The following is a 57,671-nucleotide window of genomic DNA, read 5'->3' on the forward strand; positions in this document are numbered from 1 at the left end:
CTTATGGCACAGAGCAGACCGCCGGTAATTATTGAGTGATGCAATCCACGGCTATAACTGCCCATGAATACAAGTTCTTTATGTAATGAAAAATAAAGATGCGCTGTTGCTACTCCGCAAAGCATCGGCCTAAATAAACTCTACCTCGAAGTAAACCGATTAGCTTTCGTATAACAGATAGGGCAAATTATCAATTCAAATCACTTACTGTAATAGATGTTTTCAAGCGATTTCTCGTTGTTTAAGAAATTTACCTAATAAAAAACATAATTATTTTTAGAGTGTAATTTAGTTAATAAATCTCAATTTAAGTGCCATATTTCATTATAAATCAATAAGTTCTCAACGCGCCGTGAATTCTCGATTTAAGTGGCACTGATCAATTTTTTGAAAAATAACTAATTTTTATTTCACAAACAATTGATAACCATTATTGTTTAGATTAGTATGCACCTACTAAATGAAATTGAGAGTAGTTTGTATTCATGTATATTTGTCTTTGTCACGGGGTGACTGATAAAAAAATTGAGCAAACAATTGACGATGGTGCAACTACCATGCGTGAATTAACTAAAGAGCTTAAAGTAGGCAGCCAATGCGGTAAGTGTTGTTGTTGTACTAAAAAGATCCTAAATCGCAAACTTATTGAGATTGCAGATATTACCGATCAAGTCGCTTAATTCGTTATTACAAAATTCAAATACAAAAAAAGCAGCTTATAAAGCTGCTTTTTTTATGACCTAAATTTACCTTACAGTTGAGACTGTAAGTAATTTTCAAGCCCTGTATTTTGAATAAGTAGTTGCTGGGTCTCTAGCCAGTCAATTTGTTCTTCCTGCTCGTTCAAAATATTGTCGAGTGCTTCACGGCTAATATAATCTTTTTTGTTTTCAGCTAATTTAATTGCACTGCGCAAATCATCAATTGTATCAAGCTCAAAGCTCATATTTGCGGCAATCATTTCTTCGCTGTTTTCGCCAATGCGTAAACGGCCTAGGTCTTGTAAGTTAGGTAAGCCTTCTAAAAATAAAATACGTTCGATTAAACGATCGGCGTTTTTCATTTTTTGAATTGAAACCTTGTAGTCTGCTTTATCAAGCTGGCTAAAACCAAAATCTTTAAACATGCGGGCATGCAAAAAGTATTGGTTAATACCCACAAGCTCATTAGCGAGTACTTTATTTAAAGCTGCTATAACGTCTTTATCGCCTTTCATACTTTATGCTCCTTACTCGCCCATTTGTGCTTGGTGGTAGTTTTGCGTACCAATTTTATCAATTAGACCAAGTTGTTGCTCTAACCAATAAACGTGATCTTCCTCGGTATCAAATAATAGCTTTTCTAACACTTCGCGAGACTGATAATCTTGCTGCTCTTCACAAATAGCAATTACCTCTTTAACACATGCAACTACTTCAAGCTCTAGTGTTAAGTCGTTTTGCATCATACTTTTTACATCGTTACCAATTAAAAGGTCACGGCGTTTAGTCATGTTAGGCACGCCTTCTAAAAACAAGATGCGTTTGATTAGCCAATCAGCATGATCTTTTTCTTCTTCCATTTCATGGTTAAGGCGTACATATAATTTATCTAAACCCCAGTCATCATACATGCGTGAATGAATAAAATACTGGTCAATTGCGGCTAACTCATTGGCTAGCAAAGTATTAAATGCATCGATTACTTTTTGATTACCTTTCATGATAAATCACCTTAACTATTTTAATTGTGCACAGTGTAGTTAAATTTGCGTATTTTGCAAGTTTTTCTATAAAAATCATTAATTTACAATTGGTTTTGATTCTTATTTAAGTTTGCGTTATTGCTTGGTTTATGTACAGTTTTGCATTTTCATTTAAAGGGTAATGTTATACCCACTTATGCCGTTTGCACCATAAATAAACACCACTGAGTATAAAAAATGCTAACGACAGTGATACTAAAAGCCATACAAATTTTACAATCGGCCCTGCAAATGCGCCAGTATGAAACACATATTTAAAGTTCCATACATGGGTGACTGCATTTGCTTTACTGGCATCATACGCGCTAAGCACTTTAGCGTTGTATGGATTTACCCACACCCAGCTATAAGCATGGCTTTCTCCTGGGTTTTGTAGGCGTAAAGCGATTGGGTCATTGTGTTTTTTAGGTAAGTAAATACGATACAAAATCCCCTCAGGAAATACATCAAGGGCTTTATTTATTGCTTGGTCGTAGTTAATACTTGCTGTTGATTTTGCTATCACTTTTGGCGCTTTAGGCCTATTTTGTACTTGAGAAAATGCCACGGTTTCTACTAATGTTTTGGTCGCGCTTTTCCAATTAAAGGTGATACCTGTGAAGGCTATAAGCAATAGCGGTAATAAAACATAAACACCAAGCACGGTGTGTAGCTGATACATAAGTACTTTAAATTTAGCTTTAGGTTTAATCGCCAGTCGTTTTAGGCGGTTTTTAGGCTTAACCCATAAATAAAAGCCCACTAACACATTTATTATTAATAATAGGGCGCATACAGAGACCACGTTTTTTAGTGGTTTTTCACCAGAGACTGTTTCAAATAATAGCCAGCGATGCAAAGCAAGGGTAAAACCATACAGCGTGTCATTTGTTTGGTATTGAAAAATTACTTTGCCTGTATACGGGTTCACACTGGCGTTACTGCCATCACCTAATCTAAATTGCCAGCTGGCATTAGGGTTACTAAGGGGCATAAAGCGGGTGATTTTTTTATCTGTTTGCTGCTGTACTGCGCGGATTAATTCTGCGTGGCTAAGCGTTTTGGTTTGTGGTTCTATCTGCCATTTATCGGGCTGAATATAATATTGTATGTCATTTGCATAAAGTAAAATGGCGCCGCTAATACTGAGTATTAACAAAAAAAGGCCACTTAGTAAGGCAAGGTATAAGTGAATTCGACGTAACCAGATTTTCAAAAGTAATCTCTATAATAAGCAGTTACAGCGATTGTAAGTGATAGAACAGGTGTTTATCAATTTATAAAATGTGACCCTTTGTGTAAGCAAACTACTGTATATAAAACCGCGAACAACACGCTAAGCTTTAGTCCCTTAAATAAAGTTTAAAAATTTAGTGGCTTTAAGTCAGTAAAAGTTCGTATGAGTAATGCGCTTTAATTTTTATAATAATGAAATAAACACCAGCTAAAAATTAAAATATGCACGGTTTGCGTTCTTGCTTATTTTTACGTGTAAATTTTAATTGCAACTTATTGATGTTTAAACTGTAATTATGTGATGTATTTTAAACGCTTTGCGGGCTAAAACTTGCGTCTTTTAGGTTTTAGTGCATTAATATAGGTAATAAATAATACAATTACAGTTATTGGATATATAGCATGGTTGAAGGAAAAAAGTATGGGCTGCTAAATGGCACAGCTCAGTCTGTGCGTAGTAAGCTGATCATTACTTTTTTAGTTATTGCTATTGTTCCACTTTGCTTGCTGACCTGGTTTAGCTTACAGCACGTTAATAATACCTTGCAAAAAAATGCAAATGCAGAGCTTCATGAATTAAGCTCTATCGCCTCAGAGTTTGCTAATTTATGGTTTGATGATCACCTTACTGATTTATATACCTTTAAAAATCAGCTTTCTAACTTCCCGCTTGAACAAAGCAAATTAATAAATCATTTTGTTAATCAATATGACTTTGTAAACAGTATAGAAATTATCGCTGCATCGGCACTTAAGCAGCCCATTATCTCGCCTTACGGGCAGATAAACAAAGGTGAGCTTAGTACGCTTATAAATTCGGTTAATACCTCAACGCCAGCCGCTTTTGGCTCTGTTATGTTAAATGGCAAACAGTTTAATATTGTGGCTATGCCTTTGCTTAATTCGGCGCAACAACTAGAGGGTGTAATTCTCACAGAAGTAAATATTAATGGCCTTTTAAAAAGCTTAAACACCATTCACAACATGCACAACGAAGTGAGTTTTTTTGTACTACATAATAATAAAATAGAGCGCTCTTCAGTAACAAATGCAGATGAGGCGCCTGTTTTTTCGCAAACGGCACTCACCAGTAAGCAAGTGTTTGATTACGCCAGTGCCAACGGCACGACATACCATGCATATATTAGTGATTTAAATTTTTTAGGTGTGCAAGGGTGGCAACTTTTAGCAGCAAAACCTTTGCATATTATGCTCAAAGACTCTACTTATTATAAGCAGCTGGCTATTTTTACAAATGCAGTTTCTTTACTTCTCATTTTATGCGCAGCGTGGTGGTTTAGTCGGCGCTTATCTAAGCCTTTAATTCAGCTTACCTCAGTAATGGCCCGAATTACCGATGGCGAGAAAGTAAAGGTGCCTACTTTAACTGATAGCCACGAGTTAAATAGGTTATCAGTAGATCTTCAAAAAATGGTGGCATTTAAAGAAGAGCAGCAGAGCATACTGCAAAAGCAGCGCTCTGCTTTGCAAACTGCGTTTAAACAATTGGATGAGCAAAAAAGTGCCCTCGATGAGCATGCCATTGTTGCGGTAACAGATTTAGCGGGCACTATCACTTTTGTAAATAAGAAGTTTTGTGAAATTAGCGGCTATGAAGAACATGAGCTTATAGGTCAAAATCACCGTTTACTTAATTCAGGAAGGCACGACAAAGGCTTTTTTAAAAGCATGTATAAAACCCTTAAACGGGGTGAAGTATGGAACGGCCAAATTTGTAATAAAGCAAAACATGGCGGTTTTTATTGGGTAGACACCACCATAGCGCCATTTTTTGATGAGCACGGAAAACCGCAAAGCTATATAGCCATTCGTACTGATGTCACGCCATTAAAATTACAAGAGCTTGAACTTGAGCAGCACAAAACCCAGCTTCAGTTAGTCATAGATACCACCGCCGTAGGAATATGGGATTGGTTTATAGATACCAGCAAAGTGACTTTTAATAATCGCTGGGCAGAAATAATAGGCTATAAACTCAGCGAGTTAGAACCTACCACTATTAATACTTGGTATAAGTTTGCACACCCCGATGATTTGGTTATTTCAGAGCAAAAGCTAAAAGCGCATTTTAATGGTGACACCGGTTACTATGTCAGCGAAGCGCGAATGAAACACAAAGATGGCCACTGGGTTTGGGTACTCGATACTGCAAAAGTAGTCGACTGGAACCTAGATGGGTCGCCTCGTCGTATGATTGGAACACATTTAGATATTACCGAGCGCAAGCAAATAGAGTCTGAGCTACAGTATAGCCGCGATCGCTTTGCTTCTTTGGTGGAAAATATTCCAGGGGTTATTTATCGATGTAAGTTCGATAAAGCCTGGACTATGTTGTACATGAGTGACCAAGTAAAAGACATAACAGGCTATACGCCTGATGACTTTATTAATAATAAAACACTAAGCTTTGCCGCTATTATTCACGATGGCGATCAAGATGTTGGGCTGCAAGTAAGTACCTGTATTGCACAAAAGCTGCCTTGGTCTATTGAATACAGAGTAAAAAGAAATGATGGCAGTATTCGCTGGGTGCATGAAAAAGGCCAAGCAATTTATGGCGATGACAACGAAGTTCTTTATTTAGATGGCTTTATTTTAGACATTACTGAGCGCCATAATACTCAAGTAGAAATTACCCGCCAACAAAACCTGCTTGAAGCAATGAGTAAACAAGGCCAAATTGGCGCATGGGAAATAAACCTTGAAAACCAAACCATGTATTGGTCAGACGAAGTAAAAGTAATACACGAAGTTCCCGACGGGTTTGAACCTAACATTGATACAGCCATTAACTTTTATAAGCCAGGAGAGCACCGCGATAAAATTAGTACGTTGTTTGAATGTGCGGTGACTTTAGGCGAAAGCTGGAGTGTAGAGCTGATAATTTTAACTTATACCGGTAAAGAGCGCTGGGTTAAGTCGATGGGGCAGGCGGAATTTAAAGACGGTAAATGTGTGCGTGTTTTTGGCTCGTTCCAAAGTATTGATGCACATAAACGCCTAGAGTTAGAAAGCGAAAAAGCAAACGCCTATAACAAAAATTTAGCGTCATTAACGGTTTCGCCTGAGGTACAAAATAGCGACGTTGCGCAAGTTAAAAAGCTGACGATAAAGTCGATGGTAGAGGTATTAAATGTTGAGCGTGCCTCTATTTGGATATTTAACAAACAGTGCGACGAAATGGCGTGCCATGGTTTATATACTCGAAAAGATGGATTTGTGGATTTTGACGGCGTTCTTAAAAAGGCTGATTTTCCAAGTTACTATGAGGCTATTTTTGAGCAAAACCTAGTGGCAATTGAAGATGTATATACGCATAAAGCAACCATTGAATTTACGCAAAGTTATACTCAACCATTAAATATTCAGTCAATGCTGAATGCGGTTATTTCATCAGGCGATGGAAATTTAGGTATTTTATGTGCAGAAACTGTAGGGGCTAAGCACATTTGGACGCAAAGCGAAGAAACCTACTTGCGCTCTTTGGCTACGTTAGTCGGTAGTACCTTGGTCTCGCAAAAGCGTAAAGAAACCGCTGAAAAGCTAAAGGTTGCTTTAGTGCAAGCACAAGATGCTGCTGTAGCAAAAAGCCAGTTTTTAGCAACCATGAGCCACGAAATTCGTACACCGATGAATGGCGTATTAGGCATGTTAGAGCTGGTAGAGTTAGAGCCATTAAGTAAACCAATAGAAAAAAAGGTCGCTATTGCTAAAAGCAGTGCTCATTCTTTACTTGGCGTTATTAACGATATTTTAGATTTTTCTAAGGCGGAAGCAGGCAAAGTTGAGCTTGAGCATATACATTTTAATGCGCGCGACTTAATTGGCGAAATAGCCGAGGCACAGGCCTTTACCGCACAAGAAAAAGGCATTGAGATTATTTTAGATTTAGTCTCCTTGGAGCCTTCACATTTAATGGGCGACCCCGGGCGCATACGCCAAGTGGTAACCAACTTAATTAGTAATGCGGTTAAATTTACCAGCCAGGGTGAAGTGGTGGTGAGTGCATCTATAGAAAAAACCGACCAAGACCTACTGCTAAATATAAAAGTAAAAGACTCAGGAATAGGCATAACCGAAGCAAAACAACAGCAATTATTTACCCCTTTTTCGCAAGTGGATGCATCAACCACGCGAGAATACGGAGGCACGGGGCTGGGGCTTGCAATATGTAAACAGTTATGTGAGCTAATGAATGGTAAAATTTCACTGGCGAGCGAACCTGGCAAAGGCAGCGAATTTACTGCAACCATGCAAGTGGCTGAAGGCATCGAAAAAGAACGTACTATCCCTAATATAAATATGAGTTCGTTAAATGTACTAGTGGTTGATGATAACGAGACAAACCGCTTAGTTATCTCTCAGCAGTTAGGACATTGGGGGGCCAATGTTACGCTTGCTAGTAGTGCAAAACAGGCGCTTGAACTATGTGCACAGCGCATAGAAAATAATCAGCCTATGTTTGATATTGCCGTGCTAGACATGCAAATGCCAGAAATGGATGGAATGGAGCTGTGTAAAGTGCTTAAAGCACATGATGACTATAAAGCCATGCCATTAGTAATGATGACCAGTATTGCAGGTATGGAAGGCGCTCAGCGCTACTCAAAAATTGGTTTTCAGGCTTATTTTCCTAAACCGGTTACAACCGCCGATTTAATTTCTGCGTTATCGGTTATTACAAGTTCAGACAGCACCGAGCCCCTTCCTTTGGTGACCCCAGGGTATATTTCGTCACTCAGAAAAGAAAAATCAGACACACCTGCAAAAATTTTATTAGTTGAGGATAACCCCGTTAATCAGCATGTTTCTACACTGATGCTTAAAAAGCTAAATTGCGAAGTAATACTGGCGCAAAATGGTCAAGAAGCCATAAATACCTTAAGCGAGCATAACGAAGGGTATTTTGATTTAGTGTTAATGGATTGCCAAATGCCGGTAATGGATGGCTTTGACGCCACGGCTAATATACGAGACGGTATGGCAGGGGATGAGCACAAAGCAATAAAGATAATTGCCCTAACCGCCAATGCAATGGACTCAGATAAAGAACGTTGTATTAATGCCGGTATGGATGACTACTTAACTAAACCCATTCAGCTTGATATTTTAAAAGAGAAAATAGAGCAGTACTTGTAGGATTAATAACATGAGTAAGCAAATACAAATACGCGACGCTAAAAAAAGCGATGCGCCAACCATTTTACAGTTTATTACCGAACTGGCCATTTACGAAAAAGAACCCGATGCAGTAAAAACAGATGAGCAGGCAATTATAAAAACGCTGTTTAGTGAGGGGGCAACTGCACACAGTGTTATTTGCCTTGAAGATGATGAGCCTATTGGCTTTGCGGTGTATTTTTATAATTACTCTACCTGGCTGGGTAAAAATGGCTTATATCTGGAAGATTTATACGTAAGCCCCGATAGCCGTGGCAATGGTGCGGGCAAACTAATAATGAAACACCTTGCTAATAAAGCTATAAAAAACGACTGTGGACGCTTTGAGTGGGTAGTACTGGATTGGAATAAACCCGCTATAGATTTTTATAATAGCATTGGGGCAAAAGCCCAAAACGAATGGATAATCTACCGCCTAGCAGGCCAAGACTTACTCGATTTTGCAGAGCAATAGTGATACTAAAACGCTTAATTAAGTGGGTTGGTATAATACTTTTTTAAAAGCAGATGAGTGCCGAAAACGGCCAGTATTTGCTTTAAAAATTGTTATGCTGAGGTACGTTTTATTGATTAAGACCCTACATGAATAATCAGTATTGGCAAAAAGCACGGCAAAGCCGCGATGCACGATTTGATGGCTTATTTTACGTTGCGGTAAAAAGCACCGGTATTTATTGTCGGCCAATTTGCCCCGCGCCCACCGCTCAAGAAAAAAATGTGGTGTATTATCAATATGCGCACAACGCAGCGCAAGCAGGCTTTAGACCGTGTATACGCTGCAGGCCCGATAGTGCTCCGGGCAGCGCTGCTTGGTAGGGGGTAAAAACGACCGCGCTTAGAGCTAAGCAGTTAATTGATTTAGGTGATAGCTGTAATTGCGAAATGCTAGCTACTCGTTTGGGTATTACCAGTCGTTATTTGCGACGCATATTTAATCAGCACTTTGGTGTGTCTGTTACTCAGTATCGGTTATTTAACCAATGTCAGTTTGCTAAAAAGCTCATTCAAGAAACCACATTACCTATAACCGATATTGCATTTGCCGCTGGGTTTAAAAGTGTGCGACGTTTTAACGATGCTTTTTTACAACAATTAAATATGGCCCCATCAAAGCTCAGAAAATCAAAAAAAGAGGCAACCCCTGTGATCGTATTAACTCTCCCTTTTAGACCTCCTTACAATTGGCAGGCTTTGCACAGCTTTTTGTCAAAGCGGTTAATAGAGCCTATGGAGTGGATAACCCCAACCAGTTACGGGCGAACATTTAAGCTAAAAGGGGTGGTAGGTTATTTTAATGCGCACTTTAAGGCGCAAAATAACCATTTTAAAGTTGAAATAGTAATAAATAATACCGAGCACTTACAAAAAGTAATTAATAATATACGCCGTGTACTTGATGTAGATGCCGATATAAACCCTATTGAAAGCCACTTAAAAAACAGTATTAATGGGGCATTTACATTAAGTGAAGGGCTACGCTTACCTGGGATATGGTCAAGCTTTGAAGCGGGGATCCGCGCTGTATTGGGTCAACAAGTTAGCGTGGGGGCAGCGCACACTTTAGTAACAAAGCTGGTTGCAGAGCGAGGCGATAAACACGCAGATAAAGTGTATTTTCCACAGCCTGAGGATTTAGCGACATGCGACTTTGAATTTTTTAAAATGCCGCAATCGCGCAAAAATGCATTAAAAAATTTATCTAAGTACTGCGCTGATAACCCCGATAACAGGGTTTTGGATAATTGGCTCGATATAAAAGGGATAGGCCCATGGACTGTTAACTACGCTAAACTGCGCGGGCAAAGTAACCCAGATATACTATTAGCCGGCGATCTCGGGGTAAAAAAGGCGCTGATCAATGCTAAGCAATTTAACCCAGAGCTGAGCGCTCCATTTCGCTCGTACTTAACGTTTCAACTATGGCAGCAACTTTCATGATTATACAGACCGCAATTTCGAGCCCGATTGACGATGTTATTATTCAAGCGACTGAAAACGGGGTGAGCTATGTTGGTTTTTACCCAAAAACACACTACACCCATACACCCGTTGAGCAAGTAACAAATGAAGCGGTTTTAATCTGCGTAAAGCAATTAAACGAATACTTTAATGGTCAGCGCAAAACCTTTAATGTGCCATTAGATACGCAAGGTACGCCTTTTCAAAATGGTGTGTGGCAAGCGTTGCTCAGCGTCCCTTTTGGCAAAACCATGACCTACGGCGATATAGCTAAACAATTAAATAATCCTAAGGCGGTAAGAGCAGTCGGGGCTGCAAATGGCAAAAACCCCATCAGTATTATAGTGCCGTGCCATCGAATTATTGGTGCAAACTCAAAGCTTACTGGGTACGCCGGTGGCCTTGAGAGAAAAAGTTGGCTACTAAAGCATGAAGGGATAATTTAACTGTTACAGCACTGGCAGCTTTGTTATCACAAGCTACAATTTACATTATTTACTAATAAAAATTATTATGAGTATTAGCAGCTTAAATTATTTATTTATAATTGGTTTGATGTTTTCTTCAGCAGTGTTTGCTAACCCTCAAACGCTTATATTTTGCTACGAAGATAAAGACGTTGCACCTATGTTTTTGGGCATTGGGCAAGAGGTACCTATAGATAACCCTGGCGCCTCAATTGAAATTTTAAAGCAACTGGATGCCGACATACCCAATGTGGCTATTTCATTTGTTAGAAAACCATGGCGCAGATGCCTAAACGATTTAGAACTTAACCGTGTTAATGCCGTTATTGCCAGCTATCGTGATGGGCGTGAACGTTTTGCTGTGTACCCTACAAACGAAAAAGGGGTGTTGCTAGAAAAATTTGCAGTGAGTCGTTTTAGTAGCTGCTTAATAGGGCGGGCTCGTTTTCATAAACAATGGCAAACGCGCGAAGTATTTCAAAATAAAGCGTTTACTATCGCCATTCCTAATGGCTATGGCTTAAACAGCGCGCTAAAAGAAGAGCCTTTTTATATTCATAATACTTTTTCAAAAGACAAAGCATTTGAATTACTTGATAAAGGAGTGGTGCAGGCAAGTGTTGATTTATGCCAAGTAGATGACTTAAAAGTGTCGAGCTATCAACATAAAGGGAGCGATGTAAAACCCCTTTACCCACCTTATGAAACAACAGACGGTTATTTAATTTTTTCAAAGCAGTTTTACCAGCAAAATAGCCAGCTTAGTAAAGAGATATGGCAATGGTTAGCGCGCTTTGACAGTGCACAAATTTATATAAAATACTTGCAAGCTGTTGAGTAATAAGAAAATCAAAGCGCTTATTAACTAAAATAGCGATATGAAATTGGTATTAATCGCATATTAAGGTAGCATAAGCGCACTTTCTATCTTAAGGCACGGCAATGGCTCAATTATACTTTTACTACTCTGCGATGAATGCGGGTAAATCAACCACCTTATTACAATCTGCGTTTAACTATCGTGAGCGCGGTATGGAGCCAGTTATTTTAACGGCTGCAATTGATAACCGCTCTGGTGTAGGAAAAGTATCGTCTCGTATCGGGCTGCAAGCTGATGCGCATATATTTGATGCGTCAAAAAATGTTTTTGAGCTGATCCAAAATCTGCAAAACGAAAAAAAGCGCCACTGTGTATTGGTTGATGAATGCCAGTTTTTATCTAAAGAGCAAGTTATGCAGCTGACTGATGTGGTTGACGAACTTGGTATTCCGGTATTGTGTTATGGCCTGCGAAGCGACTTTAGAGGTGAGTTATTTATTGGCTCTCAGTACTTGCTAGCATGGGCCGATAAACTGGTTGAGCTTAAAACAGTGTGCCATTGCGGCCGTAAAGCCAATCATGTGTTGCGTACAGATGAAAACGGCAATGCCATTGCCGATGGTAACCAAGTAGAAATTGGCGGCAACGACCGTTATGTGTCGGTGTGCCGCAAGCACTATAAGGCTGAGTTAAATATGGGCCGCTAAGGCTCGTATAAAAGTATCTATATCATCTTGGTTTATATCAAGATGAGTGACTAGCCTAAGCTGTTTGCTTGGGCTAATTAATATGCCTTGTTGTGCTAATTGCTCGCTAATATGCGCTATATTTAACTCACTTGAATAGCGCGCATACACCATGTTAGTGGTGTTATTCATATCAACGCTAAACCCATTGAGCTCATTAAGCTTACTTGCTAAATAACGCGCATTAGCGTGATCGTCTTTTAAGCGAGAGGCGTTATTTTCAAGTGCGTAATGCCCCGCGGCTGCCAGCATTCCGGCTTGGCGCATGCCACCACCGAGTACTTTTCTCCAGCGCCGTGCTTTTTTGATAAGCGCCTTTGTGCCTAGTAATAGCGAGCCAACGGGAGCACCTAGCCCTTTTGATAAGCAAATTGAAACAGAGTCAAAATGCTGGGTTATATCTGTAATATCAACGTTTAATTCAACTGCTGCATTAAACGCACGTGCGCCATCTAAGTGCAGAGCTAACGAGTGCTCATTTACAAAATGACGGGCTTTGGCTAAGTAGCTAAGGGGGAGCACTTTTCCGCCTATGGTGTTTTCAAGGCTAAGTAAGCGGGTGTTGGCAAAATGGCTATCGTTTGGTTTTATTGCTGCGGCAATTTTATCAAAGCAGAGGCTGCCATCGGGTTCATTCTCAATCGGTTGTGGTTGAATAGAGCCTAATACTGCAGCGCCACCGCCTTCAAATTTATAGTTATGGGCATTTTGCCCGCAAATATATTCATCTCCGCGTTCGCAATGAGCCATAAGCGCAAGTAAATTAGCTTGCGTGCCAGAGCTACAATAAAGTGCGGCTTCAAAGCTAAAACGCTCACTTGCATAGGCTTCTAGCTGGTTTACGCTAGGATCATCCCCGTACACATCATCGCCTACTGGCGCGCTATACATTACATCGCGCATGGCTTTTGAAGGTTTAGTAACCGTGTCTGAGCGAAAATCTATCATGGTTGTTATTCCTTTATTAAGTACTACAGGCTTTATTGTTTTTATGGGTTTAAACAAGCTCTTCAAAAATTTGTTCACGGGTGGCTTTATCAAAATAACTCCAGGCAATAAAGCGACTTACTTTTTGTCCTTGTGCCATGTCTATAATTTTATATTCGGCAATAGGGAGGGTGCTTAATTTATTTTCTAACACTTTAAGTGTTTCTTTTTTTGAAACCAAGGAGGTAAACCATATTACTTGCTCTGCAAATTGCTCACTTTGAGCAATCATATTGCTAACAAACTGTGCTTCGCCGCCTTCGCACCATAGCTCATTATTTTGCCCGCCAAAATTAAGAGTGTTTTTAGGTGATTTTCCTAAGTTTTTCCATTTGCGCTGCGACCCTTTACTGGCCTCTTCTGCGCTTGCGTGAAAAGGGGGGTTACACAGGGTTAAATGAAATAAATCTTTTTGATTTATAATGTTTTCAAAAATAGATGATGCGTTTTTTTGGTGTTTAAGGGTTATTTTTAAACCATTAAATTGGGCGATTTGCTTCGCTATTTTTATAGAATTTGCATCGATGTCGCTACCAGTAAAGTGCCAGTTGTATTCATGATTACCCGTTAACGGGTAGACCAAATTGGCCCCTGTGCCAATATCGAGCACCTTAATTTGCCTGCCAGTTGGAATATTTTGTTGGTTGTCGTCGCTTAATAAGTCTGCCAAGTAATGAATGTAATCAACGCGACCAGGAATAGGAGGGCATAGGTTATGCTCAGGAATATCCCAAAAATCTATTTTATAATGCGCTTTTAAAAGCGCTTGATTAAGCGTTTTTACTGCTGTGTTATTGGTAAAATCAATGCTTTTACTCCCCGCAGGGGTGACGATGATGAAAGGGGTTAACGCATCATGCTTATCGCATAGCATGTCTAGATCGTAGCCATGTAAATGTTGGTTGCGTGGGTGGAGTTTGTTAGTGACTTGTTTTGATTTCATAGCATTAATTTAGCAATTAAATAATGGCGCAATTGTATCAAATGCCCCACTAAAAAGTGCAACCATTTACTTTAGAATTAACAGTGGTACTGGTAGGATGAGTGGCTAAAAATAATAAAGGAAAATTTGTGGCAATTACACAGCACTCACATTTTGTTCAACTAGGCAATCAGCAAACGCTGCATTTACGCCGTATAGCAAACGACAAGCAAGCGGGCCCCGTGGTGTTTTTTATGCACGGCGCAGTAGAAAATGGCAAAATTTTTTATACTCATAGCAATAAAGGGCTAGCCCCTTATTTGGCTGAGCAAGGCTACTGCTGTTATGTAGCAGACCTGCGCGGGCGTGGAGAGAGCAAGCCGCTTATTTCGCCGCAGGCTAAATATGGTCAAACAGAGGCAATAGTAGAAGATATCCCCGCCTTTATTAATTACATTGAACAATTCGAGGGTAAAAAGCCAGACTATTGGGTTGCTCACTCTTGGGGGGGCGTTTTAATGAATAGCGTTTTTGCACGTTTTCCTGAGTATTTAAAAGAGGTTAAAGCGTGTGCTTATTTTGGCTCTAAACGATCTTTGTTTAACAATCACCCTAAAAAGTTACTACAAGCAAATGTAATTTGGTACTTTATGGCGCCCATATTGGCTAAAAAACAGGGGTACTTAAACGCAAAAGGCTATAAGTGGGGCAGCGATAACGAATCGCAAAAGTCGCATTATCAGAGCATGCAGTGGGCTAAAAAAAGGCCATGGATAGATAGCGATGATGGTTTTGACTATGCAAAAGCATTAGCTAAAGTGCAGGTGCCTCCTACACTACATATTGGCGCTGTAAACGATAAGGCTCTTGCGCAGCCTATTGATATTAAAAAGTTTATGGCAGAGTCCGGACCTGGAAAACAAACCCTTAAAATTTATGGCAAGCGCCATGGTCATAGTGTGGATTACGATCATATTAATATGCTTACTCACCCTCAGGCACGGGATGAGCAATTTAAAGATGTTGTAAGCTGGTTTAACGAGCACAGTTAGGCAATTAGGCTCATTCAAACTGTTTTAAAAGCGGTGTTTTATAGCGCTCCCAATGCGCGAGTGCCTGTGTATTAATTGGCTGCCTAATGGCTTGTTTGCTTAATGTGCTAACAGCAGCCTTACGCTTATAAAATGCTAAGCATTGCGGTTCATACTCACATCCTAAAAACGAAAATAAAGCACTTAGCTGCGACTCAGGCTCGGCAACTATTTGCTCATAATGAATATCGTATAGCGGTAATGAGGGCAGGCTGCGCCAATGATCCATTAATTTTGCATACAACGCATGGTAAAGTTTAAATTCTTTTAAATCACAAAAGTACGGCTCATTTTCGGCAAAATAGTTACTGAACACCGAAAAAGCAGTGGCGTTAAAATCCCTACTTAAATTAATAAATTTAGCATTAGGGAACAGCAAGTAAATTAAGCCAATAGACTGATAGTTACTCGGTAGCTTATTAATAATGAAAGGGCGTATAGGCTGTGCTTTTTTTAATTCCTCAATATAAATATTGCGAGCTTTTGCGATTAAATCGTTACTAAGTGCGCTTAAGCATTGCGGGTAAGGGGTTTGCGTTTGCTGCTCTATAAACGCCACCACTTGGTTAGCAATACTGGTGTTTTCACCTAATGTGGCAAACTGTGAGTGGCAGGCCATCATTTGCTCAAGTAAGGTTGAGCCGCTGCGGGGCATACCAATAATAAACACGGGCGTAATAGTGCCGGTAAAAGTGTGATCGGCAGATGCAATTAGCTGTTGTGTATTATACGTTATAATTGCCTCATAGAAAGGCACTAAGTCACTGGTTTTAAAGTGAGTAAGCTTTTTTTGAAGTTTGTTGGCAAGCACATAGTAGTTAAATGCTTGCTCTGTATCTTCTAGTTTGTCGTAGCTTTTACCTAACGCGTAGTAACACACCATTTTTAAACGCACGTTATTCGTTTGCGTTAAAAAGTGGTGCAGGTTGCTCACATAATTATGTTCTTTATTGAAACGGCCTAATTGTACTAGTTCAAATAAAATATAGGCAGTTACGGGGTATAGCCCCATGCTTAGCGCATGCGCAAATGTGGTGTGTGCTTTGTCTAATTCGCCGTAGCTTAAATAATGCTGAGCTAAATAATAATGAGGCTCTGGGTTATGGCTTGCGAGACTTTTAGCATATTCGAGTACTTTAAGCGCATCATTAGGGGAATTAACGCCGTTAAATGCATCGGCAAGGGCGTGCAGTGGCTCAAGCATATGGGGTAAACGTTCGCATGCTTTTTGTAATAAGTATACCGCTGCATCATAGCGCTCTAACCTAAGTGCTATCCTGCCTAAACCAAATAATGCTTCGCCGCTTTGCGGGTTACTATTTAAAATTGCTTTAAAATGAAACTCGGCTTCTTTGAGTTTATTTTCTTGTAGTAATTGATTGGCTTTTTTAATTAGCATGATGAGGCATTATTGTTTTTTAATTAATATAAAATAAAAAAGGCGAAATGTCTTAACATTTCGCCTTGGTTTATCATGAAAAAATATTAGAAAGTATAGGTTGCTTTCGCGTAGTAGAAGCCACCGTTAATACCGTATGGAGATGTTTCGTAGTATTGGCCACCCCAGTTATTGTTAGGGATACCCGTACGGTCTTCAAAATCAAGTTTTTCAGCGTCTTGGTCAAAGATGTTTTGTGCACCTACCGAGAAGCTAATAGACTCATTTAAGAAGTACGTTATTTCAGCGTCAATAGTTACTGCTGCATCAGCTGTTTTTGCTGTTGCATCGTAATCTACGTGAACACCTTGGTATTCGCCGTAGTAATTAGCACGGGTAAACATTGAAAAAGATTCCCACTGCTGTGCCCAAGTAAGCGTTGCACGGTGGTTAGGTAAATCTTCTTCTAAACGCTTAACTTTAAACTCACCGGTAATGTCGCTGAACTTAGTTACCTCAGTTTCATTCCAGTTGTAAGCAAGGCTAAATGTAGAGCTTCCGCCTAGCATGTCAGCTGTGTAGTTTGCTACTAAGTCAATACCTTGCGTTGTTGTATCAAAGTCATTAGTGAAAAAGCTTACTTGTGCATAGCTTTGCGCATTTGGTACGCCTGCTGCTTCTAACGTGTCTTTATCATCTTGGCTAAGTACAATTTTTTCAGATTGGCTGATACGGTCATCAACTTCAATATTGTAGTAATCAAGTGTTACAAATAAATCCCCAATAGTGTAAACCGCACCTAATGTGTAGCTTTGCGATTCTTCTGGCTCAAGCTCTGTACCACCTAATTGCACTGCAATTGGGTTTGTTGGTGGTAAAAGTGCTGAATCTTGTAGCACACCGTCACTTAAGTTGGTTTGTACGTTACTTACGTTAGCTTGGCCAACAGTAGGGGCACGGAAACCTGTGCTTACTGAGCCACGAATATTTAGATCTTCAGTTACGTGGTACTGCGCCATTACTTTGTAGTTTGTTGTTGTACCAAAGCTGTCGTAATCTTCAAAACGTACCGCAAGGCCCATTAAGAATTCTTCTGTAAATGGTGCTTCAATATCTACATAAGCTGCGTAGTTACGGCGTGTATATTCGCCTGCATCAGAAGGTTTGAAACCAGGGAAACCATTAGAGCCAATACCAAAACCTTGCTCAGTTAAAGGACCTGCAGTGAATGATGCTTCATCACCCGAAATTACAGTAAATGTTTCTTCGTGCCATTCTAAACCACCGGCAATATTTACATCGTACGCTAGGTCAAAATCAAAGCCTTTAGAAAGGTCAAAGTTAAAGTTTTTCTCTAGTTGCTCATATTTACCTGGGCTAAAATCACGTGGGCTGTCTGCACCTAACGACGCATTAACCGTGTCGTAAATAAAGTAGCGAGATTCGTTTAAACCCACCGTACCACTTAAATCGTAAAATGCATCTTTAAGGAAACCACCCGTAAACATACCCTTTGTACCAATAGTTAAAGAGGTATCGGTAATGTTGCCACCAAAGTTAGGTGTAAAACCACCAGGAATGGTTTCGTTAAATGCAAAACAATCAGGATTATTAGCAACACCGCTAATGTAGTCAGGGTTATCTAGTACGTTGTCATCAATTGCGATAGTAGGACAGTTACCGCTCATGTCTTCTGTTAAATCGGCAACAAGTAGTGTTTCACCGCCATCGTTTGAGTATACACCTGGGCGAGTATGCGGGTTACGGTAGTAAAAACCACCACGTACGTCACGCTCAGAGTAGTTACCAAACATATAAAATTCTGAGTCGTTTGTTAGTTCTAAACCAAAGTTACCAAAAATTGAAATGTCGTCATCAACCTCTGGGGCACCCCAAACTTGCGCAAGCGAAGACACTTCTGGTACACCTGCAGCAGAAAGTGCGGCTGCATCAGGGCGTTGCTCTGAGCGACTTGTTGCATCTGCTGTTTTATATTGAAAACTTAAGTTAGCAAAACCGTTGTCTGTAAATGGTAAGCCTACGTTACCCGATATCTGTGTTGTATCACCGTCGCCTTCGTAGTATTGACCATGGCGTACTTCAAATTTACCGCCTTCAGAGGCATCTTTAAGTTGGAAGTTCATTACACCTGCGATTGCATCTGAGCCGTATTGTGCTGCTGCGCCATCACGTAGTACTTCTACTTGCTTAAGTGCAATGCTAGGAATAACTGAAATATCAGCGCCTTGTGCACCATCGTTAATACCACCACCTAAAAATGCAATAACAGAAGCACGGTGACGGCGTTTACCGTTTAAAAGGATTAATGTGCTGTCTGAAGGTAAGCCACGTAAGTTAGCTGGGCGTACTAGTGATGCAGCATCACTGATTGGGTTTTGGTGAACATTAAAAGAAGGAACAGAGCCTTTAAGTAGCTCTAGCATGTCTGTGTTACCAGACTTTTCTAGCTCTTCACCGCCAATAATATCAATAGGAACCGGTGAATCACCAATAGAGCGTGGCGCTGAGCGAGTACCCACTACGGCAATTTTTTCAACGTTTTTATTAACTTTAGTTTCACTTTCTTCTGCTGCAACAGCAGAACCTGAAATAAACAAACCTGCGGTGGTTGTTGTTGCTAATGCAAATTTAATTGCTTGATTTAGCGCATTGCTTTTAAGTTTCATTCTAATTTTCCCCAGTTAGAATATATTTTGTACGTAATGCAGTAATTAACATTACTTATTTATAATTTTGGACGTATTCACATGGGGATAAAGAGTCAACCTACTCGACTTCTTAAAGCTAAAAGCCCACCTCATGTGAAGTCCTATGTACAGCCTATACATAAAAAACTTTCAGGGCAATTAATAATTAACTCTTTAATAACAAAAAGTTCAAAATAAAATATATTTGCAACAATGGTGCAGTATGTAACTAATTTGAACTAATAAAGTGCGATTATAACGATTTTTCGAAGATTTAATGCGCGAAGTGGGTGGGTGAATGTTATCAACTTGTTTCTTTTGGTGAAGCAGGTGGTGTGTCTTGCGCTTGCCAGTCACGATATTTTTGTCTGTATTCGTCCCACACACAAGGGCTACAGCTACCTCCGCCGCAGCATTCATCAGGCTGTGGTTTTTGGGGTTTGGGGAGTACTATTATTTGTTTGTTTTGCATAAAAATGAGCTTGTGAGCACTGTTATGGTGCAAAAGAGTAAAGTATAGGGCGTATTAAGTAAATTATTCTTGTGTAAAACCCCTTATGTGTGAAAATAAAGGGTATGCGATTATATAAAGTTATTCACCGTGCGCCTTGGCGGGTAGTTAAAATTAGTAAAAAGCGCCAACAGCTTCGCTTTCGTCGTGCAATGGTGGCGCTAAAAATTGCTCTTGCGCAAGAAAGGCAAGAAACCATAGAAATGCTCACCATTTATAGGCGTTACACGCAAGGGCAAACCAGCAAAGAAGAGTTAAAGCGTGCTAATGAGCAGTTTGTAGATATTTTAAAAGGGCTTGGCTTAGGTGTATTTGCCGTACTGCCATTTGCCCCTATTACTATTCCATTAGTTGTAAAGCTAGGCAGAATGGTAGGTGTAGATGTGTTGCCTAGCTCGTTTAACATTAATAAACCAGTTAAAGAGCTAGACGCCGAAATAGTTAAAGAGGATTTAAAACAACACACTAAAGCGCCAAATAAAGAATAAATCTGGCTAAAATTAGCTATACCTTTTAGCCGGTCTTATTGGTATGCTTTGAGCTACCATTTTTTATTATATGAGCTTTTCAATGAGTGCATTACTTCGTCATACTTCTTCTGGTATTCCTTTATCTTTTATTCTTAAAAACGAGTTAACTGACTGGCAATCACAACAACCGGCTTTTATCCAAACATGGTTAACAAATAGCGGCTTTGAAAAGCAAGGTTTAGCGCTTGTGCCTGACGCGCAAACCGGTGAGCTAAGCCACGTTTATTGTTTATTACAAAGCCAAAATGATTTTTGGGCCGCAGGCGAGCTTGCCAATAAATTACCGCTGGGCACGTATCAAATTCAAGGCGATGATGCCTTTATAGAGCAAGTCGCGCTTGGTTTTGTGTTAGGCGGCTATGAATTTAGTGAATATAAAGAAAAACCAACTGCCAAAGCACAATTAGCCATTGCCGATGAAGCGCTGTATCAGCGTATTAAGCAACAAGCTGATGCCATTTATTTAGCGCGTGATTTAGTAAACACACCTGCGGTAGATATGATGCCGCAGCATTTATCGCAAGTAATGGAAGATTTAGCCAATAATTACAACGGCGAATTTACCCAGTGGATTGGCGATGAGCTACTTGAGCAAAATTACCCAACAATACACATGGTCGGACGCGCGAGCGAAAACAAACCGCGTTTACTTGATTTAAAATGGGGCGATGAAAACGCACCACTTATTACCTTAGTTGGTAAAGGGGTATGTTTTGACTCTGGCGGGCTTGATTTAAAACCAAGCTCGGGCATGCGTAACATGAAAAAAGACATGGGCGGGGCAGCGCACGTTATTGCTCTAGCGCAGCTAATTATGGCGGCTAATTTACCAATTAGACTGCGTGTTTTAGTGCCTGCGGTTGAAAACGCGGTATCGCGAAATGCATTTCGCCCAGGTGATGTAATTAAAACGCGTAAAGGCATTATGGTAGAAATTGACAATACCGATGCTGAAGGGCGTTTAGTATTGTGTGATGCGCTTAGCGAGGCACAAAACGATAACCCTGAGCTAATTATTGACTTTGCGACCCTTACCGGTGCTTGTCGTGTTGCTTTAGGTACTGAGTTACCAGGCTTTTTCTCAACAGAGCGCGATGTAGCAAATGGTATTATTGATGCCGGTATGGATGTAAGCGACCCTGTATGGCAATTGCCTTTATTTGATCAGTACAAAAGCTTTTTAAAGAGCGATGTAGCCGATATGGCAAACTGTGCCAGCACACCATTTGGTGGTGCAATTACCGCGGCGCTTTATTTAAAAGAGTTTGTAGAGCCAACCACACCCTGGGTACATTTTGATGTAATGGCGTGGAATTTACGTGCTTTACCTGGGCGCCCAACCGGCGGCGAAGCGTTAGGTATTCGTGCGGTATTTAATTACTTGCAAAGCCGCTTTAAATAAACCTTGTTATACGAGGGTTATACCTCGTATAACTCAAGCGGTAAGTTATCTGGATCGGCAAAAAAGGTGAATTTTTTGCCGGTTATTTCATCCACTCTTATCTCTTCCACAGTTATATTTTGTGACTCTAAATACTGCTTTGCTTGGGCAACGTTTTTAACTTTAAATGCTAAATGCCTTAAGCCTTGCGCTTCTGGGTAGCTTGGTCTTGCAGGTGCTCCATCAAACGAAAATAACTCTATTTGGCTGCCATCAGGCATCGCTAAATCTAATTTATACGAATTACGCGCGGCCCTAAAATGCTCGTTAATAACTTTAAGTTTAAGTACGTTACTATAAAAGTGCTTAGAGCGGGCGTAGTCACTGCAAATAATAGCAGCATGATGAATGCCTAATAGTTCCATGTAGTTAGCTCCATGAGTTTGTTCTTCTAAAAAACAAAAACGCACTAAAAAGTGCGTTTAATTTTTATGTGCTTAAAAACGTTTAGCTAGGCTCAGCGTCTTTGCAGGCTTTAACTGCGGGGGCTACAAGCTCAAGGCCTGTTAGCTCACACGGTGGCAAAGTTGCATCACTTACTTTAATCGGCATAACACGCTCGCCCCATTTTATATAGCTTGCTGCCCACGTTAAACCTGCGCCAAACGCTGCCGACATAATATTTGAATGCGGCTTAATTAAGCCTTGCTCTACGGCTTCACATAACGCAATAGCAATCGTGGCGGCTGAGGTATTGCCGTAGTCAGCAATGTTTACCATTACTTTTTCATCCGGCACTTTTAAACGATGCTGAATTGCTTGAATAATACGTAAATTAGCTTGGTGTGGCACTAATACGTTAATGTCATCAAGGCTTAGATTGGCTTGCGTTAATACATCATCACACGCTTCGCTCATACCTTTAACGGCACGTTTGAATATTTCACGGCCTTCAAATAGTAAGTCTGATGGGCCAATTGGCTCATATTTATTTAAATCACTACCAAAGTTGGTGATATGCAAAATGTCTCTGTCTTCGCTGTCGCAACCGGTTTTAGTACCAAGTAGGCCTGCTGGTGTATCTGCGGCTTCGAGTACTACTGCGCCTGCACCATCACCAAATAATACAGCGCTGTCACGGCGTGACCAGTTTACATACCAGGTCATGCGCTCAGCAGCTATAACCACGGCTTTTTTAATCATACCTGCCTGAATTTGAGCAGTAGCTGCCTGAAGAGCATATAAAAAACCAGAACACGCAGCATTGGTATCCATAGCTGCAGCGCCGGTAGCACCAATGTTTTTCTGTACTAAAGAGGCGGTATTGGCCACCACAGTAGAAGGGGTACACGTTGCTAAAATAACTAAATCGATATCTTTTGCGTCAATCCCTGCACAATCGATGGCGTGCTTTGCGGCAACGGTTGCAAGTTCTGCAGTGCTAACATGGCTAACCCTACGAGATTTAATACCAGTACGTGTGGTGATCCACTCATCGTTGGTATCAACTATTTCGCTAATTTCATCGTTGCTAATGCTTGCTGGTGGAATACATTTACCCCAACCAGTAATATGTGCGTAGGCCATAGTGTGTTCTCTTAAAAAGGTGGTCTGACGTGTATTGCTAATGGGTGAGTTATATCAAAAATTGCCCTTTAAGAGAAGTTATTAACCTGTTTTGTCTCGTAAATAATAGTAATTGTGGGCAATTTAACGTAAAGCTTGTTTAAAGAGTAAGCAAGTATTAAAACTATACGTAGCGATGTGTTAAACAGCATATAATTGAAAAGCACATGACTTTGCGGCTTTACTTAAACGTAAGTGGCTCGCGTTTATGGCACTGCGTTAAAGTGTTAGCTTGAGTGAATTAAAGTAAGCCGATATTATTAATTACTGCCCGTTTAACGTATAAACACACAAACACGTGGCAATTGCATACATAATAAGGAAGCCCATGAGCAATAAAATAAAAGTGTCGTTGTTTAATCACTTGATTGAGGCCGAACGACAGTTGCTCGACCCCGATGTTCGTCAATCAAGCCATGCATTAAATGCCTTGCTTGATGATGAGTTTATTGAAATTGCAGCTAATGGTACCGTATTTGATAAGCAGCACGTACTCACACGTTTACCTACCGAGGTTGTTCCGCAGTTTTATAATCAGCACTTTAAAGGGCGAATGCTTAGCGATGATGTCGCGCAAATTAGTTACCAAGCGGCTTATAGGCGCTCAGCCCGAAGTGAGTTTAATTACTCCTTACGTATGTCGCTTTGGCGTAAAAGTAATGAACAATGGAAAATGGTGTTTCATCAAGGGACCCCGTGCGCGCTGTTTACTATATCAATGGATGAAGATTAACTTTTTTAACGTATTAAATTTTATAGGTACATCGCACCTTGTTTATGCAAACCGACCCGACCATTAGCCGCCTTTTAATGCTGCGAAGTGGTGCTATTGCTGTGCAGTTAATTGCTGTACTAAGCGTGTATTTTTTATTAGAACACCAAATAGCGTTACTCCCTTTATTAGTGGTAATAGCCATAGAGGCGATATTTCAATTAGTAAGCGTATTCGCCTATCGAAATGTTAGCCAAGCGCGCCCTATAGGGATGTTAATGCAGCTCACTGCGGATGTCCTGTTTTTAACTATTTTGCTCTCATTAAGTGGCGGCGCAACCAATGCGTTTGTATCGCTATTATTGCTACCTATCATGATTGCAGCGGTCACCCTTCGTGAAAAAGGACTCGCTTATATCGCCGTACTGGCAATTGCCGCTTATAGCTTTTTACTCATTAGGATGCCCGATCACAGTATGCATCAAATGAATATGAGCGGGCATTTTATAGGCATGTGGGTTAACTTTGTTTTAAGTGCAAGTGTTATCGCTTTGGTTATTGGTGCTATGAGCCGAGCATTAAAGGAGCGAGAGCGCACAATAGCTAAAGCTCGCGAGCAGCAATTGCGCAACGAGCAACTGGTAACCCTAGATGGCGCAGCTGCGCAAATAACCCATCAACTAGCTAGTCCTATCGCTAACTTACAATTACTATTTGAAGAGCTTTTAGAAGAGGAGCCAAATAACCCTGTCGTGGTGCAAATGCAAACACCGCTCAAGCAATGTGCTAGGCAATTAAATGACTTTAGAAAGCTCTCTGCTCAGCTTCGTAATAAAAATACCACCGAGCACATTACAGTAAACCAGCTACAAACGCAGATCATCGATACATTATTACTGCAACACCCTGATCAGCACATTAATTGGTTAAGTGAGCCAATAGCAGTCACCTTAAAAAGTGATGCAATGCTATTGCCTGCTATTCTCAATTTGCTACAAAATGCATGCATTGCTAATCAAAAAAATAACCAAACCCAGTTAGAGCTAAGCTGGCAGCAAGATAATCAACACAGTGAATGTATATATTTGCTAATTCGTGATTTTGGTAGCGGTTTTAGCCAATCACAATTAGCAGAGCTTGGCGGGCAACTTATGCCTAGCAGCCAAGGTATGGGGCTTGCGGTTTTACTTTCTAATGTGACGTTTGAGCGACTAAACGGCTCGTTAACTTTGTATAATCACGCTGGTGGCGGGGCAGTGGCTAAAGTAAAATTAGCCATAGCAAATAATGAGCAATCACTTACATGAAATTACTGATAATTGAAGACGATATAAACCTTGCCAGTACACTTGCTCGGCGTTTAACAAAGCAAGGCTTTAGTTGTGAAGTTGCGCATAACCAAAGTGATGCATTACTTAGTGCACATAAACACTTACCAGATTTTATTTTGCTCGATATGAAACTAGGTGACGATAACGGCCTTGCCTTAATTAAGCCACTTCGCAGCTTATTACCGCAGGCGTATATTGTATTATTAACAGGGTTTGCAAGCATTGCCACCGCAGTAGAGGCCATGCGTTTAGGCGCTAACGACTACCTTACTAAACCCGTTGATATGGCCACGCTATTAAAGGCCCTAAACGCAGATTCAAATACACAAAATGTTAGTGATATTGCCACACCAGTTATGTCACCAGAGCGTTTAGAGTGGGAGCATATTCAGCAAGTGCTACATAGTAATAACGGTAATGTGTCGGCCACTGCGCGGCAACTCAATATGCATAGGCGCACATTGCAGCGTAAGTTACAAAAAAAGCCGGTTCAGCAGTAACCGCTTAAGGGGTATAAAATGAGTGATGATGCGGCTACATTAATGCGTAATCAAAAAATTATATTATTCGATGCACAGTGCAAATTATGTAGTGCGTGGTGTAATTTTATTATTAGCATTTTTAAACTGTGCAGCGTGCAATCCCCAAAAGGTGCACTGCTATTAACTCATTTTGGTTTTTCAACCACACAATACGCCTCAATGGTTTACCTACAAAACGGCAAAGCGTACACGCAAAGTCATGCTTTTTTTGAAGTAGTAAAGCAGCTAGGTTACCCCTATAAACTCGCCACTGTATTTAGTATTTTACCTAACACCTTTAATAACTGGCTGTACAATAAAATTGCTTTAAACCGATATACCTTATTTGGAAAATATCAGTATTGCAGAATACCCAATCCAGAAGATGCAAAACATTATTTATAAACTAGTCGTTCACGCATTGCAGTATAAGTAGATGCTAGGTTTAAGTGGCTGTGCTAAAATCGCCGCGTTTTAAATTATCAGGGCTTTGAAATGGCAAGTACAGCGCACGCACTCCACATATTGGTTAAACACAAAGAAATAGCAGAAGACATTATTAAGCAATTAGGTAAAGGTGCCAAGTTTCAAACCTTAGCTAAAAAATACTCGTCGTGCCCATCAGGTAAAAAAGGCGGTGACTTAGGTGAGTTTAGACGTGGGCAAATGGTTCCACAGTTTGACAAAATAGCCTTTAATGGCGCTATTTTAGAGCCACATTTAGTTAAAACTAAATTTGGCTGGCATGTAATTAAAGTGCTTTATCGTACTTAATAAGCTCGCTGACAAATAGTAAAAAGGCTGCACACTGCAGCCTGTTTAGTATTCAGTTTTTTTATTTAATAAACATCCAGATACCCGCAGCAATCATAAACAGGTTTTCGGTCAGAGAGACAAACCCCAGCGGTACATTACTATCTCCGCCAACACAGGCACATTTAAGCTCTCGTTTGTCTATGTAAACAGCCTTAATCACCGACACGGCACCAACACCCCCAATAAATAAAGAAATTGGTGCAACAATATAAGCTGAAAGCCCTGCAATCATGCCAATACTTACAAATGCTTCTAAAAATGGATACACATAAGCATATCTCACTACTTTCATCGCAAATAAATCATAGGTTATAAAAGAATTACTAAAGCTGTATAAGTCGCGTAATTTTTGAATAGCCAGTACGCCCATTGTTAACGCGACAAACAGCATAACTGTATGTATAGAAAAAAGTGCAAAGCCAGTCGAGTAGCTAAATGCAAAGGCAAGCAATAAGGTAACCGCAAAAATGGCCGTTACGGGCGTATAAGTAGTACCTTGTTGGCCAGGCTCCGATTTATTAAAGTAAGCGCGCAGGTCGTCATACCCGCCAATGCGTTCGTTATCGATAAAAGTTTGTGGTGTGGTATCAACATTGTGCTTTTGTTGAAATGCATCGGTTTCTTCGCGCGAAGTCAGCGGCTTATCATCTACCTTATAGCCCTTTCGCTTAAGTAAATCTTTTGATTTGAGTCCAAACGGACATATATGTTCATCGGTTGCCATTCTATATAATGTTGCTGACTTAGCCATGCTTGCTCCTTATGCGTAATTAGTTACTTGTTAGCCCTTAAGTAAGAGTGAGAGTGAATGGCGGTATGAAAGAAGTTAATAGCACCTTGTAATATTTACGTGGCATTTGAAATAAAATAGCGCGCAGCACACTCATTAAGAACACAAAATAGACAATGCACGTATAGTGCCAGCACTTTTATAAAAGTGCAGAGGGTAAGGCTTGAGTAGCAGAGGGTTTTTGTTAAAAGCTTATAGAAATATCGGCTCACGTAGGCAGTAAAGTTACACTGCACCCTTAATAATCATATAAGACTGCATTGCGCAGCCTTATATATGTTAAACAGCAGCTTACTTGCTAAGCGTCTTGCTTGGCTTCTTCTTCACTAATTTGCTTAAGTGCTTGAATAAATGAATCGCTTGGTTGTCCGCCACTAATTGCATATTTATCGTTGATAATAAATGTAGGAACTGAAGTAATACCCATTTGCTTAAAGCGGTCTTGCTCTTGGCGTACTGTTTGAACGTATTTATCTGAGTGTAAAATACTACGCGCCTGTTCTTTATCAAGGCCAACACTTTCTACTACATCAAGCAGTGCCTCTTCTTGATTTAAGTATTTTAAATCGGTGAAGTGTGCTTCAAACATGGCAAGCTTTAATTCGGTTTGCTTATCTTCTTCACGCGCCCAAGTAAGTAGGCGGTGTAAATCAAAGCTGTTGATCATGATGCGCTCACCATCAAAATTAAAGGTAAACCCGGCACGCTGACCTGCTTCGTACATGTTTTTACGATTTTCATCGCCTTGCTCTTCGCTTAGGTTGTACTTTTGCATTAGGTGCTCATTTAAATTTTGACCTTCAAGCGGCATGTCAGGATTTAGCTCAAAAGGATGCCACGTAATATCTGCACTCATTTCGTCTTTAAGTTGGCCAAGCGCTGTTTCTAGGTTTTTGTAACCTATTACGCACCATGGGCACATTACGTCTGACACGATATCAATTTTAAAGTTTTTCATATTCATCCTTTTGCGGATTGCTTTTGTATAACAAACGATATTGGGATGAAGTATGCATTATCAATCCTCAAACTAAAAAGAGCAGCTAATTGCTGCTCTTTTTTAAAGGGTTTAAGCGTTAAGCCCAAACGGGTCGTCAATACTATAACTTGGTTGTGTAAACCAATGCGGGCCGTTGTCGGTCATATAAAAGTGATCCTCCAAACGTACACCAAACTCATCAGGTATAACTAGCATTGGCTCGTTACTAAAACACATGCCAGGTGCAAGTGGGGTTTTGTCTCCACCTACTAAGTAAGGCCATTCGTGAATATCTAAGCCAATACCATGGCCCGTACGATGCGGGCAGCCCGGTGTTTGGTACTGTGGCCCCAATCCTTGAGCCGCTAAATAGTGACGAGCGCCTGCGTCAACTGCTTCACACGTAGCGCCAATTTTTGCAGCACTAAAAGCGGCGAGTTGCGCTGCTTTTTCATGATCCCAAAACATCCGTTGTCGCACTGTTGGCTCACCAAATACATAGGTGCGGGTTATATCTGAAAGGTAATCATGCACTTTGCAACCGGTATCTATTAATACCATATCGCCTTTTTTAAGCACTTGCGCATCTTTAACGCCATGTGGAAATGAGGTCGCCACACCAAACAATACAATGCAAAAATAGTTACCGGGGGCACCTACCTTTTGATGCGCTTTTTTAATGAAGGCTTCTACCTCTGTGGTGGTAATACCTTCATATAGCATGCTTGCAGTTGCTTGGTGCACTGCAAGGGTCATATCCATTGCACATTGCATAAGCGCTAATTCATTTACCGACTTATGCATGCGGCAATGTGCAGTAACGCTTTGTGCATTAACTATATTTAAGCCTTTTTGCGCTTTGTTTATACCGTCGAATATAAAAAACTGTGCACTTTCATCAATGCCTATTGTGGCATTGTCATTAATGTTGAGCTGCTTGAGTACACTTACAAATAACGCATAAGGGTTTTCGTGCTCTTGCCAGCCATGAATGGGGCCTTCAATCACTTTAAAGCCGTTTAGGGTGCCAATTTCAAAATAAGGGGCTATGTATTGTACATCGCCTATAGCGGGTAAAATGGCGCCAACCATGCGCTCACTTGCATACCATTTCATGCCTGTAAAATAAGTAAGGTTTGTACCTGCATTTAAATAAATTGCATCTATATTATTTGCTTGCATATAAGCTTGTGCTTTTGCAATGCGCTGTAAATATTCATCTGCTTGAATAGGGGTTACATTGGCGGTCATATTGCTTAATCCCGCTAATGCTTGCTCGCTTGTGTGTGTACCAACGCCTAGTGTGGCCATAAAAGTCTCCTTGGTTTCAATACCAAGCTGCATAAATACTTGAGCAATTGAACAAATTAAATTTCACTAAAATGTTAAAAAGCCCCAATAAGCAGATTGGTGTTAGGCATTGTGTGTAATGTAAAAGCATAATTCAATATTATGCGACAACATGCATGCTAAGGTTTTTTAGCGTAAGGTAAACGCGATAATTTATTGCTAGTGTGGTAGCTATCAAGCCCTGTTACAGCCACTGTTTCAATGGCTTGTAAATCTAAAAAGCCATCACTTTGTAGCGCCGCTTCATCTAAATACACATCGGTAATTTCACCTATAACCAGCTCTGTGCCATTAACGGCTAAGTGTTGGTGCTCAACGTATTTCACAGAGTATTTTAATCGCGACTCTTGCACAAAAGGGGCTGTAAATTCATTTAGGTATTCTGGCGTTAAACCTGTCGCGTCAAACTCTGACTCGCCTTTATCGTAGCGGGCTGATGTTTGATGAGCTTGCTTATATATGGCCTTATTAACTTGGTTAATGGTGTAACAGCCGGTTTCTATGATGTTTTCGAACGTATGTCGAGGCACGCTATTAGGGCGCATTATCATGCCAACCAATGGCGGGTGAGCCCCTAAATGAATAACCGAGCTAACAATAGCTACATTTGTATTGCCTTGCTTGTCTTGCGTGCCAATTAAGTTGGCGCTTTTAAAACCCGAAAGTGAATTAATTAAATGAGTACGAGTGTGTTTTTCAAGTGCGTTTATGCGCTCTTTAGTAAAATGCATTAAAGGTCCTTACCAGGGTATGGCTTCGCCTTGCCAATCTAAATAGGCGGGCTCACCGTTAAGTTCTAAATGAGGGTTATTAAACGTAAATGTAAAAAGCTGTTTAGCTACAAATTCAGCGCTAAAAAGCTTATCCGCAGGCACGTTTTTTTGAAATGGTTTTGAAAGCGCAGTATCGGTAGTGCCCGGATGAAATAACACCAGTTTAGTATTTTTAGCTCGGCGCGCCAGTTCTACCGCTGCGGTTTTAAATAGCATGTTTAAGGCCGCTTTAGATGCGCGGTATGTATACCAACCGCCTAATTTATTATCGTTAATACTGCCCACACGCGCACTGAGCGCCGTTATAGTGCACTGCGTTTTATGTGTTAACAGCGGCAAAATGCTTTGTAAGCACAGCAAGGGAGTGAGTGTGTTGGAATTAAATAATTCATTAAAATAGTCTGCGTTTAGCTCTTCTAGCTTTTTTTCTGGCATGTGGGTTTTGTTGTGCAATGTGCCATTGAACATAACGACTTGTTGAATCTCGGCATTTTGCTCTTTTAAGTAAGTTGTAACCTTGGCTAAACTTTGCGCTGTGTAATCGCTCTTTAGGTAAACAACATTACTATTTGTATCTGCCTTTTTTGAGCTAACACATATAACTTGCACTGTGGGTGCATTTATTTGTAGGTGCTCAATATAAGCTTGTGCTATTGCGCTGCTGGCACCAAATAAAACAATTGTTTTCATTGTTTGTCCTTTGTATTAACAGTGCATTGGCCGTTTAAACAGGAGGCGTTTGGCATGAGCAAACGGCTTATTTTTTGTCTGTGTTTTGCAAAAAACATATAGGCGGCATCAGCGAAGTAGCGAATTATTGGCAAGCGAAAAATTTTCAACCAGCGGTATTTTCCTACTGTTTTCCACGCTTGATAGGTAACATCTAAGCCGTAAATCATCTCGCCAGTTGGTAACTGTGCATGCAATATAGCCATGGCCTTGTTTTTATTAACACTTGGATAACGTGCGCTAAAATCGTGGCTATTAAGGTCTTCTAAAACAATTTTATGTTTAGTATCAGCATCTTTAAGGTGCTGCATTTCGGTATTGCAAAGCGGGCAGCTGGCGTCGTAAAAAATGATCATAAAAGCCGTTTTCTAATAATTTACATATAGCTAATTACGATTCACCATTGCAAATGGATCTATTAAATCTGCGCTCATGATGATATTAATAGCATTCCATGAAACAAAGGAGACTGAGAAATGAGTGAACAATATGCCGCCTTGCGAGGTAATGTTAATTTACTTGGGCAGCTACTAGGACAAACTATTAAAGATGCCCAAGGCCAAGCGATTTTAGATAAAGTAGAGGAAATTCGTGCTTTATCAAAGTCATCTCGCAGTGGTAATGAAGACGACAGACAAGCGCTAATTGAGGTACTACATGCGCTTAGTGATGAAGAGCTTTTACCGGTTGCCCGTTCATTTAATCATTTTTTAAATTTAGCTAATGTAGCAGAGCAGTTCCACACTGTTTCGCGTTTTAATGATGTTGGTTTTTGCCAACTAAATCCTCTCACTCAAACATTAAAAACGTTAACTGCAAAAGCAAAAGAAGGCCAATTAGATAGTAATCATCTGGCCGAAACACTCTCAAAACTCCACATAAACTTAGTATTAACCGCTCACCCAACCGAGGTGACGCGCCGTACCATTATTAATAAGCACGTAGAATTAAGTGATTGTTTAGCCTCGCTTGAGCGCAAAGACAATTTACCACAAGAGCGTGAAGCTATTTTAAACCGTATCGCTCAGCTTATCAGCCAAGCATGGCACACCGATGATATTCGTCGTTCTCGCCCAAGCCCAGTTGATGAAGCTAAATGGGGATACGCTGTTATTGAAAACAGCTTATGGCATGCTGTGCCACGCTTTTTACGTGAGTTTTCAGATCAAGTTAAAGAGCATTTAAGTTTAGAGCTTCCGATTGATTACAGCCCCATTGAGTTTACCTCTTGGATGGGCGGAGACCGTGACGGTAACCCATTTGTAACCGCACAGGTAACACAGCAAGTACTTGACCATGGTCGTTGGATGGCACTTGATTTATACAGCCGTGATATTGACACGCTAAGCGCAGAGCTGAGCATGTCAGATGCAAGCGATGAGCTAATTGAGCTGGCAGGACAAGACTTTGAACCTTATCGCGCTGTACTTAAAAAGCTTAAAAACCAAGTCTCTGAAACAGTGGTGCATTTAGGTGCAAAAATCAAGAATAAGCGCAGCGATTCAGAAGACTTAATCACTGATATAAATCAAATCAAGCACCCAGTAGAGGTGTGCTATCGCTCTTTATTAAAGTGCAACATGAAAGTTGTCGCCGATGGTTTATTACTTGATTTACTGCACCGTATAAATAGCTTTGGCCTGCGTTTGGCAAAACTTGATGTACGCCAAGATTCAGACCGCCACAGCGATGTGTTTTCTGAGCTTACACGCCACCTAGGCTTAGGCGATTACAACCAATGGCAAGAGCAAGACAAACAAGCATTTTTGCTTACCGAGCTTAATTCTCGCCGTCCGCTTATTCCTAAAAACTGGCAACCAAGTCCAGAGGTGCAAGAAGTACTCGACACCTTTGATGTAATAGCTAAGCAAGATGAAAAAACATTTGGCTTGTACATTATTTCAATGGCGCGTACCGCCTCTGACATTTTAGCTGTACAACTGCTTTTAAAAGAAAGTGGCTGTCAGTTTGATTTACCAGTAGCGCCTTTGTTTGAAACGCTTGACGATTTAAACGCTGGTAGTGATGTAATTACCACTTTGCTTGATAACGTATGGTACCGCGGGCATATTAAAAATACCCAAAATGTCATGATTGGTTATTCTGATTCAGCTAAAGATGCCGGCATGATGGCCGCAGGCTGGGCACAGTACGAAGCAATGGATAAACTAGTGCAGCTTGCCGATGAGCGCGGCATTGAACTTGTTTTATTCCATGGTCGTGGTGGTACGGTAGGGCGCGGTGGGGCACCTGCTGCACAAGCATTGCATTCACAACCGCCTGGTTCATTAAAAGGTGGCTTGCGTGTAACTGAGCAAGGCGAAATGATCCGCTTTAAGTTTGGTTTACCCGATGTAGCACTGCAAAGTTTAAATATTTACGCCGGTGCCGTACTGCAAAGTAACTTATTACCACCGCCAGAGCCTAAGCAAGAATGGCGTGAAGTGATGAAGTTGATAAGTGAGCAGTCGTGCGATCACTACCGTAATGTGGTTCGCCATGATGAAAACTTTGTTCCTTACTTTAGAATGGCAACGCCTGAGCTGGAGCTGTCTAAATTACCGTTGGGCTCGCGTCCTGCGAAACGTAACCCAAATGGTGGGGTAGAGAGCTTACGTGCTATTCCATGGATTTTTGCATGGAGCCAAAACCGTTTAATGTTACCTGCATGGCTTGGCGCATTAACAGGCTTAAAAGCGGCACTCGATAAATACGGCATAGAAACACTGCACGAAATGAGCCTGCAATGGCCATTTTTCAGAGCACGTCTTGAAATGCTAGAAATGGTATTTAGTAAAGCCGATAGCTGGTTAAGTGAGCATTACGATAACGCGCTGGTGGAAGATATGTACAAACCATTAGGTATCTCGTTACGTAAAGAGCTAGAAGAAGCAATTAGCTTAGTGCAATCGCTTAGCCCGCAAAATAGCTTATTGGCAGATCAACCATGGATAAAAGAGTCGATTGCACTGCGTAATCCGTACACCGATCCGCTTAATGTACTGCAAGTTGAGCTGCTGCGCCGTTCGCGCTCAAGCGATAAAGTAAGTGAAGGTGATATTGATAATGCATTAATGATCACCATGACAGGTATTGCTGCAGGTATGCGCAATACTGGTTAGTCTACTTTAACTTAAAAATAGGGGAGCACAGTGTGCTCCCTTTTTTTGCTGGCATTTAGGCGCCTAACCTTTTAAACTACTTAGCCATTAAATAATTATAATATGTTATGGCATCAGCAACTTTTACTGTGCAACAAGACACAGCACTCACAAATTCACATATCTCATTAAGCGTTACGCAAACTCAAGCATTACGCAGCCAATTAAAAGCCCAGCGCGGTATTTTACATCCTAACGATATTAGCCAATTATGCGCGCAACTTAATGTATCTGATGACGCGTTATTACAAGGTTTAGTGCCTTTAGCGTCTGAATTTTCGGTGGCTCCTGTTTCTCACTTTCATGTGGGATCTATTGTTAAAGCACTTGATGAGCAAGGTGATATAAATTTTTATTTTGGTGCGAATGTAGAGTTTGATCACCAAGCGCTTAGTTTAGTCGTGCATGCAGAGCAGTCGGCGATTAACAATGCGTGGTTAAATGGCGCAAAAAAAATACTAAAAATAGCAATTAGCGATGCCCCATGTGGCTATTGCAGGCAGTTTATGAACGAACTGGCTGATGCAAAAGAGTTTGATATTTTACTACCAGATCAGCACTTTAAATTAGCTGATTTATTACCGCATTCATTTGGCCCCACAGATTTAGGCAACGATTTTAGCTTGTTTAACCCAAAACAGCAGCAACACACATTTGCAGATACAGCCCTTGATGAAAAGCTAGCAGCCATGGCGCTAATGGCCTACGTACCTTACAGTAACAACTTTAGCGCAGTTAAAATAAGCACCTTTGATAATGGTGACTTTTACGGCAGTTACGCAGAAAACGCGGCTTACAGCCCAAGCCTTTCGCCACTACAAAGTGCGCTTAGTCAATTGTTTTTAGCGGGTCTTAGCTTTAACGATAAAACGATTAAAGCAATTACACTGTTAGAAACCCAAGGTCATGAAAACCAAGGGGGAGTTGCACGTGCGGTACTTGCAAGCTTTAGCAATTTGCCAGAAATAGAAGTGATTAGCGCAAAGCTAAGGTAACCAGAGCTCAGGGTAAGCTAAAAACAATAAAGCACAGCAATTGCTGTGCTTTATGCGTTTTATTAAAGCGCTAAAAAGGCATTAGCCTAATAGTACTTTTGCAGCTTCTAAAACCACAGCCACAGATTTTTTCTCAATTTCACCGTGATCAACATTTGGAATTTCTTGGCGAGTACGGTTAACCAATACACCGGCAACACACGCCGCTTTAAGGCCTAGCGCTGCACACATGGTAAATAAGGTAGCAGACTCCATTTCGTAGTTCATCACGCCTAGGTTTTGCCACTCTTCACAGCTACCTTGTAATGACTTAGGTACATAACCCGAATGCGTATCGTAACGCTCTTGCCCTGGGTAGAATGTGTCGCTTGAGGCAGTAATACCAATGTGGAAGTCGATATCTAGGTTTTTACACGCTTGCACCATAGCTTGAGTCGCAAAAAAGTCAGATACCGCAGGGTAGCTAAGTGGTGCAAAGTGTTGGCTTGCGCCATCTAAACGCACAGACGCTTGGCTTACTAAAATATCACCTTCATTAATATGTGGCTGAATTGCCCCAGTAGTACCAATACGTAAGAAAGTACGTACGCCAAGCTGTGCCAGCTCCTCTACAGCAATAGAGGTTGAAGGGCCGCCAATACCGGTTGAACAAATCACCACAGAGTGACCATTTAACTGGCCTAAATAAACATGAAACTCACGTGTTTGAGCAAGGCTGGTTGGGTTGTCTAGGAATTGAGAAATGCGTGCAGCACGATCTGGGTCACCAGGGACAATAGCAAGTTCAGCCCCTTTTAAATCGTCAATACATAATCCTAAGTGAAATACCTTTTCCATAACTAAGCCTTTTTATAAAAATTTGTTGTCAATCTAGCATCATTACGGCAAATGTAAACTAAGTACAGGACGTATGTCCGATGTTGAAAAATACTTATAAATGATGGCTTTATTCATTCACATTGAATATTAAATCAAAGGCTTAAAGTTCGTTAAAAGGCGGGTGGTTGACTTGTTTATTGAGAGTCTATATGTATTGATTATGGTGATAATTTAAATTTATCAATACGTGGTTTAAAGCGTTTTTAGTTATTTAATAACAAGCAGTTACGGTTTTATTTTGGCTTTATTTTAACGCCTTTTAAATAAGCGTGTAAATAACGCTTGAACAATAAGTGAGCGTATAAGGCGTTATTTGCAAATAGGCCGATAATTTTAGTTTTTGCATAACTAATCAAAACCACATGAATAAAACACACAAGTATAGGATTTATTATGAGCACACAATTTGACGCGTTTAAACGTAAAGTAGAGCACTGTTTATGTGCACCTGGCGATGGTGTATTTACAGTTAATACCGCGAAAGAGCGTAAAGCGGCATTACGTAATAAATTGTATGGGCAAAGCGAAAATGTTGATGTTTTGTGGCGCGATTCTTTAACACAATTACCCGAATCTCCTCACAAAGCGGTTATGTTAGGTATTAGCTCAGATTGTGGCGGCGGTATTTTACGTGGAGCAAACTGGGGGCCATTATTTTTACGCTCAGCCTTGATTGATCAGCAAACCCAGTGCCGCTCTTTTGATTTAGGTGATGTACGCGTTATCCCGCATTTATTACATGATAAATACTTAAACGACGCCACTATTTCAAACTGCCAAAAAGCCCTATACGGCGATAAAAACGATGATTACTACGTAAGCCCGCTTTCTATTACCGAAGATGTGTGTGACAGCTTTTACGCCACATTTAAAGATAAAGGCATATTTGGGATTGGGGGCGATCACTCAATTAGCTACCCGCTAACTAAAGCGTATTTAAAAGCTAAGCGCGAGCAAGGCAAACGTACCGCTATTATTCATTTTGATGCGCATACCGATTTATTAGTAGAGCGCTTAGGGATAGATTTATGCTTTGGCTCGTGGTGTACGCATATATTAGAGTTTTTACCTGCACCGCATCATTTAATCCAGTTTGGTATTCGCTCAAGCGGTAAACCTAAATCGCACTGGGAAAGCACCTTTGGTGTAAAACAACATTGGGCTAATGAAATTATAGAGCGTGGTGCAAAAGCGGTTGCAGATGAAACCATTGCGCAGCTTAAAGCCGATAACGTAGATGAAGTGTATGTAAGCTTTGACATAGATGCACTCGATGCCGAATTTGCCTCAGCCACGGGCACACCAGAAGATAACGGCTTAACCCCGCAACATGCACTGGATATTTTACAAGCTATTGCCGATGAGTTTCCAATTACTGGCGCCGACATGATGGAAATAGCGCCATTTACCGACAGCTCATTAGTAGGCCAAGCAAGTTCAGAAACAACATTACGTGAAGGCGCTAAAATTTCAGCGTTCTTAATTAGTGCAATGAATAAATAGCAATTTAGTCTTTAAAAAAATCTAGTCCTATCAGCGTATAGGGCTAGGTTAAAAACTAGCGGTTCGGTTACCCTCGGCTATAGTTGGTGTATATCTGTTTTAGTTTTGAGGCGAAGCTAAATGAAGCTGTACTTATTTTTGTTGTGTTTTGCATGCATAAGGCTCAATGCAGCTGAAATTACAATAGTGACCGAAGTATTCCCCGATTTTCAATACATTGACGAAAACAACCAACTTGCAGGGCGCTCTGTAGATAAAGTGAGAAACGCGCTCGCCAATACAGATATTAAATACACTATGTTAGCGCATAGTTGGGCTGTGTCTTATAACGCAGTATTAAGAGATACGAATACCTGTATATTTTCTATTGTAAGGTTACCTAAGCGAGAAGATAAGTTTAGCTGGGTGGCTGAGCTTGAAAGTTTTGACTCTGCTATTTATGCCCTTAAATCACGAAACATTCGCTTAAAAACGCTTAACGACGCTAAAAAATATAAAACAGCGGTGCTTAGGGATAATTTTAGCCACCATTATTTGCTAGAGCGTGGCTTTAGTGAGGCTAAAAACTTATTGATAATTGATAGCTTAGACAAAATAGATAAATTAATAAGTACACGGCATGATATTCTCGACTTTGTTATTTTAAGTAAAAAACAATTTAACTACCGCGCACAGTTTGAGCCAAAGCTTAAATTATTAGAGCCTATATTTACGCTCAATACACAACACTCCCCCCTTTACTTTGCGTGTAATAAAAACATGCCGCAAAGCCTACAAGATAGACTTGCGCTGGCATTCGATGAAGCAAAAAAGAAAAATAAACAACGCTAATTCAATGGCTTATTAATTAATCCTGTAAAAGCATAAATATAAATTGCCGCGTTTAAAAAAGCGTCTATAATCAGCTGCTTTTTATTGAAAAAGCGCTAACTTTTTGGAGCGTTAAATGGGTGATTTAATCGGGATTAGCTTATTGATCTTGATCAGTGCGTTGTTTGCCATGTCGGAAATTGCTATTGCAGCGTCGCGTAAAATTAAACTGCGGGTAATGGCTGATGAAGGCAGTGATAACGCGGCCGCGGTATTAAAACTGCAAGAAAACCCTGGGGCGTTTTTTGCGATGATCCAAATTGCCTTAAACGCGATTGCTATTTTAGGCGGAATAGTAGGCGAACAAGCGCTATCGCCTTATGTACAAAGTATCTTGGTGCTTTTTTATCAAGGTGTACACCTTGAAAAAATTAGCTTTTTATTTTCGTTTTTTACCATTACCTCGCTGTTTATATTATTTGCCGATTTAATGCCAAAGCGTTTAGCGATGATCATGCCCGAAGCGGTGGCTGTGCGTGTGGTAACAATAATGCGATGGGTTACTTTTGCACTTACGCCATTAGTAATGTTTTTTAATGGTTTAACTAATTTTGTACTGCGTTTATTTAAAGTACCCGCAGAGCGAGAAGATATTGTTACCACCGAAGACATTGTGGCGATGATGGATGCGGGCGCAGAATACGGCAGCTTACAACAACAAGAGTATGAGCTAATTGGCAATGTGTTTGAACTTGAAGCACGCTTTTTATCAAGTGTAATGACCCCACGCGACCAAATAGTTTATTTTGACTTAAATGAAAGCAGCCACGATATAGCCACCAAAATTATTGAAAACCCCCATAATCATTTTTTAGTGGTGTCGGGAAATTTAGATAAATTACGCGGCTCTGTTGAATCAAAAGATATACTACGACAAGTACTAAAAGGTGAGCCAGCTAATATTGAGCAAGAGCTGATTGAAACAGACGTGTTTTATTTACCTGAAACCCTAAGCCTGTCTGAGGCACTAAATGCATTTAAAAGTGCTGCAAAACCGTTTGCTGTGGTAGTAAATGAATATGCCTTGTTAGTCGGTATTGTTACCGTAAAAGATTTAATGAAAGGGTTTATGGGAGATTTAATTACCCATCAAGGCGATGAACTTATTATTGCCCGCGATGAGCACTCATGGTTAGTGGATGGCTTAACCCCGATTTCTGATTTAGCAAAAGTATTAGGCATTGAAGAGTTTCCCGATCAAATGCACTTTGAAACCGTGGCTGGCTTTTTAATATACACAATGAAGCGTATACCTAAACGTGCTGAGCACTTTACCTTTAATGGCTTTAAATTTGAGGTGGTTGATGTTGAGGGCATAAGGGTTGAGCAATTATTGGTGTCTCGTATAAGTAAATAGTTATAAATTTGTATTAAAGCCAAGCTTAGCTTGGCTTTTTTGTTGCAGGTTAATAAATAACGCACCGCAATAAAGTTTATTTTTCATACTTATCCGTTTTATTTTTCATCAAGTTAACACCTTCTACAACCTATGGCGTAGTTTAATTTTGCAACTGTAAGTTAGTGTAAATTTGCACCCGTTTTAATTTATTCTCGTTTAGATTTACTTTAGAATGATCGTTCACTCTAGACATAAATAGACTAAAAGGTATTTAACATGCAGCGTTCTCGCATCGCTTTATTTGTATTAACAGCCCTCGTTGGATCTGTTGCTTTAACAGGTTGCGACCAAGCAGCTGACTCGCAACAAGCTTCAGCTCCACAAGCAGTACCTGTTGGTGTAATTACATTAAAAAGCCAAGCGCTTACACTAAAAAAGGAGCTTCCCGGTCGCATTAGTGCTTTTCAAATTGCGGAAATCCGCCCGCAAGTAAGTGGCATTGTGCAATCGCGTTTATTTAAAGAAGGTGCTCAAGTTAAGCAAGGCCAAGCGCTTTATCAAATTGACCCCGCTACGTTTGAAGCTGACCTAGCAGCAAGCGAAGCAGCTGTTGCCCGCGCTGAGGCAAGTATTGCCAGCACTAAATCAAAAGCGTCGCGTTATAGCGAGCTTTTAAAAATTAAAGCCGTAAGTCAGCAAGACTTTGACGAAGCAGATGCAGCGCAAAAGCAAGCACAAGCAGAGCTATTAACGGCGAAAGCACAGCTTAAATCGGCGCAAATTAACCTAGACTACAGCCATGTATCTTCTCCAATAAGTGGCCAAATTAGTAAATCGAGCGTTACTGTTGGTGCGCTTGTTAGCGCTAATCAAACAACAGCACTGGCAACAGTGACCCAGCTTGACCCTATTTATGTTGATTTAACCCAATCAAGCAACGAGCTAACTCAACTTAAAAAAGCTATTTCTTCAGGTTCATTGAGCGTTGATTCACAATCGCAAACAGATGTTGAACTGCAAATGGAAGATGGCTCAACTTACCCACTTAAAGGCACGTTACAGTTCTCTGAAGTGACTGTAGACCCAAGCACAGGGTCGGTTACTTTACGCGCTAAATTCCCAAATCCTGATAAGTTATTATTACCGGGTATGTATGCACGTGCCTCTGTGGTTGAGGGCGTAAAACAAGACGCTATTTTAGTGCCGCAACGTGGGGTTAGCCGTAATACAAAAGGCGAGCCAACAGCCATGGTTGTTAGCAAAGAAAACACCGTTGAAAGCCGCGTTTTAAAAGTAGACAGAACGATTGGTTCAAACTGGTTAGTAACCGACGGGCTAAGCGATGGCGATAAAGTGATTATTGAAGGGTTACAAAAAATTCGCCCTGGGGCCCCGGTAACGCCGACTGAAGTTTCACCATCAGCAACTGCTGACAAAGCGCAATAACGGAGAGTTTTAATGTCACGATTTTTTATCGACAGACCCATCTTTGCATGGGTACTTGCTATCGTGGTTATGCTTGCAGGTGTTTTAGCTATTCAAAGTTTACCAATAGCTCAGTACCCGTCAATTGCCCCGCCGGCAATTAGTATTACTGCAACATACCCGGGCGCATCAGCACGTACCCTAGAGGATACGGTTACCCAAGTTATAGAGCAAAAAATGAAAGGCCTTGATGGTTTGCTATATATGTCATCGACTTCTGAGTCGAGTGGCTCAGCAACCCTTACGCTTTCATTTAGCGCCGAAACTGACCCAGATATTGCACAGGTACAAGTGCAAAACAAGTTAGCCACAGCCACTCCTTTGCTACCTGAAGAAGTGCAAAGGCAAGGTGTATCGGTGGCTAAGTCTGCACGTAACTTTTTAATGGTACTGGGTTTTGTATCAAAAGATGGCAGCATGACGAATATCGATATTGGTGATTATGTGTCATCTAATGTTCAAGATATTGTTTCGCGTGTTGAAGGGGTAGGTGAGGTTCAGCTGTTTGGTTCTCAGTATGCTATGCGTATTTGGTTAGACCCAGCTAAGCTGCAAAACTACAAGTTAACCCCTGCTGATATTAGTGCATCAATCAGTGCTCAAAACGCTCAAGTGTCTGCTGGGCAATTAGGCGGCATGCCTGCGATTGAAGGGCAGCAACTTAATGCTACCGTTACTGCACAAAGCCGTTTACAAACAGCAAAAGAGTTTGAAGACATTATAGTTAAGGCAAACGCCGATGGCTCGTTTGTACGCCTTGAAGATGTAGCCCGTGTAGAGCTTGGTGGTGAAAGCTATCGTGTTGTAGCGCGTTACGATGGACAACCAGCATCGGGCTTAGGTATTAAGCTTGCCAGTGGGGCAAATGCACTCGATACCGCAGAAGGTGTAAAAGCTGCTATTGAAGAGTTAAAAGCGTTTTTTCCTGAAGGCTTAGATGTTGTTGTTCCTTATGATACTACTCCGTTTGTTTCGTTATCAATTGAAAAAGTAGTGCATACATTAATAGAAGCGGTTGTGCTGGTATTTGTTGTTATGTATCTGTTTTTACAAAACTTCCGCGCTACGCTTATTCCAACTATAGCTGTGCCTGTGGTGTTGTTAGGTACTTTTGGTATTTTGTACGCGTTTGGCTATTCAATAAATACATTAACCATGTTTGCGATGGTACTTGCCATAGGTCTACTGGTTGATGATGCGATTGTTGTAGTAGAAAACGTTGAGCGTGTAATGAGTGAAGAAAAACTCTCTGCGCTTGAAGCAACACGTAAATCGATGGATGAAATTAAAGGCGCGCTAGTAGGTATTGCCATGGTGCTGTCGGCTGTATTTATTCCGATGGCGTTCTTTAGTGGGTCTACCGGTGTTATTTATCGTCAGTTTTCTATTACGCTGGTATCAGCAATGGGGCTCTCGGTATTAGTAGCACTTATTTTAACACCTGCATTGTGTGCCACGCTTTTAAAGCCTAGCCACGTGCATGATAATAGCTCGATGTTTGGCCGTTTTTTCAGTGGTTTTAACCGCGGGTTTGATAAAACAAATGCCGGCGCGCAAAGTTTTGTAAGCCGTATGATCCGCTTATCTAAGCGCTACCTTTTATGTTATGGCCTTATTGTTGCGGGCATGGTGTATATCTTTTCAAGCCTACCTACAGCGTTTTTACCTGATGAAGACCAAGGTATTTTGTTTAACCAGGTTTCACTGCCTGCAGGCTCAACTACCGAAGAAACATTAGAAGTGGTTAAAAAAGTAGAAAACCACTATTTAAACGATCAATCTGAAGCTGTTAACGGTATTTTTACGGTAACCGGATTTAGCTTTGCAGGTTCTGGTCAAAACTCAGCAATAGGGTTTGTAAACTTTAAGCATTGGGATGAGCGCGAACGTGATGATTTATCTGTGCAAGGTGTGGCAGGTAAAGCAATGGGCTATTTCTCAACGATTAAAGAAGCGTTTGTGTTTGCTTTCCCGCCGCCAGCCATTGTTGAGCTAGGTACTGCAAATGGTTTTAATATTTTCTTACAAGACAGGGTTGGACTTGGCCACGATGTTTTATTAGCAGCGCGTAATCAATTACTTGGTTTAGCGAGTCAAAGCCCAATTTTGGCGGGTGTACGCCCTAACGGACAAGAAGATATGCCCGAGCTGCAACTTGATGTTGACCTTGCTAAAGCACAAGCACTGGGTGTGTCTCAGGCTGATATTAACAGCACGCTATCAACTGCGTGGGGTAGTAGTTACGTTAATGACTTTATTGACCGTGGCCGCGTTAAAAAGGTCTACCTACAAGGTGAAGCGCAAGGACGTATGGTGCCAGAGGATTTAAACAAGTGGTATGTACGTAATGACAGCGGCGATATGGTGCCATTTTCAGCCTTTGCAAGTTCGTATTGGACCTATGGTTCACCACGTCTTGAGCGTTATAACGGCTTTTCAGCAATGGAAATTCAAGGTACTGCTGCACCAGGTTACAGTACTGGCCAAGCAATGGATGAAATGGAGCGCTTAGTTAAACAACTTCCTAATGGAATTGCCTCTGAGTGGACGGGTATTTCGTTTCAAGAGCGCTCTAGCAGTGGCCAAGCCCCGTTACTTTACGGTTTATCGCTATTGTTTGTATTTTTATGTTTAGCAGCGCTTTATGAAAGCTGGTCTGTACCGTTTGCGGTTATGCTTATTGTGCCATTAGGTATATTTGGTGCGACGGTTGCCGCGGTAATGGCAGGTTTATCTAATGATATTTACCTTCAGGTAGGTTTATTAACCACCATAGGATTAGCCTCTAAAAATGCAATATTAATCGTAGAATTTGCGATTCATAAAATGCAAGAAGGTCTAGGGTTAGTCGATGCGGCTATTGCAGCAGTACGCTTACGCTTACGTCCAATATTAATGACCTCAATGGCCTTTATTTGTGGTGTTATACCGCTTGCTATTGCCTCAAGTGCCGGTTCAGGTGCGCAAAATGCACTGGGTATTTCGATTATAGGTGGTACGCTTGCCTCTTCTATTTTAGTGGTGGTATTTGTGCCGTTATTCTTTGTTTTAGTTCGTCGTGTATTTCCAATGAAAAACACCGACGATAAGAAGGAGAGCGCACAATGAGCATTAAACGCTTCACTTTAAGCGCAATTACATTAGTTGTTTTAAGTGGCTGCCAACTTGCCCCTGAGCAAAAAGACCTTACTTTACCAGTGCCAGATACTTATGTATCTGACACTGAGCAAGCAGCAGCGCAGCAGTTACATTGGCAGCAATTTTTTAATGATGAAAAATTGCAAACCTTGATTAGCTTGAGCCTTGAGCATAATAAAGATATGCAAATAGCGGTATTAAATGTGCAGCGTGTACGCGGTTTATACCAAATTGAAGATTCGGGTTTATACCCTTCATTAGATTTTAATGGTGGGGCTACGCGCCAACGTTTACCGGCTGACTTAACCAGTACGGGTGAAGCAGGTATTAGCTCACAGTACAGCGCAACGGTCGGTATTACCTCTTATGAATTAGATATTTGGGGTAAGGTACGTAACCAGTCTGAGCAAGCCCTGCAAAACCTCTATAACACTGAGCTTACACAATACAGCACGCAAATTTCACTCATTGCTGAGCTTGCTAATGCTTGGTTAAACTACGCAACTGACTTACAGCTATTAGAGCTGGCTAAAGAAACATTAAGCTCGCAGCAGGAGTCGCTCTCGCTTACGCAAAAAAGCTTTGATTTAGGCGCTACATCGGCAATTACGCTTGAGCAGCTTAAAAGTACGGTTGCCACTGCAAAAGTAGATATAGCAACATATAAACGCTTGTTAAAACGTGATAAAAGCGCGTTAGATTTACTGGTAGGGCGCCCTGTATCGAGTGATTTATTACCGACAAACTCGTTAACTAATTTACTGGATTTACCAGAAGTACCTGTTGGTTTACCCTCTGATTTATTAACGCAGCGCCCTGATATTAAAGCCGCTGAGCACGCTTTATTAGCCGCTAACGCGAATATTGGTATAGCGCGTGCGGCGTTTTACCCAAGCATTAGCTTAACCGCGACTGCGGGCAGTACGTCTAGCGATTTAAGTGGCTTGTTTGATTCAGGCTCAGGGACGTGGAGCTTTGTACCGTCAATCAACTTACCAATTTTTACTATGGGACGTAATCAGGCAAATCTTGATGTGGCAAAGGCCGATCAAGAAATTGCGGTGGCGACGTACCAGCAAAAAATTCAAAATGCGTTTCGTGAAACCGCCGATGCATTAGCAGATAGAGAAGGCTACAAAGAGCAACTTGATGCCCTCGATATGCTAATTAGTTCGCGTCAGCTAACGTACGATTTATCAAAAATGCGTTACGAAAAAGGCGCTGATAGCTACCTACAGGTACTTGATGCACAGCGGACGTGGTACTCGGCTCAACAGCAGTTAATAACTGGTCAGCAGGCTTACCTTGCCAGCCAAATTAATTTGTATAAAGCTTTAGGTGGCGGCTGGAATATAGCTAAAACACCTGTGCAAGAGCAGTAAAATGAAAGGTGTTGTTAAGTTAAGCTATGCAATGAGCTTACGCTGTATTAAGTATGCGCTTAATACCGGAGTAGGGTTATGAGCACGAAAGCTAAAAGGCATACAGACCCAGCATTAGCACAAGCTAGGCGAGAGCAGGTGCTTAGTGCTGCCTCAGAGTGTTTTAAACGCAAGGGATATCATGGCGCAGGCATGGCCGAAATATCCCGTACGGCAGGCATGAGCGCTGGGCATATATATAACTACTTTGAAAGCAAAGAGGCAATAATTGAAAGTATTATTGCTAAAGACATGGAAGAAATGTTTTCTATCTTTCAGGAGTTTGAAGATCACCCTGGTGATGTTCTGCAAGCGCTTATAGATGGCTTAAACATTGGTGTACAAAGGCATATGGATACCGGTGCCTGTGTGGTTGATTTAGACATGATGGCGGAAGCGGGTCGCAATAGTAAAGTGGCCTCGCTTTTACGAGATATGGATATTCAAGCACGGGGGCGCATGCGTCAATTGCTCACCAGTGAACGTAGTGCACTTAAAGACACTGATGAACACGAACTTGAAAGCCGCATTAACGTAATTTTTTCGATGATGGCGGGGTTACTGCTTCGTAAGATGCTCTACCCTGAGCTCACCGAAGAAACGGTGTTAATCGCGCTAAGGCCTGCGATGAAAACCTTGCTAATGCCGTTTGATAAAACCAAGTAATAGAAAACTAAAAAGCGAGTCAAAAGGCTCGCTTTTTTAATGCTAAATGCGCTCTACGCACCACAATATTGCCATTGCAGCGATAGCAAGGGAGCCAATTGGCATCACCCATTTTATGTAAATAGGTTTATTGCGCATGGTTAGTAACACCGGCAGTGCAATACACAATATACTCAGCTGCCCAAGCTCTACACCTAAGTTAAACGCTAAAATGCTGAGCAATTGATAATCGCTCGAGAGCCCAAGCTCACTCAGTACACTGGCAAAGCCCATTCCATGTAACAAACCAAACGCAAAAGTAAGCCAGCCAAGGCGTAATATAACCGGCCATACATTGTTTAAAGCCGCAAATAATACCGAGATTGCAATACCTAGCTCTACCCAGCGGCTACTTGGCGAAACAAGATTAAGAGCCGTAGCAGTAAGGGTAAGTGAATGCGCAAGGGTAAAGGCAGTCACAATCCACGCAGTGTGCTTAATAATGTGCTTTTTACTTGCTATTGCCTGCCAGTGACTATCATTGCGTGTTAAAACGCAGGTTAAAAGTAGTGCAATTAAAAATAAAATATGGTCAATACCAATCCAAATATGTAACACGCCTTGATAAACATATTGGTTAAAAGTCGTTAAATAACTCGATTGCCCAGTGGTAAAAGTGTGCTGTTGCTCATCTATAGTGAAAACCCGCGAAACCTGATTTACATTTACAATAACTTTGTGGTTTGCGTCTTGGTTAAAAAAAGCGCGGTACGTTAACGTTACATCTGCATCAGTGTTACAGCTAAAAACTAGCGGTAAAACTAAATATGCTTCATTAAAATGATTATCTAATTGGTAGTTATCGGTGATTGTTAATGGGCAAGTTTGCTCATTTTGTAAAACCGATAGAGTATTTTTGGCATAGCGATTAATAGCCGACTTTTGTGATTTTAATTCGCCCCAGCTTATTTGTGTGTCTTGGTTAACATCAAGCGCAATGTGCTGTTCTAAATCGCTAATATTTATTTGCCAGGTGCCTGTGTATTGCTTTTCGTTGTTGGTATTATCCAGTGAAATGTAGCTTGTGCTCAACTGATGTGCTTGCACGCTAAAGTTGGCAAATAGTGCAACTATAAATAAAACAAATAACGCGTTTATTTTACTCATAAAGAATCCCTAACCATCGTATTTGCTTGGCTTAGTAAGTGTTTATCTGTACTCATTTTTGCTTGCTGCCAATTTATATTTGCCCAGTATTGTGCCTTGGCTTGGTTTGCTTGTACATGAATATAGTAGTTAGCTAAGTCGTTGGCATGGAAGGTATCTTGGCGTTGTTCACGTAATTTTACGCGCTGTTGCATGAGCGGTTGCCACACCGTATTAGTGTGCATATTACTGCGTTTTTCAGCTATGGCTAACTTGAGCAAAATAGCGTCTTCAAGCGATGAGTGGCTATTGGCAAGTTTACCGAGTGTATTAAGCACTTTTTCAGGGTTGTTTTGCTGCAGTTGAATATCGGCCCACAGCACAATGAGGCTCACCGGGGCTGTGTTTAAATCAATATTATTTATATGCTGCTGCGCACGGGTGAATTTATTGAGTCTAAACGCCATTTCGCTGAGCACATGTTTTGTCGCTAAGCTGCTGTTTTTGTTTTGCGTAAGCTTAACTAACGCGTGATAACTTTCACTAAGTTTGCCCTGTTGGCTTTGTACATCTAGCACACACGTGCTGGCCGTTAATAGGCTGGTGTTACCAATTAATGCCACACAATGGCGCTTAGCTTGTTCAAATTTGCCTTGTGTCATCAACATATTAGCGAGTAATAAATGTGTGTTTACATGATCTGGCTGGGTTTTTAATACGTTATTAGCAACGTCTATGGCATGCGAAAACGCATGCTCCTTTTGAAGTACCCGTGCATATAAATAACCGCTTTGTGCAGTTGCAGAAGCGGTATATAGGTTTTTTAAGCGTTTTTTTAATACACCTTGATAGCGCTCTGTTTGGCCTATGTATAGGCTATTTAGCACCAGCGCAGTGAGTTGCTCAAGGGTTAAATTAGCACTTAATGTTGCATTGCTTGAGGCAATAATTGCGTTATCTTTTGGGGTAATTGGTTTTGCAAGCACGTTATTTACACACAGTGCAGCGCAAAAAACAAAGAGCATTTTTTTATAATGACTGCGCATTGTTTTATCCTCTTAAAAAAGCCATCCATGGCCATCAGCTTAATTTACTTACTGAGTTAGTTACCAGAAGCGCCCGATGAAATACCGCTTACGTCTGTGTCTGTATTGATAAAGACACGTCCGTTGGTAGATAGCGGTTGCGCAGTGGGGCTTTGATTAAATGCATCGCTTGCAAATTGTGCAAAGTCCACTTGCAGTGCTTCAATGGTTATATTTACCGCTGCAGTCACTTGCTGGTTAACACCGTCTGATACACCAAACATAAAGCTGTCGCTACCGGTTGCTTCTTTGTTTGGGGTATAGGTAAAGCTGCCATCGCTATTTACTACAGCGTTACCTAATGTCGGCTGCGAAGTTAATGTGTATGTTAATGCATCGCCATCAGCATCGGTGGCCACTAACATGTCGTTAATTTCAACTTCTGTTTGTGTAATTAACATTGCATCGCTAGCACTGGGCGCAGAATTTACAACCGGTGTGGGTTGTTTGTTATCATCATCACTGCTACACGCGCCTAGTGCCAAAGCGCATAACAATATACTGCTATGGGTAAGGTTTAAATTACGCATACGTTACTCCTTATTTAGAGCCTGCAAGTGGGGTGGCTAAGTATGGGAAAGTGGCATCCATCATGCTTGCATCAACTGGAGCACCATCAGTGAATGGCACTGTACCTACATCAGCATCCTCTGGTGTACATAGACCTAAGTCGGTGTCTTCACCATTTACAGGAATAGGATGACATAAACGCCCCATTACCACGCGAAGTGCAATATCAACGACATCGTCACCTGGACGGCGCCCGTTTGGAAAACCTGCTAAATCATCACCGGCTACACCAAATGCAGACTGATCAGTTTGTGCTGTGGCTGCAATTGCAGTATTTAAACGTAGCATTTCTGATGGCGTTACGGTGGCTTGTTGGTTTACCCCTGCAAAACCAGTTAAAAATGCGGTGATTAAATCAGTACGTGGAAAGTTAGTTGGAGCAAGAGTTTCTAAATTAGCACCAAGTGTGGTATTTACTGCATCTTTAAATAAAATATTTAACAGCTCTGGTAAAGACGGGTGCGAAACGTAATCTAAAAACTGTGCATCGTCTTTAGGGTGAGCCGTTGAGAAGGTATCTTTGTCTTTAATACCAATAACTAGCTCATTAACTAATGGATTACCTAAGCGTGAAACCTGCGTTAATGCACCGCCATTTACCGCGTTATCTGCAAATTTAGCGTTAGGGTTTAAAATGCGTGCTTGAGGTAGGCTCGCTGTTGTCCATGAACCAATTACGCCGTTGCCTTCACCTACAATACAGCTTTTAGGCATTTCAACTGCAATTGAGGTAACGTTTTTATCTACGAGGTCGTCATTCTCACTGCTTTGTGTAATCCCTCCAGGGAAACCACCGCCATCCCCAGCACCTGGCGCACTATCACCTTCAACGGGAACGTAATTTACTAAATCGAATGTTTTACCTAAGTTAACGACAAATGGGTCTTTGCGCTGACCAACAAATACTTTGGCCATACTGTCACAGCCTGGTACCGAAACTTGATAAACAAACTGATCTGCATAGGTTTGGTAATCAGCCATTGAACCAAATGTTTTGTCACCAATATAATCAAGCGGTTTATTAAACGTGGTTGAACTGGTGGTGGTATTACTTAATGCTGTACTGGTACCCGTGCGTTGTGGACCGCTTATCATGCTGAGTGTGTATGACTCGCTAAAATTAGCGGCGCTATCATCACCTGCTGCTACACCACCAACGTTTTTAAGAGGTACAGATACAGTACGCTGATTATCTTCTGGGCCAACGGTTAATTGCACGCCTTGATTATCGTTTGGCAGCATACTGGTAAAATTAAAAGCAAAGGTAATATCCTCAACTGCATCACCGTCGTTATCAATATGAATACTGTAGGTTGCATCTGGGTCCATAGCAAAGTAGTTAGGGCCGCCGTAGGCATCTTGTAGAGGAATATAGTTGGCAATAAATGTAACGTAGTCGTCTCTGCCTGCTTCATAACTATTAAATACGTAAAAGTCGGTAGAGTCTAAGGTTGGAAAGCGGCTAATGTTCGGCGCTTCACGATGACTTGATGCCTCGCTAGAGGTGCTTACTAAGGTACTGCATACTACTACTGCGAGTATAGATGGAGTTAAAGCTTTCATGACTTTTTCCTTTAGTTTTGATTGGAGTCATAACTAATAACGAAGCAAAAAGCACAATGGATGCAAAAAAGTTAAATATTTTTTATTACTGTTAATAAAGGGATGTTTAACGTTCAAGATTAAATTTTCAGCAGGCTGTTTTGCATTTAGATAAGGAAGTGATAAGAGAGTGATAAAGAGGCTGAAGCGGTTTGGTTATATACTTATTACAGGGGGGGTATGCAATTAAAATAACGCAGCAGGTATTGAGCACACAATATGATAAGCATCGCAGTGCGATTAAGCCTACTTTAGTTTAATCAAATATTAATGGTTAAAAGGCGCTAGACCCCAAGGTAAATAAAAAGGTTGGCCAAACAAAGTTTGACCAACCAGTCGCGTTTATTTAGTTATAAAATAACTAAATCTGTCGTGTACAGTACTTGTGTTGGTAGGCCGTTTGGCGAGCCACCTAAAGGCTCTAAGCTAACAGCGAGTAGGGCAATATCTTGCGCTTTAAAGCGCGTGCCTTTGAGTAACTGTTTTTCACCGTTTTTAGGCAGTAGACCCAACGAAATTGGCGTGTCTTGCCCTTTTAAAATCATCCACAGCTCATAGTCTTTATCGGTTTGCGCAACGAGTTTATCACTGGCTTTAACCGATAATGTTTGCTCATCTACGTTAATAAACCACAGTGATTGCTTATCTTGGTTTTGTACTAAAGCAATTTGTTGGCTGTATTGGGGCTGAGTTGTGGGCTGAATAACCAAAAATGCTAAGATAATACAGGCAGCTGTGGCTATAAATGACCAATTGCGCCACAGCGATGTAGCTGGTTTGATCACCGTTTTAACGGGTTGATTAGTGTGTTCTAATGTATCTAAAATATTCTGCCACACTTGCGCGCGGGGTGTTTGAGGCGTAATTGCACTGGCTAAATCATTTAAATTTTGCTCCCACATTATAGTGGCTTCTCGGGCTTGCGGTAAGCTGAGCATTAAGCGTTGAAAACGTTTTCGTGCCAGGCCTTTTAAAGTACCTAATACATACTGCCCTGCTAAAGCATCAAGTAATTCTGGTTTATTATAATTCATAATGTTAAACACCTCTGCAACTGCTGCAAACCACGCCTGATCCAGCTTTTAACTGTGCCTAAGGGCGTTTCTATGTGATTGACTAACTCACCATGGCTTAGCCCTTTGTAATAGGCTAAATGAATGGCTTGTTTTTGTTGGGGATCAAGTTGCTCAATACAATTAACAAGTTTGGTTTGTTCGTCGTAACTAACATCGACTGCTTGTTCGTCGTATTCATCATCACCCATTGCCTGCTCTTTTCTTACCTTGTGATAACGCAATGCATCTAAGCTGCGGTATCTCACAATACTTATCATCCAGCTAATAACTGTGCCTTTAGATGAGTTGTACTCTGACGCGTTATGCCAAATTTTTATAAATGCCTCTTGCAGTACTTCTTCTGCGTGCGCGCGGTTTGACAGCATATTTAAACTAATCGCAAAAAGCTTTGCGCTTGTTTGCTGATACAAATCAGCAAACGCGGCTTTGTTACCCTGTGCTGTTTTACACAAAAGAGGAAGTAAATTGTCGTTTTCCATAAGGTTCCTGTTGTTTTTATTATTACCGAGGTGTGTTGGGCTTCGTGAATTAAAAATTGTTTTATTTAAGCGCAACTTAATCGCTTTGAAATAGAGATTAAACAGGCTGTTATAAATTTAACCAATAAAGATAAACACACTCTCAATAAACGTGTGAAAAGAGTGATTGGATGCAAAAACTTTTAAGCTGACATTTATATTAGCTGCTGTACACATTGAAACAAGTTTTAAATATAAACAGTTACCTTTGAGTAGTGAGAAAAAATGACCGATTACTGTGTAAAAAGCGCCTAATATGCGAATACAGCTAAAGCTAGCTACTTTTATTTATTTTATATCAGTTACTTAGTGTTGTTTTTGTTCCTAAAAAACAACTTTTGTTGGCGTGTAAATTGCTACTACACTTATACACAGCTGTAAAAAAATGTGCCAAAACAGTAAAAATAAAGGAGAAAATATGTGGGCTGCAACGAGTTATTTAATTTTAGCGTTAATTTTTATATTTATAGGGTGGGAGGTTAACTCGGTATATTTTGCAGTGGTATTTTACTGGAGTGCATTGTCGTTAATTCTTGTCAGTGGTGCTTACATTTTTAATTTGGCGAAAATTTTTAGAAAGCGTGAAAATGGTGTCATCCCATTTTATATTCGCTGGGCATTTGTGCCCTTTTTACTGGGTGTTCAAATTTACAATGCGTATTCTCGTAAGCACGATAAAGTCCCTCCCATTCAAAAAATTAACGACCATTTATTTTTAGCATGCCGATTGTTCCCCTCTGATATAGATACGTTAAAAGAAAACGGCATAACGGCAATATTAGATGTAACGTGTGAGTTTGATGGCTTAGAATGGAGCTCTACACAAGAAAATATTAGTTATTTAAATATTCCGGTGCTTGATCATAGTGTGCCTACCCATTCGCAATTAAACCAAGCCATTAACTGGATACATCATCATATTAAAGAAGACCGCCGCGTGGTAGTTCACTGTGCACTGGGCAGAGGGCGTTCGGTATTTGTTATGGCAGCGTATTTACTGAGCCAAGATAAAAACGCCGATGTTCACCAAGTGCTCGCGAAAATAAAAGAAACCCGCGAAACCGCAAATCTTAATAAGCATCAGCTTCGTCATTTAGCAAAGCGACATAAAAAGGGCGAGCTAGTTATTAAAAACAAAGCCGTTATTATTGCAAACCCTGTGTCGGGTACCAAAATGTGGCAAGACAAAGAGCATTTAATAGTGGCTAGGTTGTCGGCGTATTATGATTTAGAAGTATTAACCACCACCAAAGAAATAGACGGTATTGAGCTTGCTAAACAAGCCATTAACGATAAGCCAGATATAATAATTGCCTGTGGCGGCGATGGAACCGTGACAGAAGTAGCAAGTGTGTTGGTAAACACGCAGTGCAAGCTGGGAATTATCCCAATGGGCACAGCGAATGCCTTAGCGCATGTGCTCATGGGTATTAGCTCTAAAATCATTCCTGTTGAGCAGGCCTGCGATCTTATTATTGATGGGCAAACCCAAACAATTGATACGGCCTATTGTAATGACGAGCTTATGCTGTTGTTAGCTGGGATTGGTTATGAGCAATCAATGGTAGAAAAAGCAGATAGAGACTCAAAAAACGAATCGGGTCAGCTTGCCTATTTAAGTGGTTTTTTCAAGGCATTTAGTGAGCAAAAAGCGCAAACCCTTTATGTCACCCTTGATGATAATCAAACGCAGGAAGTAAATACAAATAGCTTTATTGTGGCTAATGCTGCGCCATTTACTACGTTATTAGCTCAAGGAGGTGGTCAGCCCGATCACGAAGATGGCCTATTAGACATTAATTGGCTGCTACCTAGTGATGAAAACACCACCCGCGTGTTAAGCATTGCTGAACTTATGTTTAGTAGTATTACACAAACGCATTTAGCAATTAGCTCGCATCACACTAACGCTAAAAAAGTAACGATAACCGCAGACGAAGAAATTAAGTATGTACTGGATGGTGAAATAAAAACAGCGGATACGCTTACTATTACAGTTGACCCTGCCTCGTTAAAAGTAATTAGTAAGGAGTTATAAAATACAAAATGCACGTATTTAACGTGCATTTTTGTGTATTACTTTTTAATGCTTGGCCAAACAAAACCACTGCTATCGCTTTGGCTGGCAGGCTTAGGGCGCTGAGCGCTTTTGGGTTTACGCAGCGGTTTGTTACTTAACGTATGTAAGTAGAGAGCTTCAACTTTATCGCGTGCCCAAGGGGTTTTACGTAAAAATTTTAAGCTTGATTTAATACTCGGTGAGTCGGTAAAACATTTAATGTTTACTTGCTCGCCCATGGCTTTAAACCCTAAGCGCTGCTCAAGCTCTACTAAAATTTGTTCTAACGTTACCCCATGAAGAGGATTTTTTGGTTGATTATCCATAGCCATACTACTTATTTAAACTGTGCGCATTGTAGCGTAAATCCTCATTTAGCGCTAATTGACCGTAATGGTTTTAGGCTTTGTGGGATAAACAATATTGCCTTTTTTATCTAATTTTAGCCAAATTAGCTCACTGTTATTATGCTGCGGGTTTTTAGCAGCGCACACTAAGGTAAAAGAATGTACTAGCACCAGCGCGCCTTCACTATAACGTTTGTTGTCGTACCAACAAATATCACCCTTATTAATAATCTCATTAGCGTCAATAAGAGAATGTGTTTTGACTGTTTTTGCATAACTGCTAGGGGCTAAAGTGAACGCAATTAAAAAAATAAATAAAACCATAATATGGCGCATGAGCGACCTCGAATTTTGATAGTTTAAAAATAGTACACACGATTAAAAAACATGCTAGGGTAAGTAATAGCGTTAAACAACACTGACTTAAACACACAATTATAAAAAGGTGAACACATGCAATTTAATCAAACAATGATAGATGAATTTACGTTATTAGCTAAATTTCCACGTGAGAGCAAAATGCAAGGGATTAAGTTACATTCGGATGCTGAACCAAGTTTATTAAGCGCGGCGCAAAGGTTGTTTGATAAAGGCGTGATAGACAGCCCAGATGGCGGCTATTTAACCGAACTGGGCCTTGATTTAATAGAGCACGTGAGTGTTATTCACTGCGCATTAAAAAGTTAAACTGCATCGCGCTGATTTTGCGGCGCGGCGTCACTAAAAGCGGGTAATGCATTACAACGTGCATAAATGGCTGCAATTTTTGGATACGCAGCCATATCTACATTAAAACGCAACGCATTAAATACCTGTGGCACTAAGCATATATCAGCGAGAGTGGGTGTATTGCCTACGCAAAACCCATTGTTTTCACTTAGCATCAATTCAATTTTTTCAAATCCAAGCTCTACCCAATGCCTATACCAGGCAGCTTTAGCTTGCTCGTCTACCTCCAATTCGTTGCTTAAATACTTCAGCACTCGTAAATTATTTACTGGATGAATATCACATGCCACTGCATAGCTAATGTTACGAATTTGCGCTTTTTGCCATGCAGTGCCATAAATTAACGGCGTTTGCGGATAGCTTTCATCTAACCACTCTAAAATAGCGAGTGATTGCGCTAATACGCCTTCGTCCGTTTCAAGAGCAGGAAGTAAACCTTGCACATTTTTATCTAAGTAAGGCTGCGCTAGCTGTTCAGATTTAAGTAAATTAACGAATTGCATATCATGCTCAATGCCTTTTAAATTAAGTGCTATGCGTACACGGTATGCGGCAGATGAGCGAAAGTAGCTGTATAGTTTCATTGTTATTATTCCTCGCCTGTAAAATGTTTTGTGATACTACGCCAGCACTGAGTGTAATTAGTTTGGCGCTCTTTTCCTTCAAGGGCATATTTAGTGGGCGATATTATGTAACGAGACTCGAACATAAAGGCCAACGTGTTCTCGTATTTTTGCGGTGCAAGCTCAGCGTTAGATGCTTTTTCGAATACCTCGGCTTCAGGCCCATGTGGCGACATACAATTATGCAAACTAGCGCCTCCTGGTACAAACCCGTGCTCTTTTGCATCGTAAACCCCTTCTATTAAGCCCATAAACTCACTCATAATATTGCGATGATAGTAAGGAGGTCTAAATGTATTCTCTGCCACCATCCAACGCGGTGGAAAAATTACAAAATCTACATTTGCCATGCCTTCAGTGGCTGAAGGGGAGGTAAGTACAGTAAATATAGAAGGATCTGGGTGGTCAAAACTCACGGTATTAATAACATTAAAACGTGCTAAGTCGTATTTGTACGGTGCGCTGTTACCGGTCCAAGCAACTACATCAAAAGGCGAGTGTGTAATAGGGCAACTAAATAAATGACCGTTAAATTTAGTGACTAATTCAAAGCTACCTTCTTTATCTTCAAATGCAGCGACAGGGTATTTAAAGTCTCTGTCGTTGGCATAGCCATTTGCCCCGACGGGGCCGCGCTCGGCAAGTTCAAATGCGTGACCATAGTTTTCACAAATGTAGCCACGTGCGGTTTCATCAATTAAATCAACCGAGAATTTAATCCCGCGAGGAATGACGGCAATTTCCCCCGGCTTTACTGTGAGCTTTCCACATTCGGTGTGTAATAACAGTTCGCCATGCTGAGGCACAAACAACAGCTCACCATCGGCATTACAAAAATAACGCTCTTGCATAGAACTGTTAGCAACATAAACATGAATACCCATACCGGTTTGTCCATTGGCACTGCCATTTGCAGCCATTGTAATTAAGCCATCAATAAAATCAGTGGGCTGTGTGGGAATATCAATAGGGCTCCAGCGCATCATTGTAGGGGGCGTAATTGCTTCAGTTATAGGCGCTGTTCTTATTAGTGCGTTATCTATAGCGGTGTATTCACCTTGTACCACCGATGGGCGAAGGCGGTACAGCCACGTGCGACGATTAGCGGCTCGCGGGGCGGTAAAGGCCGTGCTGCTAAATTGCTCGGTGTATAAATTGTACTTCACCTTTTGTGGGGTAAATTGCCCAACAG

52 protein-coding genes and 1 pseudogene (1 of these 53 running past the window's edge) are annotated in these 57,671 nt (G+C 40.9%); 26 read left to right on the top strand and 27 right to left on the bottom strand.

Annotation, left to right across the window (positions count from 1 at the left end):
* The first annotated feature begins 485 nt into the window (after positions 1-485).
* Positions 486-680: a (2Fe-2S)-binding protein gene (locus PAT01_RS10970; protein WP_004588794.1), complete on the top strand. Its 195-nt coding sequence runs from the start codon at positions 486-488 to the stop codon at positions 678-680.
* 71 nt (positions 681-751) lie between these two features.
* Here PAT01_RS10970 and bfr (PAT01_RS10975) read toward each other — a convergent pair whose 3' ends face one another.
* The 3 genes from bfr (PAT01_RS10975) to PAT01_RS10985 form a co-directional block, all read right to left on the bottom strand.
* The gene (bfr, locus tag PAT01_RS10975) at positions 752-1,216 is read right to left on the bottom strand and encodes a bacterioferritin (protein ID WP_004588793.1); all 465 of its coding nucleotides are present in this window, start codon (positions 1,214-1,216) and stop codon (positions 752-754) included.
* Between the two features lie 12 nt (positions 1,217-1,228).
* Positions 1,229-1,702, bottom strand: a complete 474-nt coding sequence (gene bfr, locus PAT01_RS10980) for a bacterioferritin (protein WP_024031963.1) — start codon at positions 1,700-1,702, stop codon at positions 1,229-1,231.
* Between the two features lie 166 nt (positions 1,703-1,868).
* A complete protein-coding gene (locus tag PAT01_RS10985) occupies positions 1,869-2,939 on the bottom strand; it encodes a PepSY-associated TM helix domain-containing protein (protein WP_138579169.1) in 1,071 nt (356 codons plus the stop codon).
* A 422-nt stretch (positions 2,940-3,361) separates the two neighbouring features.
* On the opposite strand from PAT01_RS10985, the gene PAT01_RS10990 reads away from it, so the two are divergent.
* The 6 genes and pseudogenes from PAT01_RS10990 (at position 3,362) to PAT01_RS11015 (ending at position 12,114) form a co-directional block, all read left to right on the top strand.
* Positions 3,362-8,119: a PAS domain-containing protein gene (locus PAT01_RS10990; RefSeq protein ID WP_154945455.1), complete on the top strand. Its 4,758-nt coding sequence runs from the start codon at positions 3,362-3,364 to the stop codon at positions 8,117-8,119.
* 10 nt (positions 8,120-8,129) lie between these two features.
* On the top strand, positions 8,130-8,615 hold the full coding sequence (locus PAT01_RS10995) for a GNAT family N-acetyltransferase (protein ID WP_029774246.1): 486 nt from the start codon (positions 8,130-8,132) through the stop codon (positions 8,613-8,615).
* A 128-nt stretch (positions 8,616-8,743) separates the two neighbouring features.
* Positions 8,744-10,099 (top strand): annotated as a pseudogene (locus tag PAT01_RS11000) (DNA-3-methyladenine glycosylase 2 family protein).
* Complete coding sequence (locus PAT01_RS11005) at positions 10,096-10,566, top strand: methylated-DNA--[protein]-cysteine S-methyltransferase (RefSeq protein WP_029774244.1); 471 nt, start codon at positions 10,096-10,098, stop codon at positions 10,564-10,566. The pseudogene PAT01_RS11000 and the gene PAT01_RS11005 overlap by 4 nt, the downstream one beginning before the upstream one ends.
* A 109-nt stretch (positions 10,567-10,675) precedes the next feature.
* Positions 10,676-11,428, top strand: a complete 753-nt coding sequence (locus tag PAT01_RS11010; RefSeq protein ID WP_318299749.1) for an amino acid ABC transporter substrate-binding protein — start codon at positions 10,676-10,678, stop codon at positions 11,426-11,428.
* Positions 11,429-11,529: 101 nt separating this feature from the next.
* The gene (locus PAT01_RS11015) at positions 11,530-12,114 is read left to right on the top strand and encodes a thymidine kinase (RefSeq protein WP_004588785.1); all 585 of its coding nucleotides are present in this window, start codon (positions 11,530-11,532) and stop codon (positions 12,112-12,114) included.
* Here PAT01_RS11015 and ltaE read toward each other — a convergent pair.
* Both ltaE and rlmF read right to left on the bottom strand, forming a co-directional pair.
* Entirely contained in the window at positions 12,097-13,101 is a 1,005-nt protein-coding gene (gene ltaE / locus PAT01_RS11020; protein WP_154945457.1) for a low-specificity L-threonine aldolase, read from the bottom strand. The two genes, PAT01_RS11015 and ltaE, sit on opposite strands and share 18 nt — an antisense overlap.
* 49 nt (positions 13,102-13,150) lie before the next feature.
* Entirely contained in the window at positions 13,151-14,083 is a 933-nt protein-coding gene (gene rlmF, locus PAT01_RS11025; protein ID WP_154945458.1) for a 23S rRNA (adenine(1618)-N(6))-methyltransferase RlmF, read from the bottom strand.
* A gap of 128 nt (positions 14,084-14,211) precedes the next feature.
* Between rlmF and PAT01_RS11030 the strand changes: the two genes are divergently transcribed.
* Positions 14,212-15,114, top strand: coding sequence for an alpha/beta fold hydrolase (locus PAT01_RS11030; RefSeq protein WP_054981806.1), 903 nt, complete (start codon positions 14,212-14,214; stop codon positions 15,112-15,114).
* A 10-nt stretch (positions 15,115-15,124) separates the two neighbouring features.
* On the opposite strand, the gene PAT01_RS11035 is transcribed toward PAT01_RS11030, so the two are convergent.
* The 3 genes from PAT01_RS11035 to PAT01_RS11045 form a co-directional block, all read right to left on the bottom strand.
* Complete coding sequence (locus tag PAT01_RS11035) at positions 15,125-16,552, bottom strand: tetratricopeptide repeat-containing sulfotransferase family protein (RefSeq protein ID WP_154945459.1); 1,428 nt, start codon at positions 16,550-16,552, stop codon at positions 15,125-15,127.
* An 86-nt stretch (positions 16,553-16,638) separates the two neighbouring features.
* Entirely contained in the window at positions 16,639-19,218 is a 2,580-nt protein-coding gene (locus PAT01_RS11040; protein ID WP_004588780.1) for a TonB-dependent receptor plug domain-containing protein, read from the bottom strand.
* Positions 19,219-19,543: 325 nt separating this feature from the next.
* A complete protein-coding gene (locus PAT01_RS11045; protein WP_154945460.1) occupies positions 19,544-19,711 on the bottom strand; it encodes an oxidoreductase-like domain-containing protein in 168 nt (55 codons plus the stop codon).
* A gap of 104 nt (positions 19,712-19,815) precedes the next feature.
* On the opposite strand from PAT01_RS11045, the gene PAT01_RS11050 reads away from it, so the two are divergent.
* Positions 19,816-20,238, top strand: coding sequence for a hypothetical protein (locus PAT01_RS11050; protein WP_024031949.1), 423 nt, complete (start codon positions 19,816-19,818; stop codon positions 20,236-20,238).
* A gap of 82 nt (positions 20,239-20,320) precedes the next feature.
* On the top strand, positions 20,321-21,682 hold the full coding sequence (locus PAT01_RS11055) for a leucyl aminopeptidase family protein (protein ID WP_054981809.1): 1,362 nt from the start codon (positions 20,321-20,323) through the stop codon (positions 21,680-21,682).
* A 17-nt stretch (positions 21,683-21,699) separates the two neighbouring features.
* Here the strand turns inward: PAT01_RS11055 and gloA2 are convergent, their stop codons facing one another.
* Positions 21,700-22,086, bottom strand: a complete 387-nt coding sequence (gloA2, locus tag PAT01_RS11060; RefSeq protein WP_004588776.1) for an SMU1112c/YaeR family gloxylase I-like metalloprotein — start codon at positions 22,084-22,086, stop codon at positions 21,700-21,702.
* Positions 22,087-22,168: 82 nt separating this feature from the next.
* A complete protein-coding gene (locus PAT01_RS11065) occupies positions 22,169-23,248 on the bottom strand; it encodes a ketoacyl-ACP synthase III (RefSeq protein WP_154945461.1) in 1,080 nt (359 codons plus the stop codon).
* A gap of 367 nt (positions 23,249-23,615) precedes the next feature.
* Here PAT01_RS11065 and PAT01_RS11070 point away from each other — a divergent pair, with 367 nt between their 5' ends.
* From PAT01_RS11070 to PAT01_RS11090, 5 genes are all read left to right on the top strand, one after another.
* Positions 23,616-24,020, top strand: coding sequence for a nuclear transport factor 2 family protein (locus PAT01_RS11070; RefSeq protein WP_004588774.1), 405 nt, complete (start codon positions 23,616-23,618; stop codon positions 24,018-24,020).
* A 44-nt stretch (positions 24,021-24,064) separates the two neighbouring features.
* Positions 24,065-25,306 carry a HAMP domain-containing histidine kinase gene (locus PAT01_RS11075; RefSeq protein WP_186807282.1) on the top strand — a complete coding sequence of 414 codons (1,242 nt, stop codon included), beginning with the start codon at positions 24,065-24,067 and terminating at the stop codon, positions 25,304-25,306.
* Positions 25,303-25,830 carry a response regulator transcription factor gene (locus tag PAT01_RS11080; RefSeq protein WP_154945463.1) on the top strand — a complete coding sequence of 176 codons (528 nt, stop codon included), beginning with the start codon at positions 25,303-25,305 and terminating at the stop codon, positions 25,828-25,830. The genes PAT01_RS11075 and PAT01_RS11080 overlap by 4 nt, the downstream gene beginning before the upstream one ends.
* Positions 25,831-25,848: 18 nt before the next feature.
* Positions 25,849-26,256, top strand: a complete 408-nt coding sequence (locus PAT01_RS11085) for a thiol-disulfide oxidoreductase DCC family protein (protein ID WP_138579143.1) — start codon at positions 25,849-25,851, stop codon at positions 26,254-26,256.
* A 90-nt stretch (positions 26,257-26,346) separates the two neighbouring features.
* Complete coding sequence (locus PAT01_RS11090; RefSeq protein ID WP_004588770.1) at positions 26,347-26,625, top strand: peptidylprolyl isomerase; 279 nt, start codon at positions 26,347-26,349, stop codon at positions 26,623-26,625.
* A gap of 61 nt (positions 26,626-26,686) precedes the next feature.
* On the opposite strand, the gene PAT01_RS11095 is transcribed toward PAT01_RS11090, so the two are convergent.
* The 6 genes from PAT01_RS11095 to PAT01_RS11120 form a co-directional block, all read right to left on the bottom strand.
* Positions 26,687-27,418 carry a MauE/DoxX family redox-associated membrane protein gene (locus PAT01_RS11095; RefSeq protein WP_138579141.1) on the bottom strand — a complete coding sequence of 244 codons (732 nt, stop codon included), beginning with the start codon at positions 27,416-27,418 and terminating at the stop codon, positions 26,687-26,689.
* Between the two features lie 337 nt (positions 27,419-27,755).
* Entirely contained in the window at positions 27,756-28,415 is a 660-nt protein-coding gene (locus PAT01_RS11100; protein ID WP_154945464.1) for a DsbA family oxidoreductase, read from the bottom strand.
* A 111-nt stretch (positions 28,416-28,526) separates the two neighbouring features.
* Positions 28,527-29,747 carry a M24 family metallopeptidase gene (locus tag PAT01_RS11105; protein WP_154945465.1) on the bottom strand — a complete coding sequence of 407 codons (1,221 nt, stop codon included), beginning with the start codon at positions 29,745-29,747 and terminating at the stop codon, positions 28,527-28,529.
* A gap of 158 nt (positions 29,748-29,905) precedes the next feature.
* Complete coding sequence (locus PAT01_RS11110; protein WP_004588763.1) at positions 29,906-30,517, bottom strand: flavin reductase family protein; 612 nt, start codon at positions 30,515-30,517, stop codon at positions 29,906-29,908.
* Between the two features lie 9 nt (positions 30,518-30,526).
* Positions 30,527-31,249 (bottom strand): SDR family NAD(P)-dependent oxidoreductase, encoded by a 723-nt coding sequence (locus tag PAT01_RS11115; RefSeq protein WP_154945466.1) that lies wholly within the window; start codon positions 31,247-31,249, stop codon positions 30,527-30,529.
* Complete coding sequence (locus PAT01_RS11120) at positions 31,246-31,644, bottom strand: thiol-disulfide oxidoreductase DCC family protein (RefSeq protein WP_024031936.1); 399 nt, start codon at positions 31,642-31,644, stop codon at positions 31,246-31,248. Before PAT01_RS11120 ends, PAT01_RS11115 begins: the two co-directional genes overlap by 4 nt.
* A 120-nt stretch (positions 31,645-31,764) precedes the next feature.
* Between PAT01_RS11120 and ppc the strand changes: the two genes are divergently transcribed.
* Positions 31,765-34,410, top strand: coding sequence for a phosphoenolpyruvate carboxylase (gene ppc / locus PAT01_RS11125; protein WP_154945467.1), 2,646 nt, complete (start codon positions 31,765-31,767; stop codon positions 34,408-34,410).
* A 107-nt stretch (positions 34,411-34,517) separates the two neighbouring features.
* The gene (cdd, locus tag PAT01_RS11130; RefSeq protein ID WP_154945468.1) at positions 34,518-35,444 is read left to right on the top strand and encodes a cytidine deaminase; all 927 of its coding nucleotides are present in this window, start codon (positions 34,518-34,520) and stop codon (positions 35,442-35,444) included.
* An 81-nt stretch (positions 35,445-35,525) separates the two neighbouring features.
* Here cdd and udp read toward each other — a convergent pair whose 3' ends face one another.
* A complete protein-coding gene (gene udp / locus PAT01_RS11135; protein ID WP_154945469.1) occupies positions 35,526-36,281 on the bottom strand; it encodes a uridine phosphorylase in 756 nt (251 codons plus the stop codon).
* A gap of 435 nt (positions 36,282-36,716) precedes the next feature.
* Here udp and PAT01_RS11140 point away from each other — a divergent pair, with 435 nt between their 5' ends.
* The 7 genes from PAT01_RS11140 (at position 36,717) to PAT01_RS11170 (ending at position 46,745) form a co-directional block, all read left to right on the top strand.
* Entirely contained in the window at positions 36,717-37,826 is a 1,110-nt protein-coding gene (locus PAT01_RS11140; protein ID WP_024031934.1) for an arginase family protein, read from the top strand.
* 120 nt (positions 37,827-37,946) lie between these two features.
* Entirely contained in the window at positions 37,947-38,657 is a 711-nt protein-coding gene (locus PAT01_RS11145; RefSeq protein WP_024031933.1) for a substrate-binding periplasmic protein, read from the top strand.
* A gap of 115 nt (positions 38,658-38,772) precedes the next feature.
* Positions 38,773-40,053, top strand: a complete 1,281-nt coding sequence (locus PAT01_RS11150; RefSeq protein WP_154945470.1) for a polyamine export protein PaeA — start codon at positions 38,773-38,775, stop codon at positions 40,051-40,053.
* A gap of 258 nt (positions 40,054-40,311) precedes the next feature.
* Positions 40,312-41,481, top strand: a complete 1,170-nt coding sequence (locus tag PAT01_RS11155) for an efflux RND transporter periplasmic adaptor subunit (RefSeq protein ID WP_054981828.1) — start codon at positions 40,312-40,314, stop codon at positions 41,479-41,481.
* A 12-nt stretch (positions 41,482-41,493) separates the two neighbouring features.
* Complete coding sequence (locus tag PAT01_RS11160; RefSeq protein WP_154945471.1) at positions 41,494-44,628, top strand: efflux RND transporter permease subunit; 3,135 nt, start codon at positions 41,494-41,496, stop codon at positions 44,626-44,628.
* Positions 44,625-46,040 carry an efflux transporter outer membrane subunit gene (locus PAT01_RS11165; RefSeq protein ID WP_154945472.1) on the top strand — a complete coding sequence of 472 codons (1,416 nt, stop codon included), beginning with the start codon at positions 44,625-44,627 and terminating at the stop codon, positions 46,038-46,040. The genes PAT01_RS11160 and PAT01_RS11165 overlap by 4 nt, the downstream gene beginning before the upstream one ends.
* Positions 46,041-46,118: 78 nt before the next feature.
* Positions 46,119-46,745 carry a TetR/AcrR family transcriptional regulator gene (locus PAT01_RS11170; RefSeq protein WP_154945473.1) on the top strand — a complete coding sequence of 209 codons (627 nt, stop codon included), beginning with the start codon at positions 46,119-46,121 and terminating at the stop codon, positions 46,743-46,745.
* A gap of 42 nt (positions 46,746-46,787) precedes the next feature.
* Here the strand turns inward: PAT01_RS11170 and PAT01_RS11175 are convergent, their stop codons facing one another.
* The 6 genes from PAT01_RS11175 to PAT01_RS11200 all read right to left on the bottom strand — a co-directional run bounded on the left by PAT01_RS11175 (position 46,788) and on the right by PAT01_RS11200 (position 52,682).
* Positions 46,788-47,891, bottom strand: coding sequence for a HupE/UreJ family protein (locus tag PAT01_RS11175; protein ID WP_154945474.1), 1,104 nt, complete (start codon positions 47,889-47,891; stop codon positions 46,788-46,790).
* On the bottom strand, positions 47,888-48,916 hold the full coding sequence (locus PAT01_RS11180) for a hypothetical protein (protein ID WP_154945475.1): 1,029 nt from the start codon (positions 48,914-48,916) through the stop codon (positions 47,888-47,890). The genes PAT01_RS11175 and PAT01_RS11180 overlap by 4 nt, the downstream gene beginning before the upstream one ends.
* A gap of 56 nt (positions 48,917-48,972) precedes the next feature.
* Positions 48,973-49,485: an Ig-like domain-containing protein gene (locus PAT01_RS11185; protein WP_154945476.1), complete on the bottom strand. Its 513-nt coding sequence runs from the start codon at positions 49,483-49,485 to the stop codon at positions 48,973-48,975.
* Positions 49,486-49,495: 10 nt separating this feature from the next.
* The gene (locus tag PAT01_RS11190; protein WP_029771656.1) at positions 49,496-51,088 is read right to left on the bottom strand and encodes a DUF4331 domain-containing protein; all 1,593 of its coding nucleotides are present in this window, start codon (positions 51,086-51,088) and stop codon (positions 49,496-49,498) included.
* A gap of 389 nt (positions 51,089-51,477) precedes the next feature.
* Complete coding sequence (locus PAT01_RS11195; RefSeq protein ID WP_154945477.1) at positions 51,478-52,161, bottom strand: anti-sigma factor; 684 nt, start codon at positions 52,159-52,161, stop codon at positions 51,478-51,480.
* Complete coding sequence (locus PAT01_RS11200) at positions 52,158-52,682, bottom strand: sigma-70 family RNA polymerase sigma factor (RefSeq protein WP_024031922.1); 525 nt, start codon at positions 52,680-52,682, stop codon at positions 52,158-52,160. Before PAT01_RS11200 ends, PAT01_RS11195 begins: the two co-directional genes overlap by 4 nt.
* Before the next feature lie 457 nt (positions 52,683-53,139).
* Here PAT01_RS11200 and PAT01_RS11205 point away from each other — a divergent pair, with 457 nt between their 5' ends.
* A complete protein-coding gene (locus PAT01_RS11205; protein WP_154945478.1) occupies positions 53,140-54,759 on the top strand; it encodes a diacylglycerol kinase family protein in 1,620 nt (539 codons plus the stop codon).
* A 38-nt stretch (positions 54,760-54,797) separates the two neighbouring features.
* Here the strand turns inward: PAT01_RS11205 and PAT01_RS11210 are convergent, their stop codons facing one another.
* Both PAT01_RS11210 and PAT01_RS11215 read right to left on the bottom strand, forming a co-directional pair.
* Complete coding sequence (locus tag PAT01_RS11210) at positions 54,798-55,106, bottom strand: VF530 family protein (RefSeq protein ID WP_004588743.1); 309 nt, start codon at positions 55,104-55,106, stop codon at positions 54,798-54,800.
* 54 nt (positions 55,107-55,160) lie between these two features.
* A complete protein-coding gene (locus tag PAT01_RS11215) occupies positions 55,161-55,463 on the bottom strand; it encodes a DUF1496 domain-containing protein (RefSeq protein ID WP_154945479.1) in 303 nt (100 codons plus the stop codon).
* A 117-nt stretch (positions 55,464-55,580) separates the two neighbouring features.
* Between PAT01_RS11215 and PAT01_RS11220 the strand changes: the two genes are divergently transcribed.
* Entirely contained in the window at positions 55,581-55,814 is a 234-nt protein-coding gene (locus PAT01_RS11220; protein ID WP_024031920.1) for a TIGR02647 family protein, read from the top strand.
* Here the strand turns inward: PAT01_RS11220 and maiA are convergent.
* Together maiA and hmgA are read right to left on the bottom strand one after the other, a co-directional pair.
* Positions 55,811-56,440 carry a maleylacetoacetate isomerase gene (gene maiA, locus PAT01_RS11225; RefSeq protein WP_154945480.1) on the bottom strand — a complete coding sequence of 210 codons (630 nt, stop codon included), beginning with the start codon at positions 56,438-56,440 and terminating at the stop codon, positions 55,811-55,813. The two genes, PAT01_RS11220 and maiA, sit on opposite strands and share 4 nt — an antisense overlap.
* Before the next feature lie 5 nt (positions 56,441-56,445).
* On the bottom strand, positions 56,446-57,671 hold the 3' portion of the coding sequence (hmgA, locus tag PAT01_RS11230; protein WP_154945481.1) for a homogentisate 1,2-dioxygenase. The gene runs 73 nt beyond the window's last position; the window shows 1,226 of its 1,299 coding nt (coding positions 74-1,299); its start codon lies off the right edge, out of view; its stop codon occupies positions 56,446-56,448.

Origin of the sequence: Pseudoalteromonas atlantica, assembly GCA_007988745.1 — a bacterium.
Taxonomy (GTDB): domain Bacteria; phylum Pseudomonadota; class Gammaproteobacteria; order Enterobacterales; family Alteromonadaceae; genus Pseudoalteromonas; species Pseudoalteromonas atlantica.

What these genes read in the sequence shown, in the direction of transcription:
- PAT01_RS10970 (WP_004588794.1), top strand. Translation starts at nt 486, where the DNA reads ATGTATATTTGTCTTTGTCACGGGGTGACTGATAAAAAAATTGAGCAA.
- bfr (WP_004588793.1), bottom strand. Translation starts at nt 1,216, where the DNA reads ATGAAAGGCGATAAAGACGTTATAGCAGCTTTAAATAAAGTACTCGCT.
- bfr (WP_024031963.1), bottom strand. Translation starts at nt 1,702, where the DNA reads ATGAAAGGTAATCAAAAAGTAATCGATGCATTTAATACTTTGCTAGCC.
- PAT01_RS10990 (WP_154945455.1), top strand. Translation starts at nt 3,362, where the DNA reads ATGGTTGAAGGAAAAAAGTATGGGCTGCTAAATGGCACAGCTCAGTCT.
- PAT01_RS10995 (WP_029774246.1), top strand. Translation starts at nt 8,130, where the DNA reads ATGAGTAAGCAAATACAAATACGCGACGCTAAAAAAAGCGATGCGCCA.
- PAT01_RS11005 (WP_029774244.1), top strand. Translation starts at nt 10,096, where the DNA reads ATGATTATACAGACCGCAATTTCGAGCCCGATTGACGATGTTATTATT.
- PAT01_RS11010 (WP_318299749.1), top strand. Translation starts at nt 10,676, where the DNA reads ATGTTTTCTTCAGCAGTGTTTGCTAACCCTCAAACGCTTATATTTTGC.
- PAT01_RS11015 (WP_004588785.1), top strand. Translation starts at nt 11,530, where the DNA reads ATGGCTCAATTATACTTTTACTACTCTGCGATGAATGCGGGTAAATCA.
- ltaE (WP_154945457.1), bottom strand. Translation starts at nt 13,101, where the DNA reads ATGATAGATTTTCGCTCAGACACGGTTACTAAACCTTCAAAAGCCATG.
- rlmF (WP_154945458.1), bottom strand. Translation starts at nt 14,083, where the DNA reads ATGAAATCAAAACAAGTCACTAACAAACTCCACCCACGCAACCAACAT.
- PAT01_RS11035 (WP_154945459.1), bottom strand. Translation starts at nt 16,552, where the DNA reads ATGCTAATTAAAAAAGCCAATCAATTACTACAAGAAAATAAACTCAAA.
- PAT01_RS11040 (WP_004588780.1), bottom strand. Translation starts at nt 19,218, where the DNA reads ATGAAACTTAAAAGCAATGCGCTAAATCAAGCAATTAAATTTGCATTA.
- PAT01_RS11045 (WP_154945460.1), bottom strand. Translation starts at nt 19,711, where the DNA reads ATGCAAAACAAACAAATAATAGTACTCCCCAAACCCCAAAAACCACAG.
- PAT01_RS11050 (WP_024031949.1), top strand. Translation starts at nt 19,816, where the DNA reads ATGCGATTATATAAAGTTATTCACCGTGCGCCTTGGCGGGTAGTTAAA.
- PAT01_RS11055 (WP_054981809.1), top strand. Translation starts at nt 20,321, where the DNA reads ATGAGTGCATTACTTCGTCATACTTCTTCTGGTATTCCTTTATCTTTT.
- gloA2 (WP_004588776.1), bottom strand. Translation starts at nt 22,086, where the DNA reads ATGGAACTATTAGGCATTCATCATGCTGCTATTATTTGCAGTGACTAC.
- PAT01_RS11065 (WP_154945461.1), bottom strand. Translation starts at nt 23,248, where the DNA reads ATGGCCTACGCACATATTACTGGTTGGGGTAAATGTATTCCACCAGCA.
- PAT01_RS11070 (WP_004588774.1), top strand. Translation starts at nt 23,616, where the DNA reads ATGAGCAATAAAATAAAAGTGTCGTTGTTTAATCACTTGATTGAGGCC.
- PAT01_RS11075 (WP_186807282.1), top strand. Translation starts at nt 24,065, where the DNA reads ATGCAAACCGACCCGACCATTAGCCGCCTTTTAATGCTGCGAAGTGGT.
- PAT01_RS11080 (WP_154945463.1), top strand. Translation starts at nt 25,303, where the DNA reads ATGAAATTACTGATAATTGAAGACGATATAAACCTTGCCAGTACACTT.
- PAT01_RS11085 (WP_138579143.1), top strand. Translation starts at nt 25,849, where the DNA reads ATGAGTGATGATGCGGCTACATTAATGCGTAATCAAAAAATTATATTA.
- PAT01_RS11090 (WP_004588770.1), top strand. Translation starts at nt 26,347, where the DNA reads ATGGCAAGTACAGCGCACGCACTCCACATATTGGTTAAACACAAAGAA.
- PAT01_RS11095 (WP_138579141.1), bottom strand. Translation starts at nt 27,418, where the DNA reads ATGGCTAAGTCAGCAACATTATATAGAATGGCAACCGATGAACATATA.
- PAT01_RS11100 (WP_154945464.1), bottom strand. Translation starts at nt 28,415, where the DNA reads ATGAAAAACTTTAAAATTGATATCGTGTCAGACGTAATGTGCCCATGG.
- PAT01_RS11105 (WP_154945465.1), bottom strand. Translation starts at nt 29,747, where the DNA reads ATGGCCACACTAGGCGTTGGTACACACACAAGCGAGCAAGCATTAGCG.
- PAT01_RS11110 (WP_004588763.1), bottom strand. Translation starts at nt 30,517, where the DNA reads ATGCATTTTACTAAAGAGCGCATAAACGCACTTGAAAAACACACTCGT.
- PAT01_RS11115 (WP_154945466.1), bottom strand. Translation starts at nt 31,249, where the DNA reads ATGAAAACAATTGTTTTATTTGGTGCCAGCAGCGCAATAGCACAAGCT.
- PAT01_RS11120 (WP_024031936.1), bottom strand. Translation starts at nt 31,644, where the DNA reads ATGATCATTTTTTACGACGCCAGCTGCCCGCTTTGCAATACCGAAATG.
- ppc (WP_154945467.1), top strand. Translation starts at nt 31,765, where the DNA reads ATGAGTGAACAATATGCCGCCTTGCGAGGTAATGTTAATTTACTTGGG.
- cdd (WP_154945468.1), top strand. Translation starts at nt 34,518, where the DNA reads ATGGCATCAGCAACTTTTACTGTGCAACAAGACACAGCACTCACAAAT.
- udp (WP_154945469.1), bottom strand. Translation starts at nt 36,281, where the DNA reads ATGGAAAAGGTATTTCACTTAGGATTATGTATTGACGATTTAAAAGGG.
- PAT01_RS11140 (WP_024031934.1), top strand. Translation starts at nt 36,717, where the DNA reads ATGAGCACACAATTTGACGCGTTTAAACGTAAAGTAGAGCACTGTTTA.
- PAT01_RS11145 (WP_024031933.1), top strand. Translation starts at nt 37,947, where the DNA reads ATGAAGCTGTACTTATTTTTGTTGTGTTTTGCATGCATAAGGCTCAAT.
- PAT01_RS11150 (WP_154945470.1), top strand. Translation starts at nt 38,773, where the DNA reads ATGGGTGATTTAATCGGGATTAGCTTATTGATCTTGATCAGTGCGTTG.
- PAT01_RS11155 (WP_054981828.1), top strand. Translation starts at nt 40,312, where the DNA reads ATGCAGCGTTCTCGCATCGCTTTATTTGTATTAACAGCCCTCGTTGGA.
- PAT01_RS11160 (WP_154945471.1), top strand. Translation starts at nt 41,494, where the DNA reads ATGTCACGATTTTTTATCGACAGACCCATCTTTGCATGGGTACTTGCT.
- PAT01_RS11165 (WP_154945472.1), top strand. Translation starts at nt 44,625, where the DNA reads ATGAGCATTAAACGCTTCACTTTAAGCGCAATTACATTAGTTGTTTTA.
- PAT01_RS11170 (WP_154945473.1), top strand. Translation starts at nt 46,119, where the DNA reads ATGAGCACGAAAGCTAAAAGGCATACAGACCCAGCATTAGCACAAGCT.
- PAT01_RS11175 (WP_154945474.1), bottom strand. Translation starts at nt 47,891, where the DNA reads ATGAGTAAAATAAACGCGTTATTTGTTTTATTTATAGTTGCACTATTT.
- PAT01_RS11180 (WP_154945475.1), bottom strand. Translation starts at nt 48,916, where the DNA reads ATGCGCAGTCATTATAAAAAAATGCTCTTTGTTTTTTGCGCTGCACTG.
- PAT01_RS11185 (WP_154945476.1), bottom strand. Translation starts at nt 49,485, where the DNA reads ATGCGTAATTTAAACCTTACCCATAGCAGTATATTGTTATGCGCTTTG.
- PAT01_RS11190 (WP_029771656.1), bottom strand. Translation starts at nt 51,088, where the DNA reads ATGAAAGCTTTAACTCCATCTATACTCGCAGTAGTAGTATGCAGTACC.
- PAT01_RS11195 (WP_154945477.1), bottom strand. Translation starts at nt 52,161, where the DNA reads ATGAATTATAATAAACCAGAATTACTTGATGCTTTAGCAGGGCAGTAT.
- PAT01_RS11200 (WP_024031922.1), bottom strand. Translation starts at nt 52,682, where the DNA reads ATGGAAAACGACAATTTACTTCCTCTTTTGTGTAAAACAGCACAGGGT.
- PAT01_RS11205 (WP_154945478.1), top strand. Translation starts at nt 53,140, where the DNA reads ATGTGGGCTGCAACGAGTTATTTAATTTTAGCGTTAATTTTTATATTT.
- PAT01_RS11210 (WP_004588743.1), bottom strand. Translation starts at nt 55,106, where the DNA reads ATGGATAATCAACCAAAAAATCCTCTTCATGGGGTAACGTTAGAACAA.
- PAT01_RS11215 (WP_154945479.1), bottom strand. Translation starts at nt 55,463, where the DNA reads ATGCGCCATATTATGGTTTTATTTATTTTTTTAATTGCGTTCACTTTA.
- PAT01_RS11220 (WP_024031920.1), top strand. Translation starts at nt 55,581, where the DNA reads ATGCAATTTAATCAAACAATGATAGATGAATTTACGTTATTAGCTAAA.
- maiA (WP_154945480.1), bottom strand. Translation starts at nt 56,440, where the DNA reads ATGAAACTATACAGCTACTTTCGCTCATCTGCCGCATACCGTGTACGC.